We start from the raw sequence: 55215 nt of genomic DNA on the forward strand, positions 1-55215 counted from the left end.
GGCGCTTTCGAGCCAGGACCGCAATAGAGCCACATCCGGCCTCCTTCTTTCTTGTGCAAATATCCCCGGCTCTCGGCCCTCGGCCCTCGGCCTTCGACCTTGGGGCCTCACTTGACGCCTGGCGTTCCGTCGAACTTCTTCTCGAGCCGGTTCCAGACTTCGATATAGTCCTTCTGCATCGGGGCCTCGCGCGCAGCGAATTCGGTGAGGTGCTGGGGAAAGCGGGTCTCGAACATGAAGCTCATGGTCTCCTCCAGCTTCTCGGGCTTCAGATCGGCGTTGCTGGCGCCCTCGAAGGCGTCGCGGTCCGGGCCGTGCGGCAGCATGCAATTGTGCAGGCTGATGCCGCCCGGCGCAAAGCCCTGCGGCTTGGCGTCGTAGATGCCGTAGATGTTGCCCATCAGCTCGGACATGATGTTCTTGTGATACCAGGGCGGGCGGAAGCTGTGCTCGGCCACCATCCAGCGCTCGCGGAACAGCACGAAGTCGATATTCGCCGTGCCCTCCTGGCCCGAGGGCGCGGTCAGCACGGTGAAGATCGACGGGTCGGGATGGTCGAACAGGATCGCGCCCACCGGCGAATAGGTGCGCAGGTCGTATTTGTAGGGGCAGTAATTCCCGTGCCAGGCCACCACGTCCAGCGGGCTGTGGTCGATCCAGGTCTCGTGGAACCGGCCGCACCACTTGATCACCACGCGCGAGCGCGCCTCGCGGTCCTCGAAGGCGGCGACCGGGCATTTGAAGTCGCGCGGATTGGCCAGGCAATTGGCGCCGATCGGGCCGCGGCCCGGCAGGTCGAACTTCTGGCCGTAATTCTCGCAGACGAAGCCGCGGGCCGGGCCCTCCAGCACCTCGACGCGGTAGACCAGGCCGCGCGGCAGGATGGCGATTTCCCGCGGCTCCAGGTCGATCACCCCCAGCTCGGTGCAGAAGCGCAGCCGGCCCTCTTGCGGGACCACCAGCAACTCGCTGTCGGCCGAGAAGAAATATTCGTCCTGCATCGAGCGGGTGACCAGGTAGACATGCGACGCCATGCCGACCTGGATGTTCACGTCGCCGGCCGTGGTCATGCTGCGCATGCCGGTGATCCAGGTCAGCTCCTCCTCCGGGACCGGGATCGGGTCCCAGCGATACTGGCCCAGGCTGACGATGTCGTCGCGCAGGTTCGGCGCCGTCTTCCAATGCGGCAGATCGATCGCCGCGAAATCGCCGGTATGGCGGACCGAGGGCCGGATGCGATAGCACCAGGTCCGCTCGTTCTGGCCGCGCGGCGCGGTGAAGGCGGTGCCCGACAGCTGCTCGGCATAAAGCCCGTATTCGCATTTCTGCGGGCTGTTCTGGCCCTGCGGCAGGGCGCCGGGCAGCGCCTCGGTCTCGAAATCGTTGCCGAAGCCGGGCATGTAGCCCGGATGCGTGCCGGTGGCGACGGCGGCGCGGGTCATGCCGGGGGGCAGGTCGTGCTGGGTCATGGGGCTCCTCCCTGCGGTGTCATTGCAGTTGCAACGATTATGTCATTGCGATGGCAACGATGTCAATGCGGATCTGCATCCGGGCCGATCTTTATTGCAGGCGCAACGGCTTTCTGCTGTTCTGCCGGCCAAGGAGAAGCGCATGTCATTCGATCTGGACCGGTTCCTGCCCTATCGCCTGTCCGTGGCGGCCGCGCGGCTGAGCCGCCGCTTTGCCGCGCTTTACGAGGCCGAAGCGGGGCTGAGCACGCCCGAATGGCGGGTTCTGGCGCATCTGGCCCATTCCGGCGCGGTGAGCGTGCGCGACATCACGGCGCGGGTGCATCTGGACAAGTCGATGGTCAGCCGCGCCGCCTCGCGGCTGCAAGAGGCGGGGCTGGTGCGGAAATCGGGCAACGCGGCCGACCGCCGGCTGGTCGCGCTGGAGCTGACGCCTGCGGGCCGGGCGCTGATGGCGCGGCTCGGCCGCATCGCCGAGGCCTTCCAGGCGGACCTGCTGGCCGAGCTGGGACCGGAGGCCGAAGCCCTCGACCGCGCCCTCGCCAAAATCGACCAAAGGGAAAACCGCGACTAAACAGGGCGAACAGCCGGCCCAGGGCGGGGGAACGACGCGCCATGCCCGGTTTCGGGCCTGGTCGCGGTGGCGATGGCCTGGTCCAGCGCGGCGATCCCCCGCTCCAGCGCGGCACGGTCGCATGCCGGCATCGCCTGCAATATCTCGTTCGCGCGGGCCTCAACCTCGCCGAAGGCGCGGCGGAACAGGTCGCGCCCCGCCTCGGTGATGGCATAGTTCCGCAGGCGCCGGTCCGAGCCCAAGATGGCGCGGGTGATCAGCCCCTTGTCCTCCAACCGCGAGGCGGCGCGGCTGACCTGCACCTTGTCCAGCGAGGTGCGCTGGGACAGCCGCAGCGAATCCAGCGACCCGGCATCCTCCAGCAGGAACAGCAGCCGCCATTCCTCGCGCGTGAAACCATGCTCGCGGCCATAGACCGCGACAAGCTGGCGCGAAAAGGCTTCGGCCACCACGGCCAGTTGATAGGGAAAGAAGGTCTCGATACGCATCACATAGCCCGCAAACCTGTTTCAATTGAAAGTGTTCGTCGATTTTCCGCCAGTTTCAATCTTCCGATGTCGAGACAGACCGAACAGGGCCAACCATAGGTGCATATTTGTTGCAACAACAACGTCACGCCGGCACGGATCTTCGCGGCGCTGCCAAGGCGACATCCTCGGCTTGCCTGCCGGCATCGGGCCTGGCCGCCTTGAGGCATCAGCGCGGCAGGAACTCGGCCGAAAGCATGGCGATGCGCCAGCCTTCGGGCGTGCGGGCAAAGGTCATGTCATAGCTGCCGACCATCGCCACGCGGCCGGGACCGTCGCGGAAATCGGTGATGATCATGCGGCATTTCCCCTGGACGCCGCCCCTGCCGGCCCGCCACAGCAAGATGTCGGTCATCTGGTGCCGGCACAGCCCGCGAAAATTCCGCACCGAATATTCGGCCAGTTCCGCCAGTTCGGCCCGACCCCGCCTTTCGCCGGCGGCAATGCCCGAGCCGCCAAGCGCGGCGGGCGCGGCATTGCGGCGAATCCAGCGGCCGTCCGGGGTGAAAAGCCCGGCCCATGCCGTCGCCTCGCCCGCGTCCAGCAGATGCACATACCGGCCGAGCAGAAAGCGGATCTCGCGCTCGGCTTCCGGGTCGATCATCAGCTCGGACGTCATGCGGCCGCCGATTGCCCGATGACATATCCGAAGGTCAGCGCCGGACCCAGCGTGATGCCCGGCCCGGGATAGGCGCCGGACATCACCGAATTGATGTCGTTGCCGCAGGCATAGAGGCCGGGTATCGTCCTGCCCCGGCTGTCCCTGACCTCGCCTTTCGCCGTGATGTCCAGGCCCATAGAGGTGCCGATGTCGCCCGGATAGATCTCGACGGCGTAGAACGGCCCCTCCAGCGGGCGCAGGCAGGGGTTCGGCCGGTTCTCGCCATCGCCCAGATAGCGCTGATAGCTGGTCGATCCCTTGCCGAAGGCCGGGTCTTCGCCGCGTGCCGCCGCCTCGTTGAACAGGGCGACCGTCTGCCGGAACGTCGCGACGTCGATGCCGCATTGCCGGGCCAGCCCCTCCAGCGTCGCGTCGCGCTTCAGATAGCCGCTGGCGACATGCCGGCCGATCCGCGCCGGAAAGGCATGCGCGGCACCCAGCCCATAGCGCCGCATCGCCCGGTGATCGGCGACCAGCCAGGCGGATTTCTCTCCGTCGGCCAGCAGCTTCGCGATCAATCCCTGCACGAAGTCATGATAGCTGGAAGCCTCGTTGACGAAGCGCCGGCCGTCATGGCCGACGGCGATCACGCCGGGCTTGGCACGGTCCAGGAAAAGATGCGGGAAGGGCCGCACCGATCCGTCGGCATTGCGCAAGAGCGAAACCGGCGTCCAGAAACCGGCATTGGGGTTGGTGTCGACAAAGGCCGCTCCGACGGCCTCGGCCGCGGCGATCCCGCCGCCGGTGCCCGAGACCGGCGACATCGAATAATGCGGCAGGCCGCGCCTGACATGCTCGAAGCTTTGCGCCCGACGCGCCGCATCATGCGGATAGCCGCCCGCCGCAAGAACCACGCCGCGATGCGCCGCGATCCGGCAAACGCCCCGTGGCCCCTTGAGTTCGGCCCCGACGACCCGCCCGGATTCGTCCTGCAGCAGCCGCACCAGCTCATGCCCGGTAAAAAGCGGGATGTTCCTTGCGAACACCGTCTCGGCCAGGCGCCCCGAGACCGCCGCGCCCATCACCAGCCGCGTGTTCCGCCCCCAGGTCAGCCGGTCGCGGAAATAGCGCAGCACTGCCCCGGTCGCATAGGCCGCCGATTTCACCGACCGGGTCATGCGCAGGAAGTGAAAGATGTCCGGGCGCCCCAGCGGCATTCCGCCGAGGATCGTGAAATCGGCGATGGGCGGGCGCATCCGATAAAGGTCCGCCCCCAGCCGGCGGCCGTCATAATCCAGCGCGTCCAGCGCCCGGCCGCCTTCGGTCGCACCCGGCGCATCCGAATGATAGTCGGGCGACAGCGCGCGATGCGCCATCTTGAGCGCGGTTCTTTCGTGGAAAAAGCCGATGGCCTCGGGGCTCTTGTCGAGAAAGGCGTCCACCAGCTCGGCATTGAAGCGATTGCCCGTCTCGCCCCGGATATAGGCGCGCGCCGCCTCGCGGTCGTCGGTCATGCCGGCCGCCGCGGCGATCGGATTGCACGGCACCCAGATCGCGCCGCCGGAAACGGCGGTGGAGCCGCCGAAGAATTCGGACTTCTCGACGATGACCGGCTTCAACCCGTGATGATGGGCAGAGATCGCCGCCGCCATGCCCGCGGCACCCGAACCCACGACCAGAAGGTCGCAGGTATCGGGCAGGTCCGGCAGATCAGGCTTCGGCATGGATGGCCTCCTGGCGCGGGAAGCGGCCGATGGCCCAGCCCCCGTCCACCGTCAGGACATGGCCGGTGATGAACGACGCCTCGTCCGAGGCGAGGAAGCGGACGGCGCGGGCCACATCCTCGGGCTTGCCGACGCGGCGCAGCGGGCAGCCGTCGATCATCTGGTGCCGCCGCCACGGCTCGCTGCGGATGCGTTCGGCCGTCAGCGGCGTCTCGATCAGGCCGGGCGCGACGGCATTCACCCGGATGCCGTTCGGGCCGAAATCGGTGGCCATCTGCCGGGTCAGCCCGATCACCGCCGCCTTCGACGCGGAATAGCCGCAGGAGTTCTGCGCGCCGATCAGCCCGAAGATCGAGGCGGTGTTGACGATGGCGCCGCCGCCCGCATCCATCATCCGCTGCACGGCCCAGCGTGACAGGCGGAAAAGGCCAAGCACGTTGATGTCGAAATAGCGGGTGAAATCCTCGTCGCCGGTATGCAGCGCATGGGCGCCGCGCGCGATCCCCGCATTGTTCACCAGGATGTCCAGCCGCGCCCGGGCGCCGTCCAGGACCGCGCCGATCTGCTCCGGCAGGCCCGGGTCGGTGACATCGCCCAGGACGGCCGTTACCCCGGGGCGGGCCGCCAGCGCCTCGATGCCCGCCGCTTCGCGATCGACGGCCAGGACATGCGCGCCCGCTGCAAGCAGCGCCTCGGCGATCGCAAGGCCGATCCCCTGCCCCGCGCCGGTCACGATGGCCGTCCGTCCGTCCAGATTGCTTGGTTCCAGCATTTCCCCTCTCCCGTTTCAGAATGCCGCGGTGCCGCCGACCGAGCGGCCGCCATCGACGATCAGCACTTGCCCGGTGACATATTCCGCACGCGGATCGGCGAAAAAGGCGACCGCATGGGCGATATGCTCGGGCGTGCCCAGCTTGCCGGTGGGTTGCTGGACGCGCAGGCCCTCCAGCCCCTCGGACCGTTCCAGCAGCATGTCGGTCGCGATCACGCCCGGAGCCACCGCATTCACGGTGATCTGCCGCCCGGCCAGTTCCAGCGCCAATGCCTTGGTCAAGCCGGCGACCGCCGCCTTGGAGGCGACGTAATGCGCATAGTTCCGCGCCCCGAAGGCCGCGCGCGACGCAAGGTTCACGATCCGTCCGCCCTCGGGCAGCACGCGGGCCGCCTGCTGGCAAAGGGTGAACATGGCGACCAGGTTGACCTCATACATCCCGCGGAAATCGTCGGCGGTCAGCGCATCGAATGCGCAGGTGTTGAAGATGCCGGCATTGTTGACCAGCACGCGCAGGTTTTCCGCGCCGTCGATCAGCGCCTGCGTCGCCGCCGGGTCGGTGATGTCCAGCACGGCGGCGCGGGCGCTGCGGCCCATGGCGACAAGCTGGCGCACGGTTTCCTGCGCCCCCTCGGCGGCACGGTCGGCCACGACGACGGCATGGCCCTCGTCAGCCAGGCGATGCGCGATAGCCCGGCCTATGCCCGAGCCTGCGCCCGTCACGATTGCGGTGGTAAGCGGTTGAGAGGTCATGATTCACCAGTCGGTCCGGCAGTTGACGGTAAGTATCGCCCCCGGCCCGCTAACGCGCCCGGGGGCCCGGCATCATTCGACGCCAAAGGTGTTTTCGTCGATCTTGTCGTACAGGTTCGCCTTCAGGATCGCGGCGACCGCGTCGGCATCGGTGCGGTCCACGTCGGCGACAAGCGCGCGCCACTTCTCCTCCAGCGCGACGAACTCCTCCAGCACATCGGTCGGGTCCTCGATCCCCCGTTCGGCCACGGCCTTGGCCGGCAGCTTTTCGACCACCTGCGCCTGGAAGGCCGCCAGCGTATCCTGCAATTCCTGCGTGGGCTCGCCGATCTTCAGCCCACGCTCTGCCGATCCGGCCAGCGCCGCCTCGACGCCGACGTGATAGGCGACCTGCGACCGGGCCAGGCCAAGCGCGATGTTGTCCAGCAGGACGCGCCGCTGCGCCGGTTCCAGCCCGGCCCAGAAATCCTTGTTGAAGACATAGGTCGCGCCCAGGACCACGCCCTGCGGCAGCACGTTCACGGTCTTGGCGACCTCCCAGAACTTGTTGCCCTTGTCGAGGTTGGTGGCATCCGAAAGCGTGCAGTCGATCGAGCCGCGCTCGAGCCCGGAATAGACATCGGCGATGGGAACCGAAACCGGCACGCCGCCCAGGGACTGGATCCATTCCGTTTGCGCCGTGCCCGCCACCCGGACCTTCTTGCCGGCGACATCCTTGGGCGAGACGATCTCGCCCATGCAGATGAAATTGTAGAAGGGCGTCGAATAACCGCCCAGGAAAATGCCGCCGTTCCTTGCCCATTCGGCGCGGATCTTTTCATTGGTCAGGGCCAGTTCCGTCCAAGCGAAGGCCGCGGCAAGATCGTCCTTGGCGACAAAGGCCAGGTCGTTCACCGTGTTGTTCAGCGGCAGTTCCGACGGCGTATAGGGCGGATAGACGATGCCCAGTTGCGCCACGCCGTCCGCGATGCCTTGCATCGTCGTGGGGGCGGGCACCAGCGCGCCCGAGGAATAGATCTCGAACTCCATCGCCCCGTCCGTCGCCTCGGCGACATCCTTGGCGAATTGCTGATAGGGAAACTCGTTCAGGATATGTGCAGGCGCCATCCAGTTGGTCGCCTGCCAGGTTTCGGCCGAGCCCGAAGCGGCCAGGACGGGCAGCAGGCCGATGCCCAGAAGCAGTCTTTTCATGGTTCTCTCTCCCCAGGGTTGGACATGGCCGTGCCGCATTTCCACCGCGGCACGGCGAAGGATAATCAGCGGGTGGTGGTCATCATTCCCGGCAGCCAGAGGCTGATCTGCGGAAAGGCGATCAGGGCAGCCAGGACCAGCAGGTCGACCATGATGAACCAGGTCACGCCGCCGAAGATCTGGTTCAGCGTGACTCTGTTGCCGAGCGACGTCTTGATCACGAAGACATTCATGCCGACCGGCGGGCTGATCAGGCCGATGGTCATCAGCTTGATGACCAGGATGCCGAACCAGATCAGGTCGATGCCATGCTGCGCCAGCAGGGGCGCCAGCACCGGCATGGTCAGCAGCATGATCGAGATTTCCTCCATGAAGGTTCCCATCAGCACCAGGATGATGCAGATCAGGATCACCACGGTCATGGCGCTGTAGCCGTCGAAGAAGCCCATCACCCAGGTCGGAATGGTCGCGAGCGCGATGAAGCGCGCGAAAAGCGCCGCGCCCAGCACGATCATGAAGATGGCCGAGGTGCCGGCTGCGGTGTCGATGATCGACCGCTTCAGCATGGCAAGGTTCATCCTGCCGCGCGCGAGGGCGATCAGGCAGGCCAGGAAGGCACCGACGGCGCCGGATTCCGTGGCCGTGAAGGCGCCGGTAAAGATGCCGCCCATCACGATGAACGTCACCAGGGGCAGCGGCCACGCATCGCGCAGCAGGGCGATCTTTTCGGCGCGCGTCGTGTGGTCGACATAGCGGGGGGCAAGCCCCGGATTCAGCATGCAGCGCGTGGTGATCATCAGGATGAAGGCCGTCGCCGTCAGGATGCCGGGGATCACGCCGGCCATGAACAGCGTGTTGATCGAGGTGTCGACCAGCAGGCAATAGACGATCATCAGCACCGAGGGCGGGATCAGCGCGGCCAGCGTGCCCGAGGCCGCGACGGCACCCGTCGCAAGGCCGGGATTGTATTTGCTGTCCAGCATCTCGGGCACGGCGATGCGCGAAAAGGCGGCCGAGGTCGCAACGCTCGACCCGCTCGCCGCGCCGAACAGGGCCGATGCGAAGACGGTCGATGAGGCAAGCCCGCCGGGGATGCGCGCCAGGAAGATGCGGGCCGCACCGAACAGGCCGCGGGTCAGCCTGGCCTCGACCGCGACAAAGCCCATGAACAGGAACATGGGGATCGCCGAGAGGTTCCAGTCGCCGATCAGGTTGAACGGGATGGCCTTGGTGATGCCGATGGCGGGCTTCAATCCCATCATGGCCCAGATGCCGAAGAAAGCAGTCGAGCCCATGGCCACCCCGATGGGCACGCGGATGCCGATCAGAAGCAGGATGGCCGCAACGCCGGCTAAGCCGATTTCAAGACGTTCCATGACGCGTCCTCAGATGTCCAGAGCATGGGCAGCGGTGCGGATGCGACCCCGGTCCCCCAGGACCAGCCGCAACAGGATGACCACGACCGCCAGGAAAAAGCCGAAGGGCAGCAGGAACTTGGCCGGCCAGGTGGTGATCCGCCAGATGCCGTCCACCGTTTCGTTTATGCGCCAGGCATGCGTGGCCACGCCCCAGGAGAACCAGCCGAGGATCGCGTAGTAGACGACCGAGACCATATCGGCGAGCCTGAGCATGACCGCCTGGGCGCGGGGCGGCACCTTTTCATAGACGACCTCGACGACGATCGAGCCGCCCGCAGCCTCGACCCAGGCCAGCGGCAGGAACACGCAGGCGATCATGTAATAGGCCGCGACCACTTCGGCCGTGCCCGGCAAGGGCGCGTTGAAGGCATATTTGCCGATCACGTCGATCATGACGTGGAACATCATCAGCAGAACCGTCACCCCCGCTATCCATCCCAGAAGATGCGTCAGTTTTTCCGTCAGCTTGACCATCACGTCCTCCCCGGCGTCATTGCATGCGATAGCCGCCGTTCACGTCGACGACGGCGCCGGTGATGTATGCCGCATCCGGCCCCATCAGGAACGACACCGCCCCCGCCACGTCCTGCGGCGTGCCGATGCGGTTCAGCGGAATGTTGGCCGCGACCGTCGCGTCCCGTTCCGGCGGCAGCGACTGCCGCAGCATCGGCGCATCGATCAGGCCCGGCGCCACCGCATTCACGGTAATGCCCAGGTTTGCCGCCTCGCGCGCGCCGGCCTTGACCAGCGCCATCACCGCCCCCTTCGAGGCGATATAGGCCGAGCTGGAGCGATAGCCGCCAAGCTGGGCCGCCACCGAGGCAAAGCCCACGAAACGTCCGCCCGCCATGGCCCGGCGGCTGGCGCCACGCAGATATTCCCGCAGCAGAAGGAAGGTGCCGGTGGAGTTGACGGCCTGCGTCCGCTCCCAGTCGGCCAGCTGGATGTCGGTGATCGGCGGGCGGTCGCCATTGGCGGCGAACAGCAGGATCCCGGCGGCGGCGACCACATGGTCGATGGGCCGGCCCAGCGACCCGGCCTCGGCGAAGGCCGAGATCACCGCGGCTTCGTTCGCGACATCCAGCGCGATGGCCCGATGGCCCCGCCCCGGCAGCGTATCCGCGACCCGCTCCGCCGCCTCCTGCGACAGGTCCGTGGCAAGGACCGCAAAGCCGTCCTGAGCCAGGCGATGACAAACAGCTTCCCCGATGCCACCGGCGGCGCCGGTGACAAGCACGATTCCAGACATGGCTTGAGGCTCCTCCCTCTCGTTGCAAACGTAATGAACACATTCCTGTGGTTATTGCAAAGAGAATCTGCATCAGATACAGTTTTTGGATACATTTTATCCCAACCCGACCGGGGGCCCCTTGAGCCAGGCACATACCAGCACCGAAGTGGCGACGCAGAAGCTGCGCGAGGCGATCCTCAGCGGCGAGCTCTTGCCGGGCGACAAGCTGCACCAGGACCGGCTGGCGGAAATGCTGGGCATCTCGCGCACGCCCTTGCGCGCCGCACTGACGGCGCTGGCGCAAAAGGGACTTGTCTCATACGCGAGCAATCGCGGCTTCTATGTGCGCGAGTTCTCGTTTGCCGAAGTGTCCGGCGCCTTCGAGGTGCGCGCCGAGCTGGAGGCGCTGGCCTGTCGCCTGGCCGCCGGCAACATGACGGACGAGGCGCGACGCCACCTGGCCGATCTGGTGGCCGAGGGCGACAGGCTCCTGAGCCCCGGCGCGTTGCTGCCCGAAAACCTGGCCGACTATCGCCGGATGAACGTGAATTTCCACACCGCGGTGATGGCGCTTTCCGGCAATGCCTGGATCATGGAATTCGTGCAAAGCCTCCACAACGTGCCCGCCGCATCCGACCGCGTGATCATGTGGCGCGATTTTCGCGTGCTCGAACGATCCCATGACGATCACCACCGCATCGCCCATGCCCTCTCCAAGGGCCAGGGCGAACGCGCGGCCGCCCTGATGCGCGAGCACATCACCTTCGCGCTGGAGCATCTGCACGAGCAGATGAAGCTCTACCCGCAGGATTTTCTGCGCATGCCCAGCTTTGACAAACCCGCAAAAGGCCGAAGCGGCCAACGCAACCGGAGGACCACCTGATGACCATCCGCCTATTCTTCTCTCCCGCCTCACCCTTCGTGCGCAAGGTCATGGTCGCCGCGCATGAGCGCGGTGTCGGGATCGAGAAGCTGCCCTCGGCGGCCTGGCCGGTCAAGCGCGACCCCGAGATCGTGCGCCACAACTCGACCGGCAAGGTGCCCTGCCTGCTGCTTGACGACGACACGCCGGTCTTCGACAGCCGGGTGATCTGCGCCTATGTCGATGCTAGGGGAACGGTCGGCGAGACGCTATACCCGCAGGACAAGCGGCGCTTCGCCGTCCTGACGCTGGAGGCACTTGGCGACGCGATTCTGGAAGCGGCCTTGCTGCACCGCTACGAAAACGTGCTGCGGCCCGAGGAGAAGCGCTGGGACGACTGGTCGCGCGGGCAGATGGAAAAGGTCGATTCCGGCCTCGACGACCTGGAAGGGCGCTGGTTCGACGTCCTTTCCGACGGCTTCCATGCCGGCAGCATCGCCGTGGCCTGCACCTTGGGCTATCTGGACTTTCGCTTTGCCGAGAAGGACTGGCGCACAGCCCATCCAAAGCTTGCCGCATGGTTCGCCGAGGTTTCGGCGCGCCCGTCGCTGGCCGCATCGGTGCCCGCGGCCTGAAGCACATTCCGGATCGCGGGCCCCATGCCAAAGGCGGGGCCCGCGATCCGGCGATCTTGCCGACCGCCTTCGCAGCCTCACCTGCCTGCCGGGGCAGTCCTTTCGCCCTGCCCCAGCAGCCAGACCAGATACAGCCCGCCGCACAACCCGGTCATCGTGCCGATGGGCATCAGCAGGCCGAAGGGTGCCCATTGCCCGATCAGATCGGCCGCCATCAGCAGCGCCGCCCCCGTCAACGCCCCGGACAGCAGCGGCAGTTCGGGCGAGCGGGTCAGGCGACGCGCGATCTGCGGCCCGGCCAGCGCGACGAAGGCGATGGGACCGGCGCTGGCGGTCGCGACCGAGGTCAGCCCGATGGCCACGATCACCAGCGTCACCCGGGTCCGGCCGACATTCAGCCCAAGCTGCGCGGCCAGGGCCTCGCCCATCTCCAGCAACGCGAGGCGGCGCGCGTTCCGCAGAACCAGCGGCGCAAACAGCACCAGCCCCGCCAGTGCCGGCCAGACATGACCCCAGCTTCGCGCGTTCAACGAGCCGGCCAGCCAGATCTGCGCCGACATCGCGCGCTCGAGGCTGCCCATGACCATCAGCACGTTGTTCACCCCGGTCAGCACCGCACCGACGCCGATGCCGACCAGGATCAGGCGATAGCCGCCCTCGGTCCCCTTGCGCCGCGACAGCATCAGCACGACCAGCGCCGTCGCCAGGCCCGAGATCACCGCCGCCGATGCGACCTGGAACGTCCCGGCATTGAACAGGGTGATCTGCACGATGGCCCCCGTCGCGGCCCCGGTGGTGAAGCCGATCACGTCGGGCGAGCCAAGCGGATTGCGCGACAGCGACTGAAAGACCGCCCCCGCCATGCCCAGAGAGGCCCCGACCATCGCCGCCGTCAGCACCCGCGGCAGCCGGATGCGGCGCAGCACGCGCGTTGCGGTGGCATCGTCCGATGAGCCGATCAGCCCCTCGACCACCTGTCCGGGCGACAGCCGGGCCGTGCCGGTGCCCAACAGCAGCAGTGCCAGCACAAGGCACAGCAGGCACAGCGCCAGGCAGACGGTCACGCTGCGCGGGCGCCACAGGACCGAGGCGCCGCCGATGCGAAGGGCACGGGTCCGGGGCAGAATCATAGCCGTGCCAGCCTGAAGCGGCGCACGACATGGATGAAGAACGGGCCACCCAGGATCGTCGCGACGATGCCGGCCGCGATCTCGTTCGGGGGCGCGACGATACGGCCCAGGATGTCCGCCCCCAGCAGGGTCGAGGCCGCGAACAATGCGGAAAGCGGCAGCACGCGGCGATTGTCCGGCCCGGTGACGGCGCGCGCGATATGCGGTGCGACCAGCCCGACGAAGCCGATGGGACCGGCGGCGGCGGTGGCGGCGCCGGCAAGGATCATCACCGACAGGCAGGCGGCCGCCCAGAAGCGTTCCGGCCTCAGCCCCAGCGCGCGGCCGGTGTCATGTCCCAGCGCCATGGCGTTCAGCCCCGGCGCCAGCGCCAGGGCCAGCGCCCCCCCCCAGGACCAGCGTCACGCCCATGGTCAGCGCGACGGCGCGGCCGCGCCCCTCCAGGGCGCCGGCGCCCCAGTTGCGAAACAGGTCCAGCACCTCCAGCGCCGAATTCAGGATGACCAGGCTGGCCGCCGCCCCCAGCAGGACCGAGATTCCTGCCCCCGCCAGCACCAGCCGGACCGGATCGGTGCCGCTTTCATGCGCCCGTCCCAGCAGGAACACCGCGACGCCCGCCAGCCCCGCGCCCAGAAAACCGAACCAGACATATTGCGCCATCTGCGTCAGCCCCAGCGCCGAGGCGCCCAGCACCACCGCGATCGCGGCCCCCGAGTTCACGCCCAGCAACCCCGGTTCGGCCAGCGGATTGCGGGTGACGGCCTGCATGACCGCCCCGGCAAGGCCAAGCGCCGCCCCTGCGAAAACCGCCAGCAGGGTCCGGGGCAGGCGCAATTCGCGCACGATCAGATGCAGGTCGTTGCCGGGATCGAAGTCGAACATCGCCGCAAGCACCTGTCCGGGCGGCACCGCGCGCGAGCCGATGGCAAGGCTGGCCAGCGCCAGCACAGCCAGCACCGCGATCCCCAGCGCATAATGCCGGCCCGCCGGGGCCTGCCGCAGCAGCGGAGGATGCGGGATCGGGCCTTGCGGGGTCATTTCGCAAAGATTTGCCGGACGGTCTCGACGATCTGCAGGCCGGAATAGTAATCCACCCGGAACGAGGTCGGACCCAGCGGATAGACCCGGCCCGCGCGCACGGCGGGCAGGTTCGCCAGCACAGGATCGGCGCTGAAGCTGCGCACCATCGCATCCGTGCCGTTGAGCAGGAAGACACTGTCGCCGCTGATCGCGGCGGGCAGGTTCTCATGCGAGATGAAGTCGAAATCGGCCGAGCGCGAGACGTCGCCCTGCATTCCCTCAGGAATGCCCCTGACCGAAAAGCCAAGCGCCGCCAGGACCTTGGCCTGCGGGCTGCTGGGCTTGCCGACGGCATAGGTGCCGGCGAAGTTGTAGGACACGACGCTGACATCCCCCTCGGGCAGCGCCAGGGTCGATTTCACCTCGGCGGCCTGCCGGGCGAAATCCTGGGTGACGCGGGCGGCGTCGACTTCGTGCCCGGTCGCGCGGCCCAGCACCTGGGCCAGGTTCTCCCAGCTCTGGGCCGAGTAATCCAGCACGATCACAGGCACGCCTTGCGCGCGCACCTGCTCCAGGTAGGGCATGATGCTGTCGCCGCCGACCGATGAGGCGACGACCAGATCCGGTTCCTGCACGATCAGCGATTCGATGTCGAAATTCAGGTTGGGATACAGGACCTCGACCCCACGCCGGTCGGCCACCTCGGCCCATTGCGTGAAAAAGCCCTTGTCGTCGGTCAGCGGCCCGACCAGCGCCGCGGCCGTCGCCGCGACCGGCGCGTCGATGGCCAGCAGGATACCGGTCAGGCTGGGCGAGGCCGAGACGATCCGCAGCGGCGGGGCGGCCACCGTGACCTCGCCCGTCGCATCGGGAATGCTGCGCGGCCAGCCTTCGGCCAGCGCCACGGCGGGCAGGATCAGCACAAGCAGCAGCGGCGTCAGACGACGAAGCATCGGCATCCCTCAGATCGGCAATTCGGCATCGTCGAGGTCTTCCAGCCTCAGCCCGCGCTTGCGTATCTCGGCATATTCGCGCAGGCGGATTCGGTCGATCTCGGAACTGCTGGCGCCATGCTTCCAATAGCCGAAGACGCGCAGATCGTCGCGCGCCAGCCCCAGTGCACGGAAATGGCTGCGAAATTCGCGCATCTCCTGCCGCTCGCCGGCAGCCCACAGCGTCCAGCCGCACGCCGAGCCGATGGCGGCGCGCGCGGCGGCCAGCAGTGCCCCGGTGGTCCCGGCCGGCTGGTCGGGGCTGCGGCGGATCAGGTGATAGTCGATGCCCGGCAGCCGCGGCAGTTCCTGAAAGGCGCCGGCTTCGCCCGTCTCGATCCACAGGCTGCCGCGAACGCCTTCCGGCCAAGCGTTCAAAATGGCATGGACGGCGGGAATGGCAGTTTCGTCGGCAAAGACCGCTACGCGTTTCAGCGGGTCTTGCGCGGGGACCAGATGCTGACGCGGGCCGATCATCCACACCGTGGTGCCGGGCCTGGCAGCCGCCAGCCAGCGCATCGCCGGACTGTCGTCGTCATGGATCACGAAGTCGATCTCGACCGTGCAGGCGGCGGGATCGAAGCTGCGGATGGTATAGATCCGCGAGACCGGGCGCTGGCCCTCGGGTGTCTCGACCTCGATGCGCACCGCCAGGTTGGCCGGCTGCCATGCCCCGGGGTCGGAGGGCGCGATGCGCCCGACCAGCCGCGCGACCGAGGCGAAGGGGTGCCGTATCCCGACGACCTCCATCTGGACCCTGTCCATGTCCCGCATGTGGTCCTGCTGCGACAGCAGGCCCTCGGGGTCTTCGACGGATTCCTTGTTCGGGCTGGCCATGGCATCCTTTCCGCCCGCGGCTGGATTCGCGGGACCGCTGGTCGTGAAATGCGATGGCTGATCGCCGGACCGGGCTCCGGCGCAATGGCTGAAACCATATTGCAGAGCGCATTCCGCAATGCAATACACAAGCCCACCCAAAAGGCGATCGAGGAAGGAGCCGGAATGTCCCATCGCCTGCATGCCGACGCCGTGACGCTGCGCTATCAGGCGCGGGTGATCTCGCAAGACCTGTCGCTGGCGATCCCGGACGGCTCGTTCACCGCCATCGTCGGGCCGAACGCCTGCGGCAAGTCCACCCTGCTGCGGGCGCTGTCGCGGCTGCTGGTCCCCGATGCGGGACAGGTGGTGCTGGACGGCAAGGCGATCTCGGCGCTTCCCAGCCGCGAGGTCGCCCGCAAGCTGGGCCTGCTGCCGCAATCGCCGGTGGCGCCGGACGGGTTGACGGTGGCCGAACTGGTGGCGCGCGGCCGTTTCCCGCATCAAAGCTTCCTGCGGCAATGGTCGCCGGACGACGAGCGCGCGGTGCGCTCCGCGCTGGAGGCGACGGGCACCCTGCCCCTGGCCGAGCGCCCGGTGGCCGAGCTGTCGGGCGGCCAGCGCCAGCGGGTCTGGATCGCCATGACGCTGGCGCAGGAAACCGACATCCTGCTGCTGGACGAGCCCACGACATTCCTGGACATCGTGCATCAGGTCGAGCTGCTGGAACTGCTCGCCGGCCTGAATGCGCAGGGGCGGACCGTCGTCGCGGTGCTGCACGAACTGAACCTGGCCTTTCGCTATGCCTCGCATCTGGTGGCGATGTGCGAGGGCGCGGTGGTTGCCGAGGGCGCGCCGGAAACCATCGTCACCGACCAGTTGATGCGGCAGGTGTTCGGGCTTGATGCGCTGGTGCAGCCCGATCCGCTGACCGGCCGGCCGATGGTGATTCCCCGGCCGCGCCGATGATCACTCGAAGGTGCTTTGCCCGCCCGTCGCGCGGTTGATCAGCCGCGCGGCATCGCGCAACGCCAGCCCCGCCTGGGGCGAGTTCAGCTTGCCCAGATCGGCCGCCGTGGTGACGACGCAGGTCAGCTCGCCCTGCGCATCCAGGATCGGCGCGGCCTGCCCGGTCACGTTCGACAGCAGGTGGCTGGTCAGTTCGGCCCAGCCCTCGGCGCGGATGCGGTCGATGACGGCCTTGCCGGGCGGCGTGCCGCGGAAATGCCGCGGCTGGATGCGGCGCGCGGCCTCGATCTGGGCGCGGGGCAGATAGGCCTGGAACACCATGCCGCAAGCGGTGTTGTCCACCGGCAGGATGTCGCCCAGGCTGACGGCGGTGATCGAGAATTGCGCGCTGCGATACCAGCGCACGATGGTCGGCCCGCGCTCGGTCCAGATGCAGACGCCACTGCTGAGCCCATGGTTCTCGGTCAGCTGCTTCATCTGCGTCCCGGCGATTTCGACCGCATCGACGCGGCGCAGGGCGGCGATGCCGATGCTCAGCGCCGCCGGGCCGAGATCGTAGCGGCTGGAGGCGGGGTCCTGCACCGCCAGCCCTTCTTTCACCAGGCTTTGCATGTAGCGATGCGCGGTCGAGCGGCCGGTCCGCGACAATTGCGCCAGCTCGGCCAGCGGCAGCGCGCGCTGTGCGGTGGCCAGGATGTTCAGGAAGCGCATCGCGATCGAGATGGACTGGATCGTCGCAGACCGCTTCTGGCCCAAGCGCTTGTCATCCTCGTCAAGGAAGGGCTCGAACTCCATCATGGCCGTGTCTCCTGTGCCTGCGGCTGGCTCGCGTGCGGGGCGTGCGGCAGCGCGGCAACACTAGCGCGCCGTCGCGCGGATGGCAAAGGGGTGCCGTCGACGACGAATTGACATGCGGAACGCATTGCGCAATGTGGGATTCGATTGAACGCCGCCAGCAACCTTCCTCGTGCCAGCCCGCGCTTCGCTGACAAGCCCGAGGAACATATGTCGAAGATTCATCTCAGGCGGCTTGCGCAAGGGGTCGGCCCGATCCCGCTTCTTGCCGCGCTTTCCGCCCTGCCCTTGCAAGCACAGGAAACGGACCAGGCTCCCCTTGTCCTGGATACGGTCATCATCACCGGCGACAACATCACGCGCGACATGATGCAGACCGCCAGTTCGGTCTCGGTCGTGACCGCCCGGCAGTTGGAAAGGGAAAAGGCCGGCAACGACGAGCTGCGCACCGCCATCGCCGGAACGGCCAACGTGATCTATACGGACAATGTCAGCACCCCGGTCATCCGGGGCCAGGACGCGCAGGGTCCGCATACCGGCGCCAACGCCTTCTTCGCCGGCTCGGTGCCGCGGGCGACGATCAACCTGGACGGCCATTATCTCAGCTATAACGAGCTGTATTTCGGCGCCACCTCGACCTGGGACGTGGACAGCATCGAGGTGTTCCGGGGGCCGCAGACCACCTCGCAAGGGGCGAATGCCATCGCCGGCGCGATCATCGTCAGCACCCGGGATCCCAGCTTCACGCCCGAAGGCGCCTATCGGCTGGAGGGCGGCAACTACAACCAGCGCGCCGCCTCGTTCATGTGGTCGGGGCCGCTGACCGACGAACTGGCTGCGCGGGTCTCGCTGGACTATTCCGCCCGCGACAGCTTCATCGACTATGTCAGCCCGACCTTCGTGCAGAACGAGATCGGCCAGGATTTCGTGAACGCCAATGCGCGCGTCAAGCTGTTGTGGCAGCCGGCCGAGCTTGCGGGCCTGTCCGCCAAGCTGACCTACAGCCACAGCCGGATGCAGCGCCCCAGCGCCGAAGGCGCCTCGGAACCCTATGACGAGCTGGAGTCCATCGCCACCTGGATGCCCGGCTGGGACCAGACCACCGATACCGCGATCCTGGATGTGGATTACGACACCGGCAACGGCATGGTGCTGAGCAGCAAGACGCAATACTCGACCTCGGATGTCGAGCGCCGCATCGGCACGGTGAACATGGGCGATGCGGATGTGTCGCAGGACAATTACTCGAACGAAAGCAAGCTGACCTTCGGCACGCCGGACGACCGGCTCAGCGGCGTGGCCGGCATCTATGTCGCCTTCACCGACCAGGACGAAACGCTGGAACAGGGCGGGCTTTCGACCTTCAGCGACAAGAAGTCGAACCTGGGACTCTACGGCGAGCTGAACTGGCGCATGGACGAACGCTGGACGCTGTCGGCCGGGCTGCGCTATCAGCGCGACCACATCCGCAGGCAGGGCGATGTCTCGCCGCTGTTCGCCAACAGCGACGTGGACTACGACCACACCTTCGACGTGCTGCTGCCCAAGCTGACGCTGGCCTATCAGGCGACGCCAGACTGGACGGTCGGTGCGCTGGTCAGCAAGGGCTACAACCCCGGCGGCATCTCGCTGGATTTCGGCTATTCCAAGGAATGGACCGAGTTCGACGCCGAGACCGTCTGGAACTATGAGCTGTTCACCCGGGCCGAGCTGATGGAGGGGCGGCTCGCGCTGACCGGCAACCTGTTCTACATGGACTACCAGAACGCCCAGCACAACATCGCGCATCTGGTCGATGGCGTGACCTATCTGCAGACGGTGAACGCGCAGGACGCAAGGGCCTATGGGCTGGAGCTTGGCGCCGATTACCGCGCGACCGATGCGCTGACGCTGCGCGGCAGCCTTGGCCTGCTGCATACCGAATTCGAGCGTTTCGACCAGATGCCCGCCTATGAGGGCAACGAATTCGCCCGCGCGCCCGGCAAGATGCTAACCCTTGGCGCAAGCTGGGATGCGACGGACAGGCTGAACCTGGGCGGACAGGTGCGCTATGTCGACGGCTACTACTCGAACACCGCCAACACCCCCGCCTATGAGGTGGACGGCTTCACGCTGGTCGATGTGCAGGCCAGCTACCAGGTCAATGACAGGGTCGCGCTTTACGGCTATGTCAACAACCTGCTGGACGAACGCACGCCGACGCTGCTTGAACCGGCGCGGGGGAATGTGGTCTTTACCCAGGGCAGCCTGACCTCGCCCCGCATGGTGGGGATCGGCATCCGCGGCACCTTCTAGGCCGCCGCAAGACGAAATTCCGGCCGGCGCCACCCGTGGGCGCCGGTCGCCTTGATTGATCCGCAGGCAGGGCATGTGATGCTTCGACCAAGACTGTGCATCGGCATGTCCGTTGCCCCCACCTGGCTCAGCGGCGAGGGCTGGCGCCACCAGGGCAGCGGCATCGAGGGGCTGTATTCCAGCGACCTGGCGCTTGACGTGGCCCGGCGGGCCGAGGCGGCGCATCTGGATTTCGTCTTTCGCCCCGATGCCAGCTTCCTGCCCCTGTCGGTGATGGAGCAATCCTTCGGCTTTTCCAGCCTGGACCCGACGCTGCTATTGGCGTCGATCGCGCGGGAAACCAGCCGGATCGGGTTGGTCACGACCATCTCGACCACCTTCGGCCATCCCTATCACGCCGCGCGCCAGCTGATGTCGCTGCATTGGCTCAGCCGGGGCCGGGCGGGATGGAACGTGGTCACCGCCTTGCAAGGCAACGAGAATTTCGGCCTGCCCGACATGCCCTCGTCCGAGGCGCGCTATGCCCGCGCCGCGGAGTTCACCCAGGTCGTGCGCCGGCTCTGGGGCAGTTTCCCGTCGCGCGCCCTGCTGGTCGACCGCGAGGCCGGGCATTACGCCGATACCGACCTGATCCTGCCCATCGACCATCAAGGCGCGAATTTCCAAGTGCGCGGCCCGATGAACCTGCCGGAATATCCCGGCGCCGACATCCCGCTGATGCAGGCGGGCGGCTCTGCCCTGGGGGTCGATTTCGCCGGGCAGGTCGCCGACATGGTCTTTGCCCAGACGCCGGACCTGGCCGCCGCGCTGGCGATGCGCCGACAACTGAGCGACCGCGCGCAGGCCCATCGCCGGCAACCGCGCGACGTGCGGCTGCTGCCGGGCCTGAGCCTCTATCTGGGGGACACGAGGGAAGAGGCGCGGGCCCTTTTCCTGGCCACGCATCACCGCCTGGACCGCCAGCAACGCATGGCGCGGGTGCGGGATTTCCTGGGGCTGGACCTTGCCGATTGGCCCGACGACCGGCCGATCACAAACGCGGACCTGCCCGAGAACCACCGCTCGCCGCGCTGCGCCAGCCAGTGCGACGCATTGCGGAGGATCATCCGCGACGACCGTCCGACGCCGCCCGACCTGCTGGCGCGGCCCGAGATCCTCGCATCGGTCCATTGGCAGGTGATCGGGACGGTGGACGACGCCGTGGCCGAGATCGCGACCTGGTTCCGAGCTGGCGGCATCGACGGCTTCATCGCCGTGCCGGGCGGCTCGGTCCGCTCGCTGGATCTGCTGCTCGACGCGCTGATCCCAAGGCTGGTCGAGGCGGGCCTGTTCCGGTCGCGCTATACCGCCGACACATTGCGCGGCCATCTGGAGGACTGACCCGACCCACATGGCCGCCGGCACCGTTGATGGTCGCCGGCCTGGGCTGGTCCGGCCCGATGCTCGCGATGCACGGCGATCAGAAGCTTGCCGATGGCCTGGCAACCATATCCCGGCCCTTGCAGGCTTGAGCGTCGGGATGTCGGCCATGGCCCGATGCGCGATCCGTCGCTTTCGCGGCACAGGTCGGCGCTTCTTAATGGCGGGCCAACCTAGCGCATCGGGTCGTCGTGCAAGGTGCCTTCCGGCATGGCCGATGCGGCGGTCGGGCCGCTTGTCCCGACACGGTGCCGACCTATGGGCAGCATCATCGGCTTGCCCGAAATGGGATCGGTCACCACGCGGCTGTCCAGCCCAAAGACGGCGCGCAGGGTGCCGGCGGTCAGCACCTCCTCGGGCGGACCCGAGGCGTAGAGCCGGCCCTCGCGCATCGCCACCAGCAGATCGGCATAGCGCGCCGCCAGGTTCAGGTCGTGCAGCACCATGACGATGGTGGTGCCGCGCGTCATGTTCAGATCGACCAGCAGGTCCAGCACCTCGACCTGGTGGCTGACGTCCAGGAACGTCGTCGGCTCGTCCAGCAGCAGGATGCCGGTCTGCTGCGCCAGCGCCATGGCGATCCAGACGCGCTGGCGCTGGCCGCCGGAAAGCTCGTCCACCGGGCGCTCGGCCAGCTCGGCGGTCTGGGTCGCATCCAGCGCGGCGGCGACGGCGCGGTCGTCCTCGGCGCTCCAGCGCGTCATCAGCCCGTGATGCGGATGCCGGCCGCGGCCGACCAGCTCGGCCACGGTGATGCCCTCGGGCGCGATGGGCGACTGCGGCAAGAGACCGAGCGTGCGGGCCAGTTCGCGCGCGGGAATGCGGTGGATGGCGCGGCCGTCCAGGGTCACCTGCCCCTGCGCGGGGGCAAGCAGCCGCGACAGGCTGCGCAGCAGCGTGGACTTGCCGCAGGCATTGGCCCCGACGATGGCGGTGATCCGGCCCGGCGCGACGGCAAGGTCCAGGTCGCGCAGGATGGCGGCATCGCCATAGCCGGCGGTCAGATGCTCGGCGATCAGTCGGTGGTCGGCGGTCACAGCGAGCCTCCTGCGCGGTTCACCCGCACGATCAGGTAGATCAGATAGGGCGCCCCCAGCGCCCCGGTGACGACGCCGACCGGATAGCGGCCCGGCATCAGGAATTGCCCGCAATAGTCGCCGACCAGCACCAGCGCCGCGCCGACCAGTGCCGAGGGCAGCAAAAGCGAGCCGCCGCTGCCCATGATCCGCGCAGCGATCGGTCCCGACAGGAAGGCGACGAAAGAGATCGGCCCGGTGATCGCCGTCGCCACCGCGATCATGCCGACGGCGCAGGCGATCACCAGCGTCCGCGTCGGCCCGACCCGGACGCCGAGGGCGGCGGCGGTGTCCTCGCCCATGCGCAGCGCCTCGAGATCGCGGGACCGGGACAGCAACACGCCGCCCGCCAGCGCCAGCACCGCCAGCAGCGGCAGCGCCTGCCCCAGCTGGGCACCGTTGACGCTGCCGGTCAGCCAGCGCAGCGCCTGCTGCAGATCCCAGGCCGGCGCGCGCGACAGCGTATAGGCGATGAAGCTGTGCAGCATGGCGGCGACCCCGATGCCGATCAGGATCAGCCGGGTGCCAGCGACGCCGCCGCGAAAGGACAGCCCATAGATGGCCAGCGCCACGCCCAGCCCCGCCGCCACGGCCAGGATCGGCACCGCCGGCCCGCTGATCCCCAGCACCACGATGGCGAACACCGCCGCCGCGCTGGCGCCCGAGCTGATGCCGATGATGTCGGGACTGGCCAGCGGGTTGCGCAGCATGATCTGGAAGGCGACGCCGCCCATGCCGAAGCAGAACCCGGCCAGCACCGACAGCACCGCCCTTGGCAGCCGCAATTGCCGCACCGTGAACGAGGCGCCGGGCACCTCTTGCCCGGCAAGCACGCGGATGACTTGCCCCGGCGGGGTGAAGGACTGGCCCAGCATCAGCGTCAGCGCAAGCATCCCCGCGATCAGCAGGACCAGGCCGGCAAGGATGGCCCGGCGCCGGCGGCCGCGCCGATGCCGCGCGGCGGCGATGGTGGCAAGGGTGGTGGTGGTGATGGCCATGGTCACAGCTCGCGCAGGCGCTGGCGGCGCACGATCCAGATGAAGAAGGGCGCGCCGACAAAGGCGGTGACGATGCCCACGTCAAGCTCGCCCGGCCGGGCCAGGATGCGGCCGAGGATGTCCGAGGCCAGCAGCAAGCCCGCCCCCGCCAGCGCCGAAAACGGCAGCAGCCAGCGATGGTCGGTTCCGACCAGCAGGCGGCAGAAATGCGGCACCACCAGTCCGACGAAGCCGATGGGCCCGCAGACCGCCGTGGTCGCCCCGCACAGCAGGATGGCGCCAAGCCCGGCGATGGCGCGGGTGCGTGCGACATTCTCGCCCAGCCCGGCGGCCAGGTCGTCGCCAAGCGCCAGCGCGTTCAGCTTGCGCGCCCAAAGCAGGCTGATCGCGAAGCCCGTGGCCAGGAAAGGCAGCACCGGCGCCAGGCGTACGAAGGTCGCCCCGCCCACGCCGCCAACCTGCCAGGACTGGATGCCCCCGGCGATGTCTCCGCGCGGCAGCACCACCGCGATCACCAGCGAGGCGAAGGCGACCGAGGTCGCGGCCCCCGCCAGCGCCAGCTTCAGCGGCGTCGCTCCGCCCCGGCCCAGCGAGCCGATGACATAGACGAACACCGCCGTCAGCCCCGCGCCCAGGATCGCCGCCCAGATATAGGCCTGTGCCGAGGTGATCGAGAACCAGGCGACGCCCACTACTACCGCCAGCGCTGCGCCCATGTTGATGCCCAGGATGCCGGGATCGGCCAGCGGATTGCGGGTGACACCCTGCAACAGCGCCCCGGAAAGCCCCAGCGCCGCTCCGGCCAGAAAGGCCAGCGCCGTGCGCGGCAGCCGTGCGGCGCTGGCGGCCTGGCCGATGGTCTCGGCCCGGCCGGCCAGCGCGGCGGCGATGTCGTCCCAGCCGACATCGCGGGTGCCGATCGCCACCGACAGCGCGCAAAGCAGTGCCACCAGCAGCACGACCGCCGCCAGCGCCAACGTGTTCCGCGCCGCCCGACGGCCCGGCATGGCGCCGGCCCGCGCCGTCATCTGGCCGGGCCGGCGGCCCTGGCCAGCCGCGCGACGTAATCGTCGAGCACCCAGGGGATCGACAGCGGCGTCGGGTTGGCCGCCGTGCCCATCGGATCGCTGCCCAGCATCACCAGCGCATCGTTCCTGACCGCCGGCATGTGCGAGATCAGCGGATCGTGCCGCATCGCCTCGAACAGGTCGCGGCTGCCATAGGTCACGAGGATGTCCACGTCGTCGAAGGCGTCGATCCGCTCGGCGCTGACCTGCCCGGAAAAGCTGCCGTCCGCCGAGGCCGCGACCACGCTTTGCGGCGAGCGCAGCCCCAAATCGGCAAAGAACTGCACGCGCGTGTCATGGGTGGTGTAGAAGCTGACGAGGCTCAGGTTCGTGGTGTCCAGATGGGTCACGAACATGGCCGACTTGCCGGCAAGCTGGGGATGGGCGGCAACGGCCTCGGCGATCCGGCCCTCGATGCGCGCGATCAGCGCGTCGCCCTCGGCCTCCATGCCCAGGCCGGCGCTGTTCAACCGGATCATGTCGCGCCAGTTCGTCGCCCAAGGCGTCTTGGGATAGGCGATCACCGGGGCGATCTGGCTGAGCATGTCGTAATCGGCCCGGCTGAGCCCGGAATAGGCGGCCAGGATCACGTCCGGGCGGGTGGCGGCGACCGCCTCGAAATCGATGCCGTCGCCCTCGTCGAACAGGACCGGGGTTTCGGCGCCCAGCTCCTCCAGCCGCTCCTCGACCCAGGGCAGGACGCCGTCGCCGTCGTCATCGCCGAAATTGGCGGCGGCAAACCCGACCGGCACGATGCCGAGCGCCAGCGGAACCTCGTGGTTGGCCCAGGCGACGGTGGCGACCCGCTGGGGCCGGGCAGGAATGGTGGTGGTGCCGAAGGCATGTTCGACAGCGACCGGAAAGCGCTCCTCGGCCCCCTGGGCCCAGGCCGTGCGCAGGCCAGCCAGCGACAGGAGGGCGACGGCCAGCGTCAGGCAGATGCGGGTTTTCGACGGCATGGCAAGCCTCGCAATCGCAGAAAGAACGCGGCCGAGGTTTCATCTCGGGCCGGATGCGTCAAGCACAAGATCGGTTCCTGACCAAAACCGGCGACATTTTCCCGTGGATTCCGACAAAAAGAATAGGATTATTCAATACAGCAGCGGCCGATCCGGCGTAGGACGCGCAATGAACGATGCTGGGCACCCGACGGACCCGCCGCCGGATTCGCCGCCAGTCCCTGGCCAGCGCGCTGTCCCGCATCGCCATCACAACGAAACTGGACCCTTGTCATGCCGATTGAACCCCGATTCAGAAATGCCCGGCCCCGCTGCCTGACCGCCGCATTGCTGGGCTGCACCGCGCTGGTCGCCGCCTTCCAGCCCCAGGCGGTGCATGCCCAGGACAACCGCAGCATCGTTCTGGACACCGTCGTCATCGAGAGCAACCGCACCGACGACGACGCAGGCTCGATCGTCGCGACCCGGACGATGGCGGGCAGCAGGATGGCGACGGATGTGCTGGACACGCCCGCCTCGGTCTCGGTCATCACCAGCAAGGAGATCCGGCAGCGCGGCGCGGAAACCGTCGAGCAGGTGCTGCGCTATACCGCCGGCGTCACGACCGACTTCTACGGCGGCGACGACCGCTTCGACTATTACAAGCTGCGCGGCTTCGACGCCTCGGTCTATCGCGACTGGCTGCCGATGCAGAAGGCGTTCGGCGGCATCCGCGAGGACGCCTTTGCCTATGAGCGGGTCGAGGTGGTCAAGGGCGGCAACTCGACCGTCGGCGGTCCCTCGGAACCCGGCGGCGCGGTGAACTATGCCACCAAGCTGCCCCGCACCCAGCGGTTCGGCGAAGCCTATGTGACCGCCGGATCCTTCGACCACCGCGAGGTCGGGGTCGATTTCGGCGACAACCTGACCAGGGACGGCACGCTGTCATGGCGCCTGACCGGCCGGGTGCAGAGGGCGGACAAGGAGCTCGACTACAGCAAGAACGACGCCAGCCTGCTGATGGGCGGCCTGACCTGGCGGCCCAGCGACCGGACCTCGCTGAGCGTGGTGCTGGATTACATGAAGCGCGACGGCTCGACCGGATCGGGCTTTCCGCCGGGCACGAACTTTTCGCGCGACCGCTTCTTCGGCGAGCCGGATTTCAACTATCTGGAGAACGAGCGCACATCGCTGAGCGTGCTCTTCGACCATGATTTCGGCAATGGCCTGAAATTCGGGGCCAATGCGCGATACAGCGACGAGGACCGCGGCTTCGGCTATGTCTATATCTGGGATGCCGACGGCCTGAACCCGGCGGACCGCTATTATTTCGCCAACGCCTCTTCGGCCGAGCAGTTCGCGGCGGACGTGCATCTGCAATACGACGCAGATTTCGGCACCGTCGGCAGCCGCACGCTGGTCGGCCTGCAATACAGCGACATCTCGGCCGATTCGAGGACCTGGTATGCGCCGGCTTCATCGATCGACTACACCGACCCGGTCTATACCGGCGGGCTCGATCTGGACGCGCTCGCCCCCTATACCGGGACCAGGACCGACGACAGCATCGCCTCGATCTACCTGCAGGAAGAGCTGACCTTCTCGGACCGGCTGATCGCCACCATCGGCCTGCGCCACGACCGGATGGACCTGTCGCGCACGGCGCTTGACGGAACCAGGACCCAGGCCGATTTCAACAAGACCACCTCGCGCCTGGGCCTGACCTACAAGATCACCCCCGAGCTTTCGACCTATTTCAGCTATGCCGAATCGGTGCTGCCCGCCGCTTTGACCGTCGAGCCCGAGGAAGGCGAGCAATACGAACTGGGGATGAAATACCGTCCGGCCGCCATGAACGCATTGTTCACGGCGGCGGTCTATGACCTGCGCAAGACAAATATCACCCGGCAGGACACCTCCGAGAACCCGCCCGTGCCCCGCACCATCGGCGAAATCCGGGCCCGCGGCATCGAGCTGGAGGCGCGGGCCGAGATCTCGCCCGAACTGAACCTGATCGCGGCCTATTCCTATACGGATACCGAGATCACCGACCGGCTGTCGCCCAACCAGGGCAACAGTCTGGGCAACGTCCCGCGGCATCTGGCCTCGGTCTGGATGGACTATACGCTGCAAGGCCACGGTGCCCGCGGCGACATGACCTTCGGCATCGGTGCACGCTACAAGGGCACGGCCTATAACGGCGATGACAACGGCTCCAAATCAGATGCCGCGGTGCTGATCGATGCCGCCTACAGCTATGCCCTGCGCAAGGACACGGTGCTTTCGGTCAATGTGACCAACCTGCTGGACGAAAAGCATCGCGAGGCCGCCTCGGGCGCCATCACCTACAATCCCGGCCGCGAGATCACCGCCACGTTGCGCCGGACCTGGTAATCCCGTCGCCCGCCCTGCCCGTCCTGCGGGCGGGGCGCCGATCCCTAGCCGGCAAGCCGGGCCCGGCGCCAGGTCGCCGGCGGTTCGCCGCAGGATTTGCGGAACACCCGCGTCAGATGCGCCTGGTCGGAAAAGCCGAGCTGCGCGGCGATGTCGGCCAGCCGCAGGTCGGATTCCAGCAGCAGCCGCTGGACCAGGTCGATGCGCTGGCCCAGTTGCCATTGCAGCGGCGTCGTGCCGGTCGTGTTCTTGAAGACATGCGCGAACCAGCTTTCCGACAGGCCGACGCTCTCTGCCATCTCGGCCACGGTCAGCCGCCGGTCGGGGCGGGTCGCCAGCCGCGCTTGCAGGCGCTTCATCTGCGCAGGCGTCAGCAGCGCCGCGGGACGTTCGCCGGTCTGCTGCGGCACGTCCAGCAGGGCGCTGAAGATGCTGCCGACCAGGCTTTCGGCATAGATGCCATGCTTGCGCGGCACCGCCACCTCGTCCACCAGCAGCCGCGCCAGCGCATCGACGGCGACGGCGTCCTGGATCTCGACGGGGCGGCGCAGGACGCTCAGCGCCTCGGAGCGGCCAAGCGGCGGCGACAGAAAGCGCAGCAGCCGGTCCTGGTGCACATGCAGGTCCAGATGCGAAAAGACATGCGGCGCGGTGAAGCGGGTCCACATCGGCACGCCGGCCGGCACATAGATCGCCCGTGTCATCGGCCGGCAATGGCGACCGATGCCGTCGTCGCGGTTCGAGATGCGGATATGCGAGGACACGTCGTTGAAGAAGAAGACGATGCGCGGGTCGGGCGACAGGTAATAGCCCTGGGCGCCGGTCTGGCCCTCGGCCTCCCAATAGACGCTGACCAGCCCGTCGAGTCCGCGCCACCGGACGGGCATCGTGGGCCGGATGCCCTCGGTATAGCAGGTCATGGAATGGCGATAGCTCATCGCATGCGGCTCTGGTAAGCCTTCGGGGCCGGAAGGCGTGGATGGGAAGAATACCTTAGGGAAATTCTCAGCCATCGCAATCCGTCCTGTCCCGCCGCGTTCGGATTGGGCATGCCTGTCGCAAATATGCAGCACACCCAATCAGGCCGGGCTGGCCGTCGCAGCGACGAAGCGGCCTGCGCACTCGCCCAGGGTCACGAGCTGCCCGCCTTGCAGCGCGAGCCAAGCCCCCCGGACAACAGCCTGCCGGTCGCACTGCCTACCCATCCTCATGGCGACATCATGGCGCGGACAATGCGCTCGAACTCGGCCCGAGGCGATGTCTCGGGCCAAGATGCCGGGTCATCGTTCCATGAGGATACGGCGCCCGGCCGCGAAATCCTCGGAGTAGATGCGATCCTTGTCGACGAAGGGAACGTGCCGGCGATAATCGTCGAGAAGGTTCTTCGTGGCCCTCCCCAATGCCGGCCGCTTGCGCAGGTCGACGGCCTGGGCGGCATGCAGCAACTGGATCGAGGACATCCAGTAGAGATTGTCGAGGATCCGCCCCAGATTGGCGACGGAAAGCGGCGCGTGGCTGTCCAGATCCTCGATATTCCCCGCCATCGCGACCGAGCCGGCCGGGGCCTGCGCACCGATCTGGCGGTTCTCGGCCAGAAGCGCCACGAGCGGCTTCTGGATCGCCCCGAAGGCATGGCCGTGATTGGTCTCGGCCGCAAGGAAGCGCGGCAGGTGGGTCATCTCGGGATTTTCGAAACGGATCGTCTGCATGGTGATCGCCTGGGACAGGCGCACCAACGCGGCATTCAACGCCTCGACGCTTGTCGCCACCGGCAGCATCTCGAAGCCCGCGGTCGGATAGATCGCGCCCGCGACCTCGCCCTCGATGAAATAGGCGGAGACCTGGGCCGAGGTCTTTTCATCCACCGCGCCGACGACGACCCCCGGATTGTCGTCGCTGTGGTTGATCTGAATTTCCAGCACCTTCACCAGGTCCTGCGTCGCGACCCGGGCGCCGCCCAGCACATAGGCCATGGTGCGGAACGACAGCGGATCCTGCAAGGCGCGCTCATCGGAGGGCGACCACAGATAGCTGCCCTGCAACGCATCGCGGATCGCCCGTGCGCCGGCGAGGTTTTCCGGAAAGGGGCGGATATCGTTCGTCTCGGACAGGAACGGCGCGACGTTGCCGTTGAACCCCTCCAGCGCAAGGGCAAAGACGATGGCTTCCTTGTCCAGATAGGCGTCGACGTCATGGGCCAGCAGGGCAGCATGCCCCGCCGTCAGCGCATTGGTGCTGAGGATCGACAGGAAGTCCTTGCCGACCGGCTCCAATGGGGCGATCCCCGCATCCGACAATGCCTGCCGGGCAGCCATGCGGTCGCCGTTCACGAACACCTCGCCCTCGCCGATCATGGCCAGGCCGATATGCGAGGCCAGGGTGATGTCCGCCTCGCCCACCGAGCCGCGCGAGGGCACGACCGGCGTGATGCCGCGCTCAAGGAACTGGCGATACATCTCGGCCACGGCGGGCTGCACGCCCGTCCGCCCTGTCGCGATCTGGTTCAGGCGAATGGCCATCCCCGCCCGCACCGCCTCGACGGGCATCGGCTCGCCCACGCCCGCGCCGTGCGCGCGCAACGAGGTCAGGTTGAAGGCGCGCGACAGCTGCAAAAGCTCATCGTCCAGCACCCGCTTGCCGTCCTTGATCGCAAAGACCGGGCGGTCCTTGTTCCAGCCGACGCCGACCGTCAGCCCGTAGACGGCCTTGCCTTGCAGCGCCGCCTCCATCACCAGGGCGAAGCCCTGGGCGATCTGCGTGTCCGCGCCTTGAGTCAGGACGATCCTGGCGCCGTCGTCCCGCGCGATGCCCGCGACCTGCTCGACCGTCAGGGTTCGCCCGTCGATGGTCCAATCCTCGGCCCATGCGGCGGAACCGCCAAGCGCGGCCGTCAGGCAAAGGGCGGTCAGGCAGTGGTGGCGGCCGGTTCCGGTTCGAACGGACATGAGATTTCCTTTCCATGGTTGCCGCATCAAGGATCGGCGGGGGCCGGAACGGCCCCGCGCCCGCAATTCGTCGAATAGGGCTTTGGCAGCACCAGCACCGCGATCAGCGACGCGGCGGCGGCCGCCATGACGTAGAATGCGGGCGCATGGAAACCGATCCCCGTGCTGCCCAGCCATGTCAGCGTCGCGGGGGCGAACCCGCCGAAGATCGTCACGGCGGCATTGTAGGCCAGCGACATGCCGGTGGTGCGGACATGGGTCGGAAAGACTTCGGAAAGGGTGGCGGGCGCCACGCCCACGAAGCCCGAGACCATGATGCAAAAGAGGCTTTGCACGATGACGAGGGTGGTCAGCGTCGGCGATGCCTGAAGCCACGAGATCAACGGATAGACCGCGACCAGCATCAGCGCCGCCGAGGCTCCCAGCATCAGGCGACGCCCGATCCTGTCCGAGACGGTGCCGGCGCAGACACAGCCCACGGCCAGGAAGACGTTGCCGATCAGCGAGGCGGTGAAGGCCTGCGAGGGGGTGAAGCCGAAGGCCCTCTGGACGAAGATCGGCATGTAGATGATCAGCACGTAGACGCAGACCGCCCACAGGATCGAAAAGGCGAAGCCCTTGATCAGGTGGCCGAGATAGTCCGAGAAGACCTGCCTGAGCGGCGCGGCGGCGGGTTCGCGCCCGGCGCTGGCCCGCTCGGCCTGGAAGGCCGGGGTTTCGTCCAGCGTCTTGCGCAGCCACAGGCCGACCGGCGCGATCAGGACACCGATGAAGAAGGGTATGCGCCAGCCCCAGTCCCCGACCTGCTGCTCGGTCAGGAGCGATGTGACGGCGAAGGCCACAAGCGCGCCCATGATGTTCGAGATCGCCATGCTCGCCTGCAACCACGAGGCGTATTTGCCCTTCTTGTCGGCCGGCGCATGCTCGACCAGAAATGCCGCCGCGCCGCCGATCTCGCCACCCGCCGAAAAGCCCTGCAGAACGCGGCCGGCAAGGATCATCAGCGGCGCGCCGATGCCCATCGCGGCATAGGTCGGCGCAATTGCGATGAGCAGCGTCCCCGCCGCCATGATCATGATCGTCAGAAACAGCGCCGCCTTGCGGCCGGCCTTGTCGCCATAGACCCCGATCACGACGGCCCCCAGCGGGCGGATCACGAAGCCGAGACCGAAGGCCAGGAAGGCCTTGACCAGTTCGACGGTATCGTCGCCGCCCGGAAAGAAGTTCTGCGCGATATAGATCGCGAACAGTGCATAGACGGTGAAGTCGTACCATTCGAGCGCGTTGCCGATCGAGGCCGCGGCGACCGCGCGCCCCGGCGATGATCGTTTGGCGGGCACGCTCCGCCAGTCCTGCCGTGTGGTTTCCATCTTTCCTCCCCTTTGCCCGTCGGTAACCGCGGGCGCTGGTTGATTGCTGTTTGGCTTCTTCCGGGCGCAGGCGGACCCTTGGCGGGTTCTGGCTGCCGCGCCCGGCAGAGGATCAGAGTTTCAGGTGGTTGATGCCCTTGCGGGCGACTTCGTCCTGCGCCTCGGGATAGCCCGCATCGGCGTAGCGGATGACGCCAAGCCCGGTGTCGTTGTCGATCGCCTGCTCCAGCCGCACGTCCGCCGCCGCGGTGCCGTCCGCGATGATCGTGACGCCCGCCGAGGTCATGTAGCCCGCATAGCCCCCGCCCCCCGAATGGATCGCGACCAGGTCGGCGCGCGAGGCGCAAAGCAGCATCGCATCCAGCAGCGGCCAGTCGGCGATAGCGTCCGAGCCGTCGCGCATGTTCTCCGTCATGATGTTCGGATGCGCCATGCCCGCCGAGTCGAGGTGATCGCGCGAGAAGGCGACCGGCCCCTTCAGCTCTCCCGCGGCGACGAGTTCGTTGACCCGCCGGGCCAGGGCGCTGCGCTCGCCATGGCCAAGCCATGCGATGCGGGCGGGCAGCCCCTCGAAGGGGACGTTCTCGCGCGCTAGCCGGATCCAGTTGGTGACGATCCTGTTGTCCGGGAACATTTCCAGCACCAGATCGTCGATGCGCGCGATATCGGCCGGATCCCCCGACAGGGCCATCCAGCGGAACGGCCCGATGGCGCGGCAGAAGAGCGGACGCAGATAGGCCTCGGTAAAGACGGGGATGTCGAAGGCATCCGCGACGCCGCCGGCCTGCGCCTGGGTGCGGATCAGGTTGCCGTTGTCAAAGACCTCGGCCCCCGCGCGCTGGAAGTGCAGCATCGCCCTCACATGCTGCGCAATCGACGCCCGCCCCGCCGGGATCAGTTCCGAGGGATTCTGACTGCGCAACCGGCGCACCCGCTCCAGATCGTAGCCGACCGGGACATAGCCATAGACCAGATCGTGGGCCGAGGTCTGGTCGGTCACGATATCCGGCACGATCCCGCGCGCAGCGATCCTAGGATAGATCTCGGCCGCGTTGCCGACAAGGCCGACGGACAGCGCCTGCCCCTTTGCCCGCGCCTGCTCGATCCGCGCCAGCGCACCGTCAAGATCGGGGGCGATTTCGTCGAGATAGCCGATTTCCCGGCGCTTGCGGGCCCGTTCTGGATCGATTTCGACGCACAGGATCGCGGCGCCCGCCATGCGTCCGGCCAAGGGCTGCGCTCCGCCCATGCCGCCAAGGCCCGCCGTCAGGACGAAGCGCCCCTCCAGCGTGCCGCCGAAGCGACGCTCGGCGATGCGCATGAAGATTTCATAGGTGCCCTGGATGACCCCTTGCGAGCCGATATACTGCCATGCTCCGGCGGTCAGCCCGCCCCAGCAGACCAGGCCCTTGCGTTCCAGGTCGTAGAAGGTCTCAGCATTGGCCCATTGCCCGACGATATTGCAGTTGGCCATGATCACCTTTGGCGCCTCGGCCGAGGTCTTCATCAACCCGACCGGCTTGCCGGACTGGATGACCAGCGTCTGGTCCTCGTCCATGACGGTCAGCGCGCGGACGATGGCGTCATGGGCGGCCTTGTCGCGCGCAGCCTTGCCGAGTGCTGCGTAAACGACAAGGTTATCTGGATCCTCGCCTACCGCCAGCACGTTTTCCATCAGCCGCAGCAGCGCCTCTTGCCGCCAGCCCTTGGCGCGCAGTTCGGATCCCGAAGGGATCGGGAAGCCGGGATTGCGTGGATTGTCCCTGGGCATGCTCAAACCGCCAACGCATAATCGGTCAGGTTGATGCCCATGACCTTTTCGGGGTGAACATAGATCGCGGGGTCCATCAGCCCCGCGCCGACCGGGATCAGGGCCTTGGCGACATGCAGCAGATGAACCTTCATCCCCACCCTGAGTTCGCCGACCGACAGCGGCTCCATCTCCTGCGACAGGGTGGTGATGACATCCGGAAAGGTCGCAAGGCGGCTGCCGTCGGCGGCGCTGACCGCCATGTATTCGTTCATCACGTGAAGCGTCAGCGCCTTGTCGCCCGCGCCCAGCGTGACGGTGCCGACATCGAAGGCCTCGTTCGTATAGACGACATCCATGGCGGTGATCTCGCTCTCGGTCAGGATGGTGCCGCCGGTCGTCGCGATGATCGCGTCAAGCACGGCCGCGGTGCCCTTCGGTTCGGCTGCGATGATGGCGTGCCCCAGTTCCAGCGCCCTGGAGATGCCGCCAAGGGCCGCGTTTCGGGCTACATAGCCGGCGCGGACCGGATTGCGCGCCGAAGCGATGAAGCCGCCCGACATATCGGATGCCGTGCGCAGGATGGGCGAGACGCGGCCGGTCGCCCCGCGCGCGACCAGTTCGATATAGCGGTTCTGCTCGCGATTGCCGCCGACCGCGGTCTGGATGGATTCGTCGGGCTTGCCGGCCATGCCGATCGCGCCCATGTCGCCGGTCGGATGCGCCCGCATGTCGCCGACCGCATCCAGCACCTTGCAGCCAAGAATGGCCGAGGGAAGCCAGGCGTTCAGCGTCGAGGACTTGCCGTTCTGCCCGATCATCAGCGCCGCGACCTTCGCGCCAAGCGCATCCTGCAAAAGCTGCACGGCCTTGACGTAGTCCACGCCGCGCATCTCCCATGGCGTTGTCGAGGCGGGCGCGCCGATGGCCGCGGCCGTGGCGACCCAGTCGTCCTCATGCAACTCGTCGACCGAGACGAGTTCGGGCGCGCCGGCATTGACCGCCGCATAGCCCAGCATGCGCCCGTGATGAACCCAACCGCCGCCGCCCGCCGCATAAACCGCACCGCCGCGCACCGCGGATTCGACATCCTTTTCCGTCAGAACTCTGGCCATTTCAGCCCTCCCGTTTCCTGTCCAGTTCCATGACCGTGTTCGCCAGCACCTCGGCCGCCAGGGCGAGGTCGGCTGTCTCGGCCCATTCCTCGGGGCAATGCGAGCGGCCCTCGCGGCATGGCACGAACACCATCGCCGAGGGGCAAAGCCGCGCCATGAAGGCCGCATCGTGGCCCGCACCCGACACCATCCTGCGACAGGCCGCGCCCAGCCCGTCGGCGGCTTCGGCCAGTTTCCGCTGCAAGCCGTCATCCATGCCCACGCCGGGATTGTCCGAAATCAGCCGCGTTTCGACGGTGATGCCGGGCGCGGCTTCAAGACCCGTCAACCAGGTCACGAAGGCCTCTTTGTCCCTGGCGCGCTCGGCGCGGATATCGACAAGCATGCGGACACGGGCGGGCACGACATTGGCAGCATTCGGAGATATCTCGAATTCGCCGACCGTGGCGGTGAAATGCGCGGGACCGGCCGACAGCTCCGTCGCGCGGGCCTCGATCTGGGTCACGATCCGGGCCGAGGCGGCAAGCGCATCGGCGCGCAGCCCCATGGGGGTGGTGCCGGCATGGTCCGGGCGGCCAGAGATCACGATCTCGACACGGGTGATGCCGACGATGGCCGTGACGATGCCAAGCCCGATCCTTTCGGCCTCCAGCACCGGGCCCTGTTCGATATGCAGCTCCAGAAAGGCCTTCAGATCGTCGCGCAGCGGCCCGTGAAGGCTTTCGGGAACACCGCCCACATCCGCCATTGCCCGCGCAAGATCACGCCCGTCGCTGGTGCGTCCCAGCCAATCCTGCGGCAGCACCCCGGCCATTGCCCGCGAACCGATGCAAGAGACGCCGAAGACCGAAACCTCTTCGGCCAGGAAATCGACCACGGCAAGATCGTGACGCAGGACGGCACCGCGGCGGGCAAGGATGCGCGCGACCTCCAGCGCCACGACGACGCCCGCAATCCCGTCGAAACGCCCGCCATCCGGCACGGTATCCGAATGGGAGCCCAGCATGATCGTCCCCGCCCCCGGCCGGGTGCCCTTGCGCAGGCCGATCAGGTTGCCGCCCGCATCGGTCGAGACCTGCAACCCCCCTGCGACGAAGCGCCGGCGCAGATGGTCGCGCCCCTCGTCGAAACGGGGCGAGAAGGCGCGGCGCGTCCATGGGCGCCCGGGATCGGTGATCCGGGCCAGCGCATCGATATCCCTGCCGATTGCCTCGGCCGAGGCGTCGAGATTGCGCCGCATCACAGCAACCCTTCGCGCAGGCCGAGCGTTTCGGGCGGGCGCACGAAGATGCCGGTCCCCGGCACGGCAAGGACCTCGGTCCCGTCAAAGACCATCTCGCCCCGCCGCCAGGTGGCCGCGACCGTCCAGGGCAGTTCCATACCGTGATAGGGTGACCAGCCGGCGATGGAATGGCGGCTGCTGGCGGCGTCATAGACCGCGGGCCGGTCGACCAGCACCGTCACGTCGGCATCGCGCCCGGCCCGAAGCCCGCCCTTGCGATGATCCAGGCGGAAATGCCGGGCCGGATTTTCGGCCATCAGCCGCGCCGCCCAGACCAGCGGCACGCCGCGCGCCATCGCGCCCTTGACGAAAAGCGGCACCATCACCTCGAGCCCCGGCACGCCGGAGGCGTTCCCAAGCATATCGGGATCGGTCTTGCGATCCTCGCTCCAGCTCACATGATCGGTTGACACCATCGACACGCGGCCCTCGGCCAGGTGCCTCCAGATCGCCTCGACTTCGCGGCGGGGACGGACGGGCGGGTTGATCTTGGCCTTGCCGCCAAGCCGCGCGACATCGTTTTCCTCATCCAGGACAAGGTAATGGATGCAGCATTCCACGGTCGAGCGATGGCCGGCGCCGCGATACATCGCCGCGATCTCGTAGCCACGGCCGACCGAGCAATGGACGACATGGGCCGGACAGCCGGTTTCGGCGCCGGTTTCGTAGATCTGCAGCATTGCCAGCGTCTCGGCCAGTTCCGGCCGCGACAGGCCATGCGCGCGCCAGTCGGTGATGCCCGCGGCCTCGACCTCGGCGATCGCCGCGCGGACATAGGCATCGTCCTCGTTGTGAACGCCCGCCGCCAATCCGGTCTTCACGACCTCGGCAAAGCAGGCACGCAACAGCGCCGGCGGGATGCGCGGGAACCGCAGAGGATCGGTTCCGAAGGTCGAGAACTTGTAGGCGCAAACGCCCGCCGCCGCCTGTTCGGCGATACGGGCCGGGCCTTCCTCGGGGCGGATGGTGCCGTAAAGCGCGACATCGACGCGCGCATCGCTGTCGATCATCGCGACCTTGCGGCCCACGGCCTCGGCCGAGCAGACCAGATTGCCCTCGTCATAGGGCATGTCGACGATGGTAGTGACGCCGCCAGCCGCAGCAGCGCGGGTCGAGGCGGCAAAACCCTCGGCCCCCCTTTGCGACAGCGAATGCACCTGCGCATCGACCGCGCCGGGCAGGATGATGCCGTTTGCGAAATCATGCCGCTCGCGCCCCGCGGGTGCCGCGCCTTCGCCGACCAGCGCCGTCTTGCCATCGCGAATGGCAACGTAGCCCCGGGCGATCTCGCGATCCGTCAGGATGATCCGCCCCGTCAAAACCGTATCGAAATCTGCCATGCCTTCCTCCAGTCAGGTTTCGACTACGAGATTTGGCGGGATTTCGGGTATATCCCAAAATCAGGACACCTTATGGCGATTTCATGGACATGCGCCGGCTCGCGCTCCCGCCGAACCACATGCAACATTGCTCAAAAGGGGCAAGGGACCGGATCAGAGGCCCGAAAGTATTTCCTGCGCAAAGCGCTCGGCCTTCGGCGACCGCTTCCAGGTCAGTTGCAGGAACTGGTCGAATTCGGACGGCAGATCAAGGGCGACGCATTCGGAAAGCGTTTTGCCAACGGAGCGGGGCAAGAGCGACCGATACTCGCCGCCCGCCACCATGTTGACGATGACCGGCAGGGAATCGACCTCGACAACCGGAATGCGCGAGCGCCAGTCGGGCGTCGCGTATCTGTTCAGAAAGCTTTCGGCGCGCTGGCGCAGGCCGCTGCGCCGGGACTGAAGCACGAAGGGCTTGCGGGCCAGGATCTCCGTCAGTTCCTCTTGCTCCGGCCGCTGCCGCGGAAGGCCGCGACCGACGATGGCGACGGGGGTGCGCTCTAGCTCGTGCTGCCGATAGGCCGGGTCGTGCAGGTCGGTATCGACAAGCACCACGTCGAAGCGGCCGGTATCAAGGCCGGTCAGCAGATCTTCGGCAATGGCCGAGGCGACGGTGATCGTGACGCCCTTCTGCATGTAGAGGCGAGAGGTGATCGTCGCCACCAGATGGGCAAGATTGCCACGTGCGGTTGCGGGAATGATCGATCCCAGGGCGAATCTGCGCGAAGCCATCGTATAGACCGGCGTCGCTTCACCCGTGAACGCCCGCCAGGCAAGCTCGAACCGTTCGATCAGTCGCACCACCCGCTCACCTTCGGGCGTAAGGGAGATTCCCTTGCTGCCCCGGTGCAGCAGGACCTGGCCATGGTTGCTTTCGACCTGCGCGATCTGGCGAGTCAGTTGCGGCTGACCGACGCCCATTTCGGAGGCTGCGCGGCGGATGGAACCAAGTCGCGTGACAGCCGCCAGCCGGAACAGCGCAGCCAGGGAGGCCGGACATTCCGGCACCTCGTCCGGCCCAACCTGATGAATAGCACGGGCGATATCCGCCATCTCGCTGATCGCCGGTGCAAGCCGGGCCGCTTGGACAGTGGGGACAAGTCCGGTCTGGCTGCGCCGGACGAGCTTCAGCGACAGGCTATCCTCGACCCGGGTCAGAGCGGCCGAAATCGTCGAGACCGGCACCCGCGCCGCCCGCGAAGCGGCGCGCACGCCGCCGTGACGCAGGGCGAGATCCGTCAGAATCAGCGTGGAGGTCCGCAAGGTTTCCCCGTGTGTTCGATAGCTGACATATGCTTGACGTGTGTTCGCCCTGCAAGGCGTCGCGGCACTGCTCTCCGTCGTCGGAACCTCACGAGCCACGTCCGTCGCGTCAGGGGCTTCCAGTGGTCGCATTGGCTGAAAGGAAGCCGTCCCATCAGGATCGCCGCGGCAATCCGGGCTCGCGCCCCTTCACCCTCACGCATATATAATTTGTATTGCAAATCAATTTATATACTCCTATATCGACGCCATGACCCACGATCTTTCCCTCCGCTCCCGCTTCGGCATCAGATTCTCCCTGCTTGCCCGCCGCTGGCGCCGGAGTATCGAGGCACAGCTTGCGCAAGCCGGGCTGACCGATGCGACCTGGGTGCCGCTGGTTCATCTTCAGGAGACCGGCGGCGGGATCACCCAAAAGGATCTTGCCGCGCTTGTCGGGGTCGATGGTTCAAGCCTCGTGCGCGTGCTGGACATCCTGGCCCGCGAGGGGCTGATCGAGCGCCGCCGCGACGAAGCTGACGGCCGGGCCCGGCTGATCCACCTGACACCGGCCGGCAAGGTGCGGGTCGGCGAGATACGGAAGGAACTGGGGCGGGCCGAAGAGGCGATCCTGGTCGATCTTTCGGATACGGAGATCGGCGACATGCTGCGGCATTTCGAGACGATCGAGCGGCGCATGATCGCCCTGGATGGCAAGGCCGACCCGGGAGGCAGGCCATGATGGCCGGAAAGGCCGTCGCGCTGCGCCGCCGCGATGCCCTGCGCCACCTGCTGCATCCGCGCCAACTGACGGACAGCATGGCGCTGTCGAAGCAACCTTCCCTGCGAAACTCGGTGCTGGCCGGGGCGCAGGCCGCAATCACCGCGGCCATCGTGCTGCCGCTCGTCCACCTGTCGCCCTGGCCGCATCTCATCGGCTTTGCCTCGCTCGGGGCGCTCGTGGCCCTGTTCGGCCGCTTCGCACCGGCGCAAGGCCGCAAGCGGATCGTGTTCCTCTGCGCGCTCTGGCAGGTGCTGGCGGTCCTTGCCATGTCCGGCCTTGCCTGGCTGGGCGCCCCGGTCGTCATGCAACTGGTCCTGCTGGCGCTTTCCTGCGGAGTCTTTCTGTTCGTCTGCACGACCGGCGGGTTCGGCGCGCCCGGCGCGCTGATCTTCGTCTTTGCGGCCGGTGCCTCGATGTCCGCGGACCTGAGTCTCGAGCAATTGGTCGCGCGCGTATCGGCGACGGCAGCGGCGGCGGCGCTCGCCTGGGCGATCTGCGCCGCGACCGAGGGCTTGCGCCACCTGCCCACCGCGATGCGCCCGTTTCCGGCAGAACCGCAGCACCCGCTGAACCATCGCCTGTCGGCAGCGTCGCGCAGCGCTGCCGGAGCCGGAATCGCGATCCTTGCGAGCCATGCCTTTGGCGCGAACCACCCGGCCTGGGCCGCGATGGGCACGCTGGCGGTCATGCAGGGGGCGCATCTTCACATCACGATGAGCCGGGCGATGCAGCGCATGGCCGGGACGGTCCTTGGGGCCATGCTGGCCTGGACCCTTTTGCTGCAAGAGCCCTCGGTCTGGGCCATGATCGCCGTGCTGGCGATGCTTCAGCTGCTGACCGAAGTCGTGATCGGCATCAACTATGCCTTCGGCCAGGTGTTCGTCACCCCGATGGCGCTGCTGATGACCCATCTCGGCACCCCGCATGGCGCCGGGCCGGACATCGCGCCAGAACGCGTGTTCGACACGCTTCTTGGTGCCGTGATCGGCATCGCGATGTCGGTCCTGCTGTCGACGGTCGACGACCGCCGGCACCTGGCGGTGCTGAGGAATGGTGCCAGGATGGGCGGATCGAAACCATAACCGGATGACATGCGCCCCAAATGTTGCGGGCAAGGGGCAAGTCTCGGCGGCATCGGCCCGCCCCCGCCCATGTCGTTCGGGCGGGGAGCAGGCTGCGCTCTCCCCTTTTGCTACGTTCCCATTCCGGGGCCGATGCCGCGTGCCGTGTCCGAAGCGCGTCCCTTCACCTCAACCGATCGGGCAAGGGAATGAACTCGTCCTCGTCGCCCGGCGGCAACCGGAAGCGGCCGTGCTCCCAGTCGCCCTGCGCCCATGCCTCCTTGGCGGCATCGATCCGTTCCTGCGACGACGCGACGAAGTTCCAGGAAATGTAGCGCGGCCCGTTCATGGTCTCGCCGCCCAGAACCATCAGCCGGGCGCCGGCCTCGCCGGCCTTCAGGCTGATGCGGTCGCCGGGGCGGAACACCATCATCCGGCCGGCCTCGAAGGTTTCGCCGGCCACCAGGATGCTGCCCTCGACCACATAGACGCCGCGATCCTCGTGATCGTCGGGCAGCGGCAGGCTGGCGCCGGCGGCAAGGACCACATCGGCATAGAAGGTCTCGGTAAAGGTCTTGACCGGCGCGCGCTCGCCCCAGGCCGAACCCAGGATCAGCCGCACCTGCTTGCCCCCGTCCTCGAGGAAGGGCAGCGCGTCGCGGCCGTGATGCTCGAAACCCGCGGCGCGGTCCTCCTCGCCCTCCGGCAGCGCGACCCAGGTCTGGATGCCGAAGAGCGAGCCGGGCCGCTTGCGCATCTCCTCGCTGGTGCGCTCGGAATGGGTGACGCCGCTGCCGGCGATCATCCAGTTGACCTCGCCGGGATAGACCATCTGGTCGGCGCCGGTGCTGTCGCGATGATGGAACTCGCCCTGGTAGAGATAGGTCACCGTCGCCAGCCCGATATGCGGGTGCGGGCGCACGTCGATGCCGCCGCCGGTCAGGAATTCGGCCGGGCCCATCTGGTCGAAGAAGATGAAGGGGCCGACCATCTGCCGGCGCGGCGCGGGAAGCGCGCGGCGCACCTCGAAGCCGCCCAGGTCGCGGGCGCGCGGAATGATCAGCGTCTCGATGGATTCCAGGCCCTTGCGGTCGGGGCAATCCGGGTTCTGCGTGGGGTTCCAGCTCATGTCGGGCTCCTTTCGTGGGTCCGGGGATGCGAAGGCTTACGGTATCAGGTCTTGCGCAAGGCGGCATCGAGGCTGATCGGGCCAGCCCCCGCCGCCGCAAGGTACAGGAAGACGAAGCAGAACAGGATGGCGGGAACGCCGCCGTTCTGCGCCGGATAGAACCCCTGCGGCGCATGTGCGAGGAAATAGGCGAAGGCCATGACCCCGGACAGGACGAAGGCCGCGATGCGGGTCCGGAACCCGACCAGGACCATGAACCCCGCGACCAGTTCGAAACCCCCCGCGATCCATGGCAGCGAGCCGGTTGGCGGCACCCGGTCGCTGGCCGGAAAGCCGAGGATCTTCTGCGTGCCGTAGCTGAAGATCACCAGCGCGGCCACGATCCTGAGGATGCTGAGCAAAACGGGTTCACAGGGTTTCAGGGCTTGCTTCATCATGCCGGTCCTTGGTTGGTGTCATTTTCAAACGCCGGCCGGGTCAGGACGGCCGCAGCAGGTGCCTGACCAGCGGCGGCGCTTCGCCGATATGGAAGGCGTTGAGCATCTGCTGGTCCAGTTGGTCGGCATGGGTGACGCGGGCGTGCTGGCGCTGGTGCTCGACCCAGCTTTCCACCACGAAAGCCTCGACCAGCCGCCCCGGCTCGGCGACGTCCTCCCACAGATCCCAGCGGATCGCGCCGTCGCGCTGGCGGGTGGCACTGAACCGGCGCAGCGCGGCCGTGAACTCGGCCGTCCGGGCCGGATCGACGCGATACTCGATCTCGATCAGCACCGGCCCGCGATCATCCCCCGGCGGGACGGCGACGACGGGTTCCGCCCAATGGTTCGAGGGGGCAAGGTCGGTCGTCGCATCCTTCGGCAGCCGCCAGACCCGCGCCAGCAGCACCGAGGCGACCAGCCCCACCGACGCGGCCGCCAGCGCCGCCGGCACGCCGGCCGCCGAGGCGACGGTGCCCCAAAACACGCTGCCGCCCGTCATCGCGCCCTGGAAGACCAGCAGATAGACGGCCAGCGCCCGCGCCTTCACCCAGCCCGGAGAGGCCGTCTGCGCCGCCACGTTCAGCGAGGTCAGCATCCCGATCCAGGCCAGTCCCGCCAGGAACATGACCGCGCCCGCGATCCAGGCATTGGGAACAAGGCTCAGGGTCAATGTCGCCAGCGCAAACAGCAGCGTCGCCCAGACCGAGATGCGGTTGGCGGGAACCGTCCTGCGCAGCCTCTTCAGCAGCAGCGCGCCAAGCACCGCGCCCGCACCCATGCAGCCCAGAAGCGCGCCATAGCCTGCGGCGTCCAGCCCCAGCATCCGGCGGCCGACCAGCGGCAGCATGGCCCAGAGCGCGCTGCCGAACAGAAAGAACCCCGCCGCCCGGATCAGCACCAGCCGCATGGCAGGCGAATGCCGCGCATAGCGGTATCCGGCCTTCAGGGCGCCGAAGAAGTGCTCGGGCGGCAGGCTGTGCGCCGTCTCGGCACGCCTCCAGAGAAACAGCACGCCCAGGACGGCAAGCACCGAAACAGCATTCAGCGCAAAGACCGCCGGGGTGCCCGCCAGCGCGACGATCACGCCGCCCAGCGCCGGGCCGATGGCGCGCGAGATGTTCACGCCCAAGCTGTTCAGCGCCACGGCATCGGGCAGCGCCTGCTTGTCCACCAGTTCGGGGACGATGGCCTGGAACACCGGCGCGCTGATCGCGGCCGAGACGCCCAGCACGAAGGTCGCGGCCAGCAGGACCCAGGGGCCGGTCAGGCCCAGCAGGGTCAGGACCGAAAGCGTCGCCGCCGCGGAAAGGCCAAGCACCTGCGCCGCCAGCAGCAGCTTTCGCCGGTCGACGATATCCGCCATCGCCCCGGCGGGCAGCGCCAGCAGGAACATCGGCAGGGTCGTCGCCGCCTGCACCAGGGCGACCAGAAGCGGGCTGGGCGACAGCGAGGTCATCAGCCAGGCGGCGCCGACATCGTGCATCCAGGTGCCGATGTTGGATATGATCGTCGCGATCCACAGCGCGCGAAAGACCGGGAAAGTCAGGGGACCGGATGTCCCGGGGTTCGGTTCGGCCATCTCGATACCTCTCGAAAAGGGAATGGACACCAGGCATCGGTATCCGTGGACGGCGGGATGCGCGCATCCCGCCGCTACGATCCTGTCCGGCTCAGACGGCCCAGCAGCCGCAGCCGAAGCTGCCCCAGAAGGTCCGGGCGTCCGAGGCCGGCACATCGGCGCCAAGCGCGGCGGCGTGGTCATGGCCATGGACCGCACAGCCCTGCCCGCAACCGCAGGCGGCGGCGAACCGGGTCCGGTCCTGCTGCAGCTCCGCCGTGCGATAATAGCCGCCGAACCGCGCCACCGGCGACCAGTCGGGCATCGGCGCGGGCAGCGCCGGGGCCAGAGGGCCGAACTCGTCCCCACCATGCACGACCTTGCCGCCCAGCACGGTCAGGACCGAGCGCAGGTGCACGATCTCGTTCTCGGGGACCGAGAAGTAATCGTCCGACAGCAGCGCCAGGTCGGCCAGCTGTCCCGCCTCGATCTGGCCCTTCTTGCCCTGCTCGTTCGAGAACCAGGTGTTCGCCTCGGTCCAGAGCCGCAGCGCCGTCTCGCGGTCCAGCCGGTTTTGCGCCGGATAAAGCCGGGTGCCGCCCAGGGTCTGCGAGGTCACCAGCCAGGACAGCGAGACCCACGGGTTGTAGCTTGCCACCCGCGTCGCATCGGTGCCGGCGCCGACGGGCAGGCCCGCCTCCAGCATCCGCCGGATCGGCGGCGTGTTCTCGGCCGCCTTCGCGCCGTAGCGTTCGATGAAATATTCGCCCTGATACATCATCCGGTGCTGCACCGCGATGCCGCCGCCCAGCGCCGCGATCCGGTCGATGCTGCGCTCGCTGATCGTCTCGGCATGGTCGAAGAACCAGTTGATGCCTTGCAGGGGCACGTCGCGGTTCACCTTCTCGAACACGTCCAGCGCGCGGCTGATCGTCTCGTCATAGGTCGCGTGCAACCGCCAGGGCCAGCGGTTCTCGGCCAGCAGGCGGATGACGGGTTCGAGGTCGGCCTCCATGTTCGGCGGCATCTCGGGGCGCTCCACCCGGAAATCCTCGAAATCGGCGGCGGAATAGACCAGCATCTCGCCGGCACCGTTGTGGCGATAGGTGTCGTCGCCCTGCCCGGGGCTGACCTGCTTTACCCAGCCCGAGAAATCGGCCAATTCCTCCTTGGGCTTTTGCGTGAACAGGTTGTAGCTGATGCGCACCGTCAGCTGGTCCTCGGCATGCAGCCTTTCGACGATCTCGTAATCGTCGGGATAGTTCTGGAACCCACCGCCAGCGTCGATGACCGAGGTGACGCCCAGCCCGTTCAATTCGCGCATGAAATGGCGCGAGGAATTGAGCTGGTATTCCGGGTCGAGCTTCGGCCCCCTGGCCAGCGTCGAGTAAAGGATGGTCGCATTGGGCTGCGCCAGCAGCAGGCCGGTGGGATTGCCCTTGGCGTCGCGGACGATCTCGCCCCCCGGCGGATCGGGCGTGTCCTTCGTATAGCCCACGACCCGCAGCGCGGCGGCGTTCAGCAACGCCCGGTCGTAGAGATGCAGGATGAAGACCGGCGTGTCGGGGGCCACGGCATTCAGCTCGTCCAGCGTCGGCAGGCGCCTTTCCGCGAACTGGTGCTCGGTAAAGCCGCCGACCACGCGCACCCATTGCGGCGCGGGCGTGCGGGCGACCTGGTCCTTCAGCATCCGCATCGCCTCGGCCAGGCTGGGCACGCCGTCCCAGCGCAACTCCATATTGTAGTTCAGCCCGCCTCGGATCACATGGGTATGGCTGTCGATCAGGCCGGGGATCAGGCGGCGCCCGCCCGCGTCGATGATGTCCGCCTCGGGCGCGGCGGCCCGCACCTCGGCTTCCGGGCCGACGGCAAGGAACCGGCCGTCGCGGATGGCCACGGCCTCGGCCGAGGGGTTCTGCTTGTCGAGCGTCGTCACCTTGGCATTGACGATGATCAGGTCTTTTTCCGGCATGGTCGTCTCCTGCGCGAATGTGCGGGTTGAGGACAGCAGGGCCGAAGCGGCGGCCCCATGAGGGTCTGGCGGCGTGTGGGGCGGAACATCTGCGGCTCCTTTCTCGCGGGAAATGGCCCGGGTCGGTGAGGGCGGGCCGGCCGGGGTCAGGCAGCGGGCGTCACATGCCCGACGAGCAGGCCGTGGCGCGCCAGACCGGCAAGGCCCGCCCCCCGTGGCCGGGAGGACGCGAAAGGGCCAGCTTCATGCCCTTGCCCCTTGCGCCCTTTCGGTCGGGTCCAGCCAGGCCACCAGCAGGAAGCCCCCGGCCAGACCCAGATGTTCGTAGAAGGAATTGGCGGCCATGAACCGCTCTTGCCCGGCGGGCAGTTGCCAGTAACGCAACGCGATCATGGTGGCCGCCAGCGTGAAGCCGGCAAGCGCCAGCGCGCCCAGCCAACGCCGGAATCCGGTCAGGATCATGGCCGAGGCGATCAGTTCCAGCGCGATGAACTTGACCGGGCCGGCGGGGTCAGTTCTGGATGACATCGGACCATTCCGGATGGCGAAGGGACTGCGCGCGCACGAAGGGGCACAGCGGCACGATCCGCTGCCCCTTGGCACGGGCATCCTCGATGAGCCGGTTCACCAGCGCCGAGGCCGCGCCGCTGCCCCGCATCGTATCGGGAACATAGGTGTGGTCGGCAATGATGAGCACGTCCGACACTTTCGAGATGGTCAGCTCGCCTTCGCCCTCCACCCCCTCGATGCGGGCCACATAGCGGCCCTTGCGATCCTGGTCTTCATAGGAAATCTGCACGATGTTCCGGGACATGGTTCCAATCCTTGTTTTCGCTTAGCTGGCCGACGCGGCGTCGCTCGGGTGCGTCCGGCCATGGTTTCCGCTTCCGGGCGCCCGGCGCATTGGCGCCGGACGAAGGGGCAAGGCAAGACGATCTGCCGGTTCCTTTCCCGAGCGTCCGCGACAAGGCGCTCGACCAAGGGCCTGCATGGCCTTCCCGCTTCTGGTTCCCCTGGGAATGGCCGGGTAATAGGCCATGACGGCATCATCGGAAAAACCGGTGACGACCAGTTCCGCATGGGGCTCTTGCGGCGCGGGGACATGGCTGGCCGCCGCCTCCCCGCGCCCATGCCTCATGCGGGCTTGGGATCAAGGCGCGGCGCGTCGTGGATGCTGCGCGAGGGGGCCTTGTGAACCATGGTATAGGCGTAATCCACGCCCATGCCATAGGCGCCGGAATGCTCCCTGACGATGGCGAGCGTCGCGTCGTAGGTTTCCTTGCGGGCCCAGTCGCGCTGCCATTCCAGCAGCACCTGCTGCCAGGTCACCGGCACGACGCCGACCTGGACCATGCGATCCATGGCATATTTGTGCGCATCGACCGAGGTGCCGCCCGAGGCATCGGCGACCATGTAGATCTCGTAGTCGGTATCCTTCAGGCAGGAGAGCGCAAAGGTCAGGTTGCAGACCTCGGTCCAGAGCCCCGAGACGACGATCTTCCTGCGCCCCTCGGCGGCGCCCCTAGCCAACGCCTCGCGCACCTTGAGGTCGTCCCAGGAATTCATCGACGTCCGCTCCAGCAGCGGGGCGTCGGGAAAGACATCGAGCAGTTCCGGGTAGGTCGGCCCCGAAAAGCCGTCGGTCTCGACCGTGGTGATGGTCACCGGCACGCCAAAGACCCTGGCCGCCTTGGCCAGCGCCACGGTATTGTTCTTGAGCGCCTGCCGGTCGATCGACTGCACGCCGAAAGCCATCTGCGGCTGGTGGTCGATGAAGATCACCTGACTGTTCTGCGGGGTCAGGACGTCGAGCTTGCTGGACATGGAGTTCCTCCTGAAGAATGGGATTGATGGGGATGCAGGATGCGCTCAGGCGGCATCATGCTCCTTCGCCTTGTCATCGGCATGAAGCGCGAAGGATTTTTCATGCAGGCAGGACTGCACGAAATTCTTGTGGCCCCTGAGCCATTGCACGCCCGCCTCTCCCGCCAGCATCCCCAGCAGGCCCAGAAGGGCGATGATCGGCGGGGCGGGAGAGCGGACCGACAGCAGGCCGTAGAGCACGCCGATTCCCAGGCCCACGACCAGGGACAGCAGATAGGGTTGAAGATTGCTCATGCCTGCATCTCCGATTGCGGGGCGGCGCGCAAAAGGCGCATCAGGCCGCCGATCTCGGCCGGGTGAAGCTGGTGGCCGCCCGGGCTGGCCTCGACATCGACGTCCGCGCCCTGATCCACCAGCCAGTCGATCAGCCGGTGCGACAGCGGCAGCGGGCAGATCGGATCGTTCAGGCCGATGCCGACCAGGATCGGCAGGCCGGCCAAGCCGGGCTGCGGATCGGGCACCCACGGGATCAGGGGATGCAGAAGCGCGGCCCGGTCGAACAGGTCCGGCCGCTTGAACAGCATGGCGGCAAGGATGTTCGCACCGTTGGAATAGCCGAACGCATAGAGCGGGCGGCCGGGAAACCGGCCCCGGACATCCTGGACGAAACCCAGCATTTTCTCGGTGCGGAAGGCCAGATCCTGCATGTCGTAGACGCCTTCGCCGGTGCGACGGAAAAAGCGGTTGGCACCGTATTCCAGGACGTCGCCGCGCGGGGCCACAAGGCCGGCATCGGGCAAGGCGTGTCGCACCAACTGGACGAACTGGTGTTCATCCCCGCCGGTGCCGTGCAGGGCAAGGACGACCGGGCTGTCCGGCCGGCCCTCGTGCAGGTAGCTGTGATAGGTGCTTTCTGCCATGCGAACTCTCCTTCCATCATGGACCCCGGAGCGTTGCGCTCCGGGAAAGACCGGGGCTCAGGCGGCGAGGGAAACCAGATGCGCCTCGATCTTGTCGCGATAGGGTTCGTAGCGGGTCGGCAGCTTCAGCGCCTCGCCCAGATGGGCCGTATCCTCGTCCCGATCGAAGCCGGGCTCGTTGGTGGCGATCTCGAACAACACGCCGCCGGGCGTGCGGAAATAGATCGCCCAGAAATAGTCGCGGTCGATCACCGGCGTGACCTGGTAGCCGGTATCCATCAGCGCCTTGCGCACCTGAAGCTGAGCCGCCCGATCCGGAACGGCAAAGGCGATGTGGTGCACCGAGCCGGCCCCCTGCCGGGCGAATTGCGCCTGCGGCAGCGCCTCTAGGTCGATCACGTCGGCACCGTTCCCGCCGGGAATGACGAAGCGGGTCACGTCGCCCTCGGCCCCGGCGCGCTGATAGCCCATGAAGCCCAGCAGTTCCGCCGTCGCCGCGGTATCGTGCAGCCGCAGCCTTGCGCCGCTGAAGCCACGGATGGCGGCCTCCTCGGCGATGCCGCCTTCGGTCCAGGGCGTGCGCAGGTCGTCGACACTTTCGATCAGCGCGAACCCGTCGCCGTCAGGCCCCTGAAAACGCAGGCGTTCGGCGCCGAAGGTCTTGTCCAGTTCCAGCCCGGTCACCCCCTTGGCCGCCAGCCGGTCCTGCCAGAAACCCAGCGCCCCCTTGGGCACCGAGAACTGGGTCTCGCCCACCTCTCCGACGCCGGGCCGGCCGCGCATCAGATCCGGAAAGGGGAAATACGTCATCACCGAGCCGGGCGTGCCGACCTCGTCGCCGTAATAGAGGTGATAGACGCTGGGCTCATCGAAGTTCACCGTCTTCTTCACCCGGCGCAGGCCCAGCGTATCGGTGAAGAAGGCGTTGTTCTGCCGGGCATCCGCAGCCATCGACGTGACGTGATGCAGGCCCTTGATCTGATCGAGCATGATCTTGCCTTTCTGCGGTTTTGCCGCCGTTCGATCCGTTGCAGCCAATCTAGACCCGTTGATACTTGCAGAGAATTGCGCCATTAATCTCGAATGTATTGCGCTGGACGTAATAATCGCCATGAACGAGCTCAAAGCCCTGAAGACCTTTCTGCTGGCCGCGGAAAAGCGGAACTTCGCGCAGGTCGCGCGGGAACTGGACATGACCCCGGCCTCGGTCACGCGCACCATCGCGGCACTCGAGGACATGCTGGGCGTGCAGCTTTTCGTGCGCACGACGCGGCAGGTCTCGCTAACGGGGGACGGGGCGATCTTCGCCTCGCGCATCGAGCAGGCCGTCGAGGCGCTGGAGGCCGCGCGCACGGAAATGGCCAATGCACACAAGGCCGACGAGGGCCGGCTGCGCATCAATGCGCCGATGTCGCTGGGGCAACGGGTGCTGCCGCAGATCCTGTGCGGCTTTCGCGACCTTTATCCCAGGATCGACGTGGAGATCCGGCTGACCGACCGTTTCCTCGACATGGTCGAGGAGGATTTCGACCTGGCGATCCGCATCTCCGCCGCGCCTTCGGACAAGTTCACGATCTGGCGCAAGATCTGCCCGGTCAAGCGCTTGCTGGTCGCGGCGCCGGGCACGCCGCATGCCGAGGTCAAGCATCCCAACGAGTTGTCGCCCGGCGATTGCCTGGCCTACAGCGCGGACAGTCACCGGGAAAACTGGCAGCTCTCGGACGGGAATGCCTCGGTCACCATCGCGGCGGGGCGGTCCATCAGCGCGAATAACGGCGATCTGCTGGCGCATATGGCGGCCGATGGCGCGGGCGTGGTGCTGCTGCCGGTCTTCATCCTGGCGCAATACCTGCGCAGCGGGCGGCTGGTGCAGATCCTGCCCGACTGGACGCCGCCGCAGATCTGGCTGACGCTCTATTATCCGCCCTACCAGAAGCTGCCGCCCAGGATCGCCGCGTTCTCGGATTTCTTCGAGCGTCAGATCCCCGCACTGGTCACCACGCTATGATGCATATGGCCGGCTGTGGCCCAGCCGGCCAGGGCGGGCGCCTATCCCAGCGCCCGCACCAGTCCCAGGGTGATCGCCGGAAAGGCGACCAGCAGCACGATCCGCAGCAGGTCCGAGATCAGGAAGGGCATGACCCCCTTGAAGCTTTCCCACATCGGCACGTCCTTGGCCATGGCGTTGATGACAAAGACGTTCATCCCGACCGGAGGGGTGATCAACCCGACCTCGACCACGACGACCGCCAGGATGCCGAACCAGATCAGCGTATCCTCGCGGCCCATGCCGAAATCCAGCCCGGCGATGATCGGATAAAAGATCGGGATGGTCAGCAGCAGCATGGACATGGAATCCATCACGCAGCCCATCGCCAGATACAAAAGCAGGATGGCGACCAGCACCATCATCGGCGACAGCCCCGCCTCGACGATCATCTGCGAGGCAAGCATCGGCGTCTGCGTGGCCGAAAGGAAGGCGTTGAACATCTCGGCACCCAGCATGATCAGGAAGATCATGGCCGAGGTCCGCGCCGTGCCCTGCAGGCAATCGATCAGCCCCTTCAGCCGCAGCCCGCCATGCAGAACCGCCAGCACGAAGGCACCGAAGGCGCCGACCGCTGCGGCCTCGGTTGGCGTGAACCAGCCGCGATACATGCCGACGATCACCAGCGCGAAGATCAGGATGATCGACCAGGTTTCCTTCAGCGACGCCAATCGCTCGGACCAGCTGGCGCGGGGCCCGGCCGGGCCGGCCTCGGGGCGGCGGCGCACGAAGATGGCGACCGCCAGCATGTAGCCCAGCGCCGCGATCACGCCGGGCACCATGGCCGCGACGAACATCTTGGCGATGCTTTGTTCGGTCATCAGCGCGTAAAGCACCAGGATCACCGAGGGCGGGATCAGGATGCCCATCGTGCCGCCCGCGGCCAGCGAGCCGGTGGCCAGCGCGCCCGAGTAGTTATAGCGCTTCATCTCGGGCAGGGCGACCTGGCCCATGGTCGCCGCCGTCGCCAGGGACGACCCGCAGATCGCCCCGAAGGCCGCGCAACCCCCGATCGAGGCCATGGCCAGCCCGCCGCGCAGATGCCCCATGAAGGCCGCGGCGGCGCGGTAAAGCGCCCGGCTCATCCCCGCATGGGTGGCGAATTCGCCCATCAGCACGAAAAGCGGGATCACCGACAGCGAATAGGTGGAGAACTGGTAATAGGTATTGGTCTTGAGAAAGGCGAGCAGCGGCATCCACCCGCTGACCAGCCCGTATCCCACGATGCCCGTCGCAAGCATCGCGACCGCGATGGGGATGCGGATGGCCATCAGCGCCAGCAATACCCCGAAACCCGTCAGCCCGGCGGCGATCCCGGTCATGCGCGCGCCTTTCCGACATGGCCGATCAGGGTAAAGAAGGTCGTCACGATCAGCAGTGCCATCGCCGGCATGGCGATGATGAAGCTCCACCAGATCGGGATGCGCAGCACCATGGTCTGTTCCCCATAACTGTAGAAATCCACCGCCCCGTGCCACAGCCGCCAGGTCAGCAGCACCCCGATCGCCAGGTAGACCAGGTCGCCCAGCGCCTCCAGCGCGTGGTTGGTGCGCGGGCCGGCCTTCATGGTGAAGAAATCGACCAGCACGTTGCCGCCTATGACCTGGCACCAGGGCAGGAAGCAGAAGATGGTGATGGCCGAAAGAACCTCGACCAGCTCGAAATCGCCGGGGATCGGCCAGCCCAGGACGGATCGCAGCCCGACGCTGGCCACGGTCATCAGCATCATCGCCAGCAGCGCCACGCCCCCGATGGCGGCAAACCAGCGGCAGAGGGCGACCAGCCAGCCGGGCACCGGCACCGGATGGGGCTGTTCGGTCAGGGGTTCGGCTTCGGTCATGTCGCCCTCGCCTCCCCTTACTCGGCGCCGGCCGCGGCCAGCATGGCGCGCGCGTCGTCCAGCATCGCCTGTCCGTCCAGGCCGCGGCCGTCCATGGCCTTGACCCAACCGTCCACCACCGGCTGCACCGCGCTGCGCCATTCCTCCATCTGCTCGGCCGGGATCACGTTGATCTGCGCGCCAGCGTCCAGGGCTTTCTGCCGTTCCTCGGCCTCGACCCGGTCCAGGGCCTCGCCGGCCAGCACCGCCAGGTTGGCACCGGAATTGTCGTCGATCACCTTTTTCAGGTCGTCGGGCAGGCTGTCGTATTTCGCCCGGTTCATCACCAGCGCCATGACCGCGGTGGAAACGCCGCCGTTCTCGACCCCGATTTCGCTATGGGCGTTGGTGATCTCGTTGACCCGCAGCGAGCCCACGACCTCCCACGGGATCTGGGCGCCGTCGATCACGCCGGTGGTCAGGGCCTGAGCGACCTCGGGCACCGGCATGCCCACCGCAGTGGCGCCCAGCGCGTTCAGCGCATCGGTCATCGCGCGCGAGGGGGCGCGGATCTTCTTGCCCTTGAGGTCGGCCAGCGAGGTGATCGGGCCGCTGCGCATGTGGAACTTGTAGCCCGCCGGGGCATGCAGCAAGAGCGGCTTCACCTGCCCCATCTCGTCGCCCAGGTATTTCGCCTGGAAGTCTTGCAGCGCGGCGGTGGTCTGGACGGCGGTGCCGGACATGAAGGGCAGCTCGAACACCTCGGCCACGGGGAAGCGGCCGGGCGTGTAGCCCAGCAGCGTCCAGGAAATGTCCACGATGCCGTCGCGGGCCTGGTCGAACAGCTGCGGCGGCTTGCCTCCCAATTGCATCGAGGGAAACAGTTGCACGTCGATGCGGCCGCCCGACTGTTCCTCGACGGCCTTTTCCCAGGGGATCAGGATCTCGGTTTGCAGCGGCGCATCGGCCGACAGGAAGTGATGGACGCGCAGCGTCACATCGGCGGCAAAGGCCGCGCCGCCCAGCGAAAGCGAGGCGATGGCCGACAGGATCAGGGTTTTCATGGTTTCCTCCCGTTGCGTTGTTCAGATCGGTCGTGCGGCGCGCGCCTGGTCTGGCGCGGCGCCGGTCAGGTTTTCGGGCCGCAGCGCCTCGGCCCAGTCCCGGCCGGGCGCAAGCCGCGCCAGCGCATCGGCCAGCGTGGGCGCCTCGCCCCCGGCGACCTGCGCCAGCGCCTGCGCCACGATCCGCAGCGCCTCGGCGCGGGGCAGGGTCTGGGCCAGCAGAAAGCCTGCGGCCTCGGCCGCCATCCGTCCGCGGTCGGCGGCGAATGTGGCGGCGATACGGTCGGGCCGGGGAACCAGCGTTCCGGCCAGATCGCAAGCGATCCGCAGCGCCGCGGCCGAGCGTTCCAGCATTCCCGGCAGCAGGTTCCATTCCAGCCCCAGCGCGATGCCGTCGCGTTCCTGCGCATGGACCAGCGCCTGATGCATCCCCGCCAGATCGCCGGCATTCAGCCGCGCCAGCGTCGCCAGCGCCTCGGCCGCAACGGGGTTCTGCTTTTGCGGCATGGTGGACGAGCCGCCCCCTGCCCCGGCCGCAACCTCGGCGATTTCGCTTTGGCCAAGCTGCACCAGGTCAAGGCCCATCTTGCCAAGCGCGCCCGTGACCAGCGACAGCCATCCCGCCAGTTCCGCGATGCCGTCGCGGGCCGCGTGCCAGGGCCCCGCCGGCACCCCCAGCCCCAGCGCCGCCGCCATCGAGGCGCGCAGCGCCGGGCCGTGGCCGGCCAGCGCCGCCTCGGTCCCCGCCGCACCGTGCAGCGAGACCAGCAGCAGCCGCGGCCGCAGCTCGTCCAGCCGTTGCCGGTTGCGCGCCGCCATCCCGTGCCAGACCGCGATCTTGGCGCCCAGCGTGGTCGGTGCGGCGATCTGGTGGCGGGTGCGCGCCGGGATCGGCAGGTCGGCATGATCGGCGGCCTTCTGCACCAGCAGCGCCGTCAGTCGGTCCAGCCGCCCGCCCAACAGGTCCAGCGCCGCCACCAGTTGCAGCGCCAGCGCCGTGTCCACGATGTCCTGCGAGGTGGCGCCGTAATGGGCGAATGCCCCGGCCTCGCCCGCCGCGGATTTCAGCGCCGCGATGACCGGCTGCGCGGTAATGCCGGCCCGGGCCACCGCCGCGGCCAGTTCCGCCGGGTCGGGGTCCAGTGCCTCCGCCGCCTTGGCGATCACCTCGGCCGCCGCCGCCGGGATCGCCCCCAGATCGGCCTGCGCGCGGGCCAATGCGACCTCGACCCGCAGCATGGCCAGGATGGCCGAGCGATCCGACAGGATCGCTGCCATCTCGTCGTCGCCGTAAAGCTGTCCGAACAAGGTGCCCACCGCCATCAGACCATCCGCAGCCCAAGGATCTGCCGCGCCTGCCGCCATGTCGCGACGGGGCGTTCGTATTTCTCGCACAGTTCGACCGCACGGCCGACCAGCGCGGCATTCGAGGGCGCCAGCCGGTCCCGGTCCAGCCGCACGTTGTCCTCGAGCCCGGTGCGTGCGTGCCCGCCCGAGGAGATCGCCCATTCGTTCAGCACGATCTGGCTCGGCCCGATCCCGGCCGCGCACCAGGGCGCGTCCTCGCCGAAGAGCCGCCTGACCGTATGGATGTAATAGTCGAAGACGTCGCGGTCGGCGGGCATGGCGTTCCTGACCCCCATCACGAATTGCACATAGGGGGTGCCGGCCAGCCGCCCGTCCCCGGCCATCCTTTTCGCTTGCAGGATATGGGACAGGTCGAACGCCTCGATTTCCGGCTTGATGTCGTATTTCAGCATCTCGGCGGCCAGCCAGTCCACCAGGTCCGGCGGGTTTTCATAGACC

The 55215-nt window shown here is 67.5% G+C and carries 53 protein-coding genes (1 of these 53 only partly in view); 10 read left to right on the forward strand and 43 right to left on the reverse strand.

Annotation, left to right across the window (positions count from 1 at the left end):
- Window positions 1–107: 107 nt before the first annotated feature.
- Window positions 108–1469: a homogentisate 1,2-dioxygenase gene (gene hmgA / locus BLT64_RS17235; RefSeq protein ID WP_011747252.1), complete on the reverse strand. Its 1362-nt coding sequence runs from the start codon at window positions 1467–1469 to the stop codon at window positions 108–110.
- Between the two features lie 142 nt (window positions 1470–1611).
- Here hmgA and BLT64_RS17240 point away from each other — a divergent pair, with 142 nt between their 5' ends.
- The gene (locus tag BLT64_RS17240) at window positions 1612–2043 is read left to right on the forward strand and encodes a MarR family winged helix-turn-helix transcriptional regulator (RefSeq protein ID WP_011747253.1); all 432 of its coding nucleotides are present in this window, start codon (window positions 1612–1614) and stop codon (window positions 2041–2043) included.
- Here BLT64_RS17240 and BLT64_RS17245 read toward each other — a convergent pair.
- The 9 genes from BLT64_RS17245 to BLT64_RS17285 all read right to left on the reverse strand — a co-directional run bounded on the left by BLT64_RS17245 (window position 2040) and on the right by BLT64_RS17285 (window position 10278).
- A complete protein-coding gene (locus BLT64_RS17245; protein WP_011749791.1) occupies window positions 2040–2531 on the reverse strand; it encodes a MarR family winged helix-turn-helix transcriptional regulator in 492 nt (163 codons plus the stop codon). The genes BLT64_RS17240 and BLT64_RS17245 overlap by 4 nt on opposite strands.
- Window positions 2532–2739: 208 nt before the next feature.
- Window positions 2740–3189: a nuclear transport factor 2 family protein gene (locus BLT64_RS17250; RefSeq protein ID WP_011749790.1), complete on the reverse strand. Its 450-nt coding sequence runs from the start codon at window positions 3187–3189 to the stop codon at window positions 2740–2742.
- Complete coding sequence (locus BLT64_RS17255) at window positions 3186–4895, reverse strand: FAD-dependent oxidoreductase (RefSeq protein WP_011749789.1); 1710 nt, start codon at window positions 4893–4895, stop codon at window positions 3186–3188. Before BLT64_RS17255 ends, BLT64_RS17250 begins: the two co-directional genes overlap by 4 nt.
- The gene (locus tag BLT64_RS17260) at window positions 4882–5667 is read right to left on the reverse strand and encodes an SDR family NAD(P)-dependent oxidoreductase (RefSeq protein ID WP_011749788.1); all 786 of its coding nucleotides are present in this window, start codon (window positions 5665–5667) and stop codon (window positions 4882–4884) included. The genes BLT64_RS17255 and BLT64_RS17260 overlap by 14 nt, the downstream gene beginning before the upstream one ends.
- 15 nt (window positions 5668–5682) lie before the next feature.
- Complete coding sequence (locus BLT64_RS17265) at window positions 5683–6420, reverse strand: SDR family NAD(P)-dependent oxidoreductase (RefSeq protein WP_011749787.1); 738 nt, start codon at window positions 6418–6420, stop codon at window positions 5683–5685.
- A gap of 72 nt (window positions 6421–6492) precedes the next feature.
- Window positions 6493–7611: a C4-dicarboxylate TRAP transporter substrate-binding protein gene (locus tag BLT64_RS17270; RefSeq protein WP_011749786.1), complete on the reverse strand. Its 1119-nt coding sequence runs from the start codon at window positions 7609–7611 to the stop codon at window positions 6493–6495.
- A 65-nt stretch (window positions 7612–7676) separates the two neighbouring features.
- A complete protein-coding gene (locus BLT64_RS17275; RefSeq protein ID WP_011749785.1) occupies window positions 7677–8987 on the reverse strand; it encodes a TRAP transporter large permease in 1311 nt (436 codons plus the stop codon).
- Between the two features lie 9 nt (window positions 8988–8996).
- Window positions 8997–9503 (reverse strand): TRAP transporter small permease subunit, encoded by a 507-nt coding sequence (locus BLT64_RS17280; protein WP_011749784.1) that lies wholly within the window; start codon window positions 9501–9503, stop codon window positions 8997–8999.
- Between the two features lie 16 nt (window positions 9504–9519).
- Window positions 9520–10278, reverse strand: coding sequence for an SDR family NAD(P)-dependent oxidoreductase (locus BLT64_RS17285; protein ID WP_011749783.1), 759 nt, complete (start codon window positions 10276–10278; stop codon window positions 9520–9522).
- A 121-nt stretch (window positions 10279–10399) separates the two neighbouring features.
- Here BLT64_RS17285 and BLT64_RS17290 point away from each other — a divergent pair, with 121 nt between their 5' ends.
- Together BLT64_RS17290 and BLT64_RS17295 are read left to right on the forward strand one after the other, a co-directional pair.
- On the forward strand, window positions 10400–11143 hold the full coding sequence (locus BLT64_RS17290; protein ID WP_011749782.1) for a GntR family transcriptional regulator: 744 nt from the start codon (window positions 10400–10402) through the stop codon (window positions 11141–11143).
- Window positions 11143–11757, forward strand: coding sequence for a glutathione S-transferase (locus tag BLT64_RS17295; RefSeq protein WP_011749781.1), 615 nt, complete (start codon window positions 11143–11145; stop codon window positions 11755–11757). Before BLT64_RS17290 ends, BLT64_RS17295 begins: the two co-directional genes overlap by 1 nt.
- Window positions 11758–11834: 77 nt before the next feature.
- On the opposite strand, the gene BLT64_RS17300 is transcribed toward BLT64_RS17295, so the two are convergent.
- Genes BLT64_RS17300 through BLT64_RS17315 form a run of 5 tightly spaced genes read right to left on the reverse strand, consistent with a single transcriptional unit; the run spans window position 11835 to window position 15736 of the window.
- Complete coding sequence (locus BLT64_RS17300) at window positions 11835–12887, reverse strand: FecCD family ABC transporter permease (protein WP_011749780.1); 1053 nt, start codon at window positions 12885–12887, stop codon at window positions 11835–11837.
- Complete coding sequence (locus tag BLT64_RS27410; protein ID WP_011749779.1) at window positions 12884–13234, reverse strand: iron chelate uptake ABC transporter family permease subunit; 351 nt, start codon at window positions 13232–13234, stop codon at window positions 12884–12886. The genes BLT64_RS17300 and BLT64_RS27410 overlap by 4 nt, the downstream gene beginning before the upstream one ends.
- On the reverse strand, window positions 13218–13925 hold the full coding sequence (locus BLT64_RS27415) for a FecCD family ABC transporter permease (RefSeq protein ID WP_011749778.1): 708 nt from the start codon (window positions 13923–13925) through the stop codon (window positions 13218–13220). Before BLT64_RS27415 ends, BLT64_RS27410 begins: the two co-directional genes overlap by 17 nt.
- The gene (gene fepB, locus BLT64_RS17310; RefSeq protein ID WP_011749777.1) at window positions 13922–14860 is read right to left on the reverse strand and encodes a Fe2+-enterobactin ABC transporter substrate-binding protein; all 939 of its coding nucleotides are present in this window, start codon (window positions 14858–14860) and stop codon (window positions 13922–13924) included. Before fepB ends, BLT64_RS27415 begins: the two co-directional genes overlap by 4 nt.
- Before the next feature lie 9 nt (window positions 14861–14869).
- The gene (locus tag BLT64_RS17315) at window positions 14870–15736 is read right to left on the reverse strand and encodes a siderophore-interacting protein (RefSeq protein WP_041530579.1); all 867 of its coding nucleotides are present in this window, start codon (window positions 15734–15736) and stop codon (window positions 14870–14872) included.
- A gap of 165 nt (window positions 15737–15901) precedes the next feature.
- On the opposite strand from BLT64_RS17315, the gene BLT64_RS17320 reads away from it, so the two are divergent.
- Window positions 15902–16684 (forward strand): ABC transporter ATP-binding protein, encoded by a 783-nt coding sequence (locus tag BLT64_RS17320; RefSeq protein ID WP_011749775.1) that lies wholly within the window; start codon window positions 15902–15904, stop codon window positions 16682–16684.
- Here BLT64_RS17320 and BLT64_RS17325 read toward each other — a convergent pair whose 3' ends face one another.
- The gene (locus BLT64_RS17325) at window positions 16685–17482 is read right to left on the reverse strand and encodes an IclR family transcriptional regulator (RefSeq protein ID WP_011749774.1); all 798 of its coding nucleotides are present in this window, start codon (window positions 17480–17482) and stop codon (window positions 16685–16687) included.
- 207 nt (window positions 17483–17689) lie between these two features.
- Between BLT64_RS17325 and BLT64_RS17330 the strand changes: the two genes are divergently transcribed.
- Together BLT64_RS17330 and BLT64_RS17335 are read left to right on the forward strand one after the other, a co-directional pair.
- Window positions 17690–19774 carry a TonB-dependent receptor gene (locus BLT64_RS17330; RefSeq protein WP_011749773.1) on the forward strand — a complete coding sequence of 695 codons (2085 nt, stop codon included), beginning with the start codon at window positions 17690–17692 and terminating at the stop codon, window positions 19772–19774.
- 105 nt (window positions 19775–19879) lie between these two features.
- Window positions 19880–21154: an NtaA/DmoA family FMN-dependent monooxygenase gene (locus BLT64_RS17335; protein ID WP_248628052.1), complete on the forward strand. Its 1275-nt coding sequence runs from the start codon at window positions 19880–19882 to the stop codon at window positions 21152–21154.
- A gap of 212 nt (window positions 21155–21366) precedes the next feature.
- On the opposite strand, the gene BLT64_RS27140 is transcribed toward BLT64_RS17335, so the two are convergent.
- The 4 genes from BLT64_RS27140 to BLT64_RS17355 are packed head-to-tail and all read right to left on the reverse strand — an operon-like array spanning window position 21367 to window position 25293.
- Window positions 21367–22230 carry an ABC transporter ATP-binding protein gene (locus tag BLT64_RS27140; protein ID WP_011749771.1) on the reverse strand — a complete coding sequence of 288 codons (864 nt, stop codon included), beginning with the start codon at window positions 22228–22230 and terminating at the stop codon, window positions 21367–21369.
- Entirely contained in the window at window positions 22227–23267 is a 1041-nt protein-coding gene (locus tag BLT64_RS27145; RefSeq protein WP_011749770.1) for a FecCD family ABC transporter permease, read from the reverse strand. Before BLT64_RS27145 ends, BLT64_RS27140 begins: the two co-directional genes overlap by 4 nt.
- Window positions 23268–23269: 2 nt before the next feature.
- Complete coding sequence (locus BLT64_RS27150) at window positions 23270–24295, reverse strand: FecCD family ABC transporter permease (RefSeq protein ID WP_011749769.1); 1026 nt, start codon at window positions 24293–24295, stop codon at window positions 23270–23272.
- Window positions 24292–25293, reverse strand: coding sequence for an iron-siderophore ABC transporter substrate-binding protein (locus BLT64_RS17355; protein ID WP_011749768.1), 1002 nt, complete (start codon window positions 25291–25293; stop codon window positions 24292–24294). Before BLT64_RS17355 ends, BLT64_RS27150 begins: the two co-directional genes overlap by 4 nt.
- Before the next feature lie 273 nt (window positions 25294–25566).
- On the opposite strand from BLT64_RS17355, the gene BLT64_RS17360 reads away from it, so the two are divergent.
- Window positions 25567–27666 carry a TonB-dependent siderophore receptor gene (locus tag BLT64_RS17360; protein ID WP_011749767.1) on the forward strand — a complete coding sequence of 700 codons (2100 nt, stop codon included), beginning with the start codon at window positions 25567–25569 and terminating at the stop codon, window positions 27664–27666.
- Between the two features lie 44 nt (window positions 27667–27710).
- Here BLT64_RS17360 and BLT64_RS17365 read toward each other — a convergent pair whose 3' ends face one another.
- From BLT64_RS17365 to BLT64_RS17400, 8 genes are all read right to left on the reverse strand, one after another.
- A complete protein-coding gene (locus BLT64_RS17365; RefSeq protein WP_175474414.1) occupies window positions 27711–28604 on the reverse strand; it encodes a helix-turn-helix domain-containing protein in 894 nt (297 codons plus the stop codon).
- Window positions 28605–28946: 342 nt separating this feature from the next.
- Window positions 28947–30611, reverse strand: a complete 1665-nt coding sequence (locus BLT64_RS17370; protein WP_011749765.1) for an HAL/PAL/TAL family ammonia-lyase — start codon at window positions 30609–30611, stop codon at window positions 28947–28949.
- Window positions 30612–30637: 26 nt separating this feature from the next.
- Window positions 30638–31981, reverse strand: coding sequence for an MFS transporter (locus BLT64_RS17375; protein WP_011749764.1), 1344 nt, complete (start codon window positions 31979–31981; stop codon window positions 30638–30640).
- Between the two features lie 112 nt (window positions 31982–32093).
- Window positions 32094–33752, reverse strand: coding sequence for a thiourocanate hydratase (gene ertB / locus BLT64_RS17380; protein WP_011749763.1), 1659 nt, complete (start codon window positions 33750–33752; stop codon window positions 32094–32096).
- Window positions 33753–33754: 2 nt separating this feature from the next.
- Window positions 33755–34846, reverse strand: a complete 1092-nt coding sequence (ertC, locus tag BLT64_RS17385; RefSeq protein ID WP_011749762.1) for a thiohydantoin desulfurase — start codon at window positions 34844–34846, stop codon at window positions 33755–33757.
- Between the two features lies 1 nt (window position 34847).
- Entirely contained in the window at window positions 34848–36086 is a 1239-nt protein-coding gene (locus BLT64_RS17390) for a Zn-dependent hydrolase (protein WP_011749761.1), read from the reverse strand.
- Window positions 36086–37468 (reverse strand): hydantoin-5-propionate amidohydrolase, encoded by a 1383-nt coding sequence (gene ertD, locus BLT64_RS17395; RefSeq protein WP_011749760.1) that lies wholly within the window; start codon window positions 37466–37468, stop codon window positions 36086–36088. The genes BLT64_RS17390 and ertD overlap by 1 nt, the downstream gene beginning before the upstream one ends.
- Window positions 37469–37621: 153 nt before the next feature.
- Window positions 37622–38773 carry a LysR family transcriptional regulator gene (locus BLT64_RS17400; RefSeq protein ID WP_041530361.1) on the reverse strand — a complete coding sequence of 384 codons (1152 nt, stop codon included), beginning with the start codon at window positions 38771–38773 and terminating at the stop codon, window positions 37622–37624.
- 250 nt (window positions 38774–39023) lie between these two features.
- Between BLT64_RS17400 and BLT64_RS17405 the strand changes: the two genes are divergently transcribed.
- A complete protein-coding gene (locus BLT64_RS17405; protein WP_011749758.1) occupies window positions 39024–39494 on the forward strand; it encodes a MarR family winged helix-turn-helix transcriptional regulator in 471 nt (156 codons plus the stop codon).
- Window positions 39491–40618 (forward strand): FUSC family protein, encoded by a 1128-nt coding sequence (locus tag BLT64_RS17410; protein ID WP_011749757.1) that lies wholly within the window; start codon window positions 39491–39493, stop codon window positions 40616–40618. The genes BLT64_RS17405 and BLT64_RS17410 overlap by 4 nt, the downstream gene beginning before the upstream one ends.
- Window positions 40619–40781: 163 nt before the next feature.
- Here the strand turns inward: BLT64_RS17410 and BLT64_RS17415 are convergent, their stop codons facing one another.
- From BLT64_RS17415 to BLT64_RS17460, 10 genes are all read right to left on the reverse strand, one after another.
- Window positions 40782–41726 carry a pirin family protein gene (locus BLT64_RS17415; protein WP_011749756.1) on the reverse strand — a complete coding sequence of 315 codons (945 nt, stop codon included), beginning with the start codon at window positions 41724–41726 and terminating at the stop codon, window positions 40782–40784.
- Window positions 41727–41770: 44 nt separating this feature from the next.
- Entirely contained in the window at window positions 41771–42163 is a 393-nt protein-coding gene (locus tag BLT64_RS17420) for a DoxX family protein (protein WP_011749755.1), read from the reverse strand.
- A 40-nt stretch (window positions 42164–42203) separates the two neighbouring features.
- Window positions 42204–43784: an MFS transporter gene (locus BLT64_RS17425; protein WP_011749754.1), complete on the reverse strand. Its 1581-nt coding sequence runs from the start codon at window positions 43782–43784 to the stop codon at window positions 42204–42206.
- Window positions 43785–43875: 91 nt separating this feature from the next.
- Window positions 43876–45735, reverse strand: coding sequence for an amidohydrolase (locus tag BLT64_RS17430; RefSeq protein ID WP_011749753.1), 1860 nt, complete (start codon window positions 45733–45735; stop codon window positions 43876–43878).
- A gap of 243 nt (window positions 45736–45978) precedes the next feature.
- A complete protein-coding gene (locus BLT64_RS17435; protein ID WP_049792403.1) occupies window positions 45979–46263 on the reverse strand; it encodes a DoxX family protein in 285 nt (94 codons plus the stop codon).
- Window positions 46247–46549 (reverse strand): GNAT family N-acetyltransferase, encoded by a 303-nt coding sequence (locus BLT64_RS17440; RefSeq protein WP_011749751.1) that lies wholly within the window; start codon window positions 46547–46549, stop codon window positions 46247–46249. The genes BLT64_RS17435 and BLT64_RS17440 overlap by 17 nt, the downstream gene beginning before the upstream one ends.
- Window positions 46550–46869: 320 nt before the next feature.
- Window positions 46870–47559: a hydrolase gene (locus tag BLT64_RS17445; RefSeq protein ID WP_011749750.1), complete on the reverse strand. Its 690-nt coding sequence runs from the start codon at window positions 47557–47559 to the stop codon at window positions 46870–46872.
- 45 nt (window positions 47560–47604) lie between these two features.
- On the reverse strand, window positions 47605–47853 hold the full coding sequence (locus BLT64_RS17450) for a DUF1427 family protein (protein ID WP_011749749.1): 249 nt from the start codon (window positions 47851–47853) through the stop codon (window positions 47605–47607).
- Entirely contained in the window at window positions 47850–48479 is a 630-nt protein-coding gene (locus tag BLT64_RS17455; RefSeq protein WP_011749748.1) for an alpha/beta hydrolase, read from the reverse strand. Before BLT64_RS17455 ends, BLT64_RS17450 begins: the two co-directional genes overlap by 4 nt.
- A 57-nt stretch (window positions 48480–48536) precedes the next feature.
- Window positions 48537–49469, reverse strand: coding sequence for a VOC family protein (locus BLT64_RS17460; RefSeq protein WP_011749747.1), 933 nt, complete (start codon window positions 49467–49469; stop codon window positions 48537–48539).
- 121 nt (window positions 49470–49590) lie between these two features.
- Between BLT64_RS17460 and BLT64_RS17465 the strand changes: the two genes are divergently transcribed.
- Window positions 49591–50487 carry a LysR family transcriptional regulator gene (locus tag BLT64_RS17465; RefSeq protein ID WP_011749746.1) on the forward strand — a complete coding sequence of 299 codons (897 nt, stop codon included), beginning with the start codon at window positions 49591–49593 and terminating at the stop codon, window positions 50485–50487.
- A gap of 41 nt (window positions 50488–50528) precedes the next feature.
- Here BLT64_RS17465 and BLT64_RS17470 read toward each other — a convergent pair whose 3' ends face one another.
- The 5 genes in view from BLT64_RS17470 to BLT64_RS17490 are tightly spaced (at most 21 nt apart) and all read right to left on the reverse strand, a layout consistent with a single transcriptional unit that may run on beyond the window.
- Window positions 50529–51848, reverse strand: a complete 1320-nt coding sequence (locus tag BLT64_RS17470; protein ID WP_011749745.1) for a TRAP transporter large permease — start codon at window positions 51846–51848, stop codon at window positions 50529–50531.
- Window positions 51845–52366 (reverse strand): TRAP transporter small permease, encoded by a 522-nt coding sequence (locus BLT64_RS17475; protein WP_011749744.1) that lies wholly within the window; start codon window positions 52364–52366, stop codon window positions 51845–51847. The genes BLT64_RS17470 and BLT64_RS17475 overlap by 4 nt, the downstream gene beginning before the upstream one ends.
- 17 nt (window positions 52367–52383) lie before the next feature.
- Window positions 52384–53409: a TRAP transporter substrate-binding protein gene (locus BLT64_RS17480; RefSeq protein ID WP_011749743.1), complete on the reverse strand. Its 1026-nt coding sequence runs from the start codon at window positions 53407–53409 to the stop codon at window positions 52384–52386.
- A 21-nt stretch (window positions 53410–53430) separates the two neighbouring features.
- Complete coding sequence (locus tag BLT64_RS17485; RefSeq protein ID WP_011749742.1) at window positions 53431–54732, reverse strand: lyase family protein; 1302 nt, start codon at window positions 54730–54732, stop codon at window positions 53431–53433.
- On the reverse strand, window positions 54732–55215 hold the 3' portion of the coding sequence (locus BLT64_RS17490) for a 3-oxoadipate:acetyl-CoA acetyltransferase (RefSeq protein ID WP_011749741.1). It continues 362 nt past the right edge of the window; 484 of the gene's 846 nt are visible here — the last part of the coding sequence; the start codon falls outside the window, past its right edge; its stop codon occupies window positions 54732–54734. Before BLT64_RS17490 ends, BLT64_RS17485 begins: the two co-directional genes overlap by 1 nt.

Source organism: Paracoccus denitrificans (genome assembly GCF_900100045.1).
In the GTDB taxonomy this organism is placed as follows: Bacteria; Pseudomonadota; Alphaproteobacteria; order Rhodobacterales; family Rhodobacteraceae; genus Paracoccus; species Paracoccus denitrificans.

What these genes read in the sequence shown, in the direction of transcription:
- hmgA (WP_011747252.1), bottom strand. Translation starts at nt 1,469, where the DNA reads ATGACCCAGCACGACCTGCCCCCCGGCATGACCCGCGCCGCCGTCGCC.
- BLT64_RS17240 (WP_011747253.1), top strand. Translation starts at nt 1,612, where the DNA reads ATGTCATTCGATCTGGACCGGTTCCTGCCCTATCGCCTGTCCGTGGCG.
- BLT64_RS17245 (WP_011749791.1), bottom strand. Translation starts at nt 2,531, where the DNA reads ATGCGTATCGAGACCTTCTTTCCCTATCAACTGGCCGTGGTGGCCGAA.
- BLT64_RS17250 (WP_011749790.1), bottom strand. Translation starts at nt 3,189, where the DNA reads ATGACGTCCGAGCTGATGATCGACCCGGAAGCCGAGCGCGAGATCCGC.
- BLT64_RS17255 (WP_011749789.1), bottom strand. Translation starts at nt 4,895, where the DNA reads ATGCCGAAGCCTGATCTGCCGGACCTGCCCGATACCTGCGACCTTCTG.
- BLT64_RS17260 (WP_011749788.1), bottom strand. Translation starts at nt 5,667, where the DNA reads ATGCTGGAACCAAGCAATCTGGACGGACGGACGGCCATCGTGACCGGC.
- BLT64_RS17265 (WP_011749787.1), bottom strand. Translation starts at nt 6,420, where the DNA reads ATGACCTCTCAACCGCTTACCACCGCAATCGTGACGGGCGCAGGCTCG.
- BLT64_RS17270 (WP_011749786.1), bottom strand. Translation starts at nt 7,611, where the DNA reads ATGAAAAGACTGCTTCTGGGCATCGGCCTGCTGCCCGTCCTGGCCGCT.
- BLT64_RS17275 (WP_011749785.1), bottom strand. Translation starts at nt 8,987, where the DNA reads ATGGAACGTCTTGAAATCGGCTTAGCCGGCGTTGCGGCCATCCTGCTT.
- BLT64_RS17280 (WP_011749784.1), bottom strand. Translation starts at nt 9,503, where the DNA reads ATGGTCAAGCTGACGGAAAAACTGACGCATCTTCTGGGATGGATAGCG.
- BLT64_RS17285 (WP_011749783.1), bottom strand. Translation starts at nt 10,278, where the DNA reads ATGTCTGGAATCGTGCTTGTCACCGGCGCCGCCGGTGGCATCGGGGAA.
- BLT64_RS17295 (WP_011749781.1), top strand. Translation starts at nt 11,143, where the DNA reads ATGACCATCCGCCTATTCTTCTCTCCCGCCTCACCCTTCGTGCGCAAG.
- BLT64_RS17300 (WP_011749780.1), bottom strand. Translation starts at nt 12,887, where the DNA reads ATGATTCTGCCCCGGACCCGTGCCCTTCGCATCGGCGGCGCCTCGGTC.
- BLT64_RS27410 (WP_011749779.1), bottom strand. Translation starts at nt 13,234, where the DNA reads ATGGCGCTGGGACATGACACCGGCCGCGCGCTGGGGCTGAGGCCGGAA.
- BLT64_RS27415 (WP_011749778.1), bottom strand. Translation starts at nt 13,925, where the DNA reads ATGACCCCGCAAGGCCCGATCCCGCATCCTCCGCTGCTGCGGCAGGCC.
- fepB (WP_011749777.1), bottom strand. Translation starts at nt 14,860, where the DNA reads ATGCTTCGTCGTCTGACGCCGCTGCTGCTTGTGCTGATCCTGCCCGCC.
- BLT64_RS17315 (WP_041530579.1), bottom strand. Translation starts at nt 15,736, where the DNA reads ATGGCCAGCCCGAACAAGGAATCCGTCGAAGACCCCGAGGGCCTGCTG.
- BLT64_RS17320 (WP_011749775.1), top strand. Translation starts at nt 15,902, where the DNA reads ATGTCCCATCGCCTGCATGCCGACGCCGTGACGCTGCGCTATCAGGCG.
- BLT64_RS17325 (WP_011749774.1), bottom strand. Translation starts at nt 17,482, where the DNA reads ATGATGGAGTTCGAGCCCTTCCTTGACGAGGATGACAAGCGCTTGGGC.
- BLT64_RS17330 (WP_011749773.1), top strand. Translation starts at nt 17,690, where the DNA reads ATGTCGAAGATTCATCTCAGGCGGCTTGCGCAAGGGGTCGGCCCGATC.
- BLT64_RS17335 (WP_248628052.1), top strand. Translation starts at nt 19,880, where the DNA reads ATGTCCGTTGCCCCCACCTGGCTCAGCGGCGAGGGCTGGCGCCACCAG.
- BLT64_RS27145 (WP_011749770.1), bottom strand. Translation starts at nt 23,267, where the DNA reads ATGGCCATCACCACCACCACCCTTGCCACCATCGCCGCCGCGCGGCAT.
- BLT64_RS27150 (WP_011749769.1), bottom strand. Translation starts at nt 24,295, where the DNA reads ATGACGGCGCGGGCCGGCGCCATGCCGGGCCGTCGGGCGGCGCGGAAC.
- BLT64_RS17355 (WP_011749768.1), bottom strand. Translation starts at nt 25,293, where the DNA reads ATGCCGTCGAAAACCCGCATCTGCCTGACGCTGGCCGTCGCCCTCCTG.
- BLT64_RS17360 (WP_011749767.1), top strand. Translation starts at nt 25,567, where the DNA reads ATGCCGATTGAACCCCGATTCAGAAATGCCCGGCCCCGCTGCCTGACC.
- BLT64_RS17365 (WP_175474414.1), bottom strand. Translation starts at nt 28,604, where the DNA reads ATGAGCTATCGCCATTCCATGACCTGCTATACCGAGGGCATCCGGCCC.
- BLT64_RS17370 (WP_011749765.1), bottom strand. Translation starts at nt 30,611, where the DNA reads ATGTCCGTTCGAACCGGAACCGGCCGCCACCACTGCCTGACCGCCCTT.
- BLT64_RS17375 (WP_011749764.1), bottom strand. Translation starts at nt 31,981, where the DNA reads ATGGAAACCACACGGCAGGACTGGCGGAGCGTGCCCGCCAAACGATCA.
- ertB (WP_011749763.1), bottom strand. Translation starts at nt 33,752, where the DNA reads ATGCCCAGGGACAATCCACGCAATCCCGGCTTCCCGATCCCTTCGGGA.
- ertC (WP_011749762.1), bottom strand. Translation starts at nt 34,846, where the DNA reads ATGGCCAGAGTTCTGACGGAAAAGGATGTCGAATCCGCGGTGCGCGGC.
- BLT64_RS17390 (WP_011749761.1), bottom strand. Translation starts at nt 36,086, where the DNA reads ATGCGGCGCAATCTCGACGCCTCGGCCGAGGCAATCGGCAGGGATATC.
- ertD (WP_011749760.1), bottom strand. Translation starts at nt 37,468, where the DNA reads ATGGCAGATTTCGATACGGTTTTGACGGGGCGGATCATCCTGACGGAT.
- BLT64_RS17405 (WP_011749758.1), top strand. Translation starts at nt 39,024, where the DNA reads ATGACCCACGATCTTTCCCTCCGCTCCCGCTTCGGCATCAGATTCTCC.
- BLT64_RS17410 (WP_011749757.1), top strand. Translation starts at nt 39,491, where the DNA reads ATGATGGCCGGAAAGGCCGTCGCGCTGCGCCGCCGCGATGCCCTGCGC.
- BLT64_RS17415 (WP_011749756.1), bottom strand. Translation starts at nt 41,726, where the DNA reads ATGAGCTGGAACCCCACGCAGAACCCGGATTGCCCCGACCGCAAGGGC.
- BLT64_RS17420 (WP_011749755.1), bottom strand. Translation starts at nt 42,163, where the DNA reads ATGATGAAGCAAGCCCTGAAACCCTGTGAACCCGTTTTGCTCAGCATC.
- BLT64_RS17425 (WP_011749754.1), bottom strand. Translation starts at nt 43,784, where the DNA reads ATGGCCGAACCGAACCCCGGGACATCCGGTCCCCTGACTTTCCCGGTC.
- BLT64_RS17430 (WP_011749753.1), bottom strand. Translation starts at nt 45,735, where the DNA reads ATGCCGGAAAAAGACCTGATCATCGTCAATGCCAAGGTGACGACGCTC.
- BLT64_RS17435 (WP_049792403.1), bottom strand. Translation starts at nt 46,263, where the DNA reads ATGTCATCCAGAACTGACCCCGCCGGCCCGGTCAAGTTCATCGCGCTG.
- BLT64_RS17440 (WP_011749751.1), bottom strand. Translation starts at nt 46,549, where the DNA reads ATGTCCCGGAACATCGTGCAGATTTCCTATGAAGACCAGGATCGCAAG.
- BLT64_RS17445 (WP_011749750.1), bottom strand. Translation starts at nt 47,559, where the DNA reads ATGTCCAGCAAGCTCGACGTCCTGACCCCGCAGAACAGTCAGGTGATC.
- BLT64_RS17450 (WP_011749749.1), bottom strand. Translation starts at nt 47,853, where the DNA reads ATGAGCAATCTTCAACCCTATCTGCTGTCCCTGGTCGTGGGCCTGGGA.
- BLT64_RS17455 (WP_011749748.1), bottom strand. Translation starts at nt 48,479, where the DNA reads ATGGCAGAAAGCACCTATCACAGCTACCTGCACGAGGGCCGGCCGGAC.
- BLT64_RS17460 (WP_011749747.1), bottom strand. Translation starts at nt 49,469, where the DNA reads ATGCTCGATCAGATCAAGGGCCTGCATCACGTCACGTCGATGGCTGCG.
- BLT64_RS17465 (WP_011749746.1), top strand. Translation starts at nt 49,591, where the DNA reads ATGAACGAGCTCAAAGCCCTGAAGACCTTTCTGCTGGCCGCGGAAAAG.
- BLT64_RS17470 (WP_011749745.1), bottom strand. Translation starts at nt 51,848, where the DNA reads ATGACCGGGATCGCCGCCGGGCTGACGGGTTTCGGGGTATTGCTGGCG.
- BLT64_RS17475 (WP_011749744.1), bottom strand. Translation starts at nt 52,366, where the DNA reads ATGACCGAAGCCGAACCCCTGACCGAACAGCCCCATCCGGTGCCGGTG.
- BLT64_RS17480 (WP_011749743.1), bottom strand. Translation starts at nt 53,409, where the DNA reads ATGAAAACCCTGATCCTGTCGGCCATCGCCTCGCTTTCGCTGGGCGGC.
- BLT64_RS17485 (WP_011749742.1), bottom strand. Translation starts at nt 54,732, where the DNA reads ATGGCGGTGGGCACCTTGTTCGGACAGCTTTACGGCGACGACGAGATG.